The organism is Prochlorococcus marinus XMU1404, from assembly GCF_017696175.1.
GTDB classification, from domain to species: Bacteria; Cyanobacteriota; Cyanobacteriia; order PCC-6307; family Cyanobiaceae; genus Prochlorococcus_A; species Prochlorococcus_A marinus_X.
In genome coordinates, this window is record NZ_JAAORE010000002.1 from 228103 (window position 1) to 283266 (window position 55164).

Annotated in this window: 73 protein-coding genes, 1 tRNA gene and 1 pseudogene (2 of these 75 cut by a window edge); 39 read left to right on the plus strand and 36 right to left on the minus strand. The window is 29.8% G+C overall.

The window, feature by feature from the left end; translation table 11 throughout:
- The 8 genes from gatA to HA144_RS04890 form a co-directional block, all read right to left on the minus strand.
- Window positions 1–1172, minus strand: the 5' portion of a protein-coding gene (gene gatA, locus HA144_RS04855) for an Asp-tRNA(Asn)/Glu-tRNA(Gln) amidotransferase subunit GatA (protein ID WP_209042989.1). It extends 277 nt beyond the left edge of the window; only the first 1172 of its 1449 coding nucleotides appear in the window; it begins with the start codon at window positions 1170–1172; its stop codon lies beyond the left edge, outside the window.
- A gap of 32 nt (window positions 1173–1204) precedes the next feature.
- The gene (locus tag HA144_RS04860) at window positions 1205–1420 is read right to left on the minus strand and encodes a DUF1816 domain-containing protein (RefSeq protein ID WP_209042990.1); all 216 of its coding nucleotides are present in this window, start codon (window positions 1418–1420) and stop codon (window positions 1205–1207) included.
- 138 nt (window positions 1421–1558) lie between these two features.
- Window positions 1559–2566: a 23S rRNA (guanosine(2251)-2'-O)-methyltransferase RlmB gene (gene rlmB / locus HA144_RS04865; RefSeq protein WP_209042991.1), complete on the minus strand. Its 1008-nt coding sequence runs from the start codon at window positions 2564–2566 to the stop codon at window positions 1559–1561.
- A 7-nt stretch (window positions 2567–2573) separates the two neighbouring features.
- Window positions 2574–2969: a ribonuclease III domain-containing protein gene (locus HA144_RS04870; RefSeq protein ID WP_209042992.1), complete on the minus strand. Its 396-nt coding sequence runs from the start codon at window positions 2967–2969 to the stop codon at window positions 2574–2576.
- A complete protein-coding gene (locus tag HA144_RS04875; RefSeq protein WP_209043230.1) occupies window positions 2966–3331 on the minus strand; it encodes an STAS domain-containing protein in 366 nt (121 codons plus the stop codon). Before HA144_RS04875 ends, HA144_RS04870 begins: the two co-directional genes overlap by 4 nt.
- Window positions 3332–3392: 61 nt before the next feature.
- Window positions 3393–4532, minus strand: a complete 1140-nt coding sequence (gene carA, locus HA144_RS04880) for a glutamine-hydrolyzing carbamoyl-phosphate synthase small subunit (protein WP_209042993.1) — start codon at window positions 4530–4532, stop codon at window positions 3393–3395.
- Window positions 4533–4552: 20 nt separating this feature from the next.
- A complete protein-coding gene (gene trpD, locus HA144_RS04885) occupies window positions 4553–5581 on the minus strand; it encodes an anthranilate phosphoribosyltransferase (protein ID WP_209042994.1) in 1029 nt (342 codons plus the stop codon).
- Window positions 5582–5617: 36 nt separating this feature from the next.
- Window positions 5618–5914: a DUF3288 family protein gene (locus tag HA144_RS04890; protein ID WP_209042995.1), complete on the minus strand. Its 297-nt coding sequence runs from the start codon at window positions 5912–5914 to the stop codon at window positions 5618–5620.
- An 80-nt stretch (window positions 5915–5994) separates the two neighbouring features.
- Between HA144_RS04890 and HA144_RS04895 the strand changes: the two genes are divergently transcribed.
- The 3 genes from HA144_RS04895 to HA144_RS04905 all read left to right on the plus strand — a co-directional run bounded on the left by HA144_RS04895 (window position 5995) and on the right by HA144_RS04905 (window position 8607).
- Entirely contained in the window at window positions 5995–7740 is a 1746-nt protein-coding gene (locus HA144_RS04895; RefSeq protein WP_209042996.1) for an ABC transporter ATP-binding protein, read from the plus strand.
- A gap of 37 nt (window positions 7741–7777) precedes the next feature.
- A complete protein-coding gene (msrA, locus tag HA144_RS04900) occupies window positions 7778–8506 on the plus strand; it encodes a peptide-methionine (S)-S-oxide reductase MsrA (RefSeq protein WP_209042997.1) in 729 nt (242 codons plus the stop codon).
- 27 nt (window positions 8507–8533) lie between these two features.
- Window positions 8534–8607 (plus strand) — tRNA-Pro (locus HA144_RS04905).
- Here HA144_RS04905 and HA144_RS04910 read toward each other — a convergent pair.
- Window positions 8608–8760, minus strand: coding sequence for a hypothetical protein (locus HA144_RS04910; protein WP_209042998.1), 153 nt, complete (start codon window positions 8758–8760; stop codon window positions 8608–8610).
- Between the two features lie 52 nt (window positions 8761–8812).
- On the minus strand, window positions 8813–9613 hold the full coding sequence (locus tag HA144_RS04915; protein WP_209042999.1) for an undecaprenyl-diphosphate phosphatase: 801 nt from the start codon (window positions 9611–9613) through the stop codon (window positions 8813–8815).
- Window positions 9614–9715: 102 nt separating this feature from the next.
- Here HA144_RS04915 and HA144_RS09505 point away from each other — a divergent pair.
- Window positions 9716–9993 (plus strand): annotated as a pseudogene (locus HA144_RS09505) (hypothetical protein).
- Here HA144_RS09505 and HA144_RS09570 read toward each other — a convergent pair.
- From HA144_RS09570 to HA144_RS04940, 6 genes are all read right to left on the minus strand, one after another.
- Window positions 9975–10109 (minus strand): hypothetical protein, encoded by a 135-nt coding sequence (locus tag HA144_RS09570; protein WP_011818343.1) that lies wholly within the window; start codon window positions 10107–10109, stop codon window positions 9975–9977. The pseudogene HA144_RS09505 and the gene HA144_RS09570 overlap by 19 nt on opposite strands.
- Before the next feature lie 66 nt (window positions 10110–10175).
- On the minus strand, window positions 10176–10301 hold the full coding sequence (locus HA144_RS09575; RefSeq protein ID WP_257470521.1) for a hypothetical protein: 126 nt from the start codon (window positions 10299–10301) through the stop codon (window positions 10176–10178).
- Window positions 10302–10390: 89 nt separating this feature from the next.
- Window positions 10391–10618 (minus strand): DUF1830 domain-containing protein, encoded by a 228-nt coding sequence (locus HA144_RS04925; protein ID WP_209043001.1) that lies wholly within the window; start codon window positions 10616–10618, stop codon window positions 10391–10393.
- 82 nt (window positions 10619–10700) lie between these two features.
- On the minus strand, window positions 10701–11654 hold the full coding sequence (locus HA144_RS04930) for a kinase (RefSeq protein ID WP_209043002.1): 954 nt from the start codon (window positions 11652–11654) through the stop codon (window positions 10701–10703).
- A gap of 4 nt (window positions 11655–11658) precedes the next feature.
- Window positions 11659–12456, minus strand: a complete 798-nt coding sequence (yedP, locus tag HA144_RS04935; protein ID WP_209043003.1) for a mannosyl-3-phosphoglycerate phosphatase-related protein YedP — start codon at window positions 12454–12456, stop codon at window positions 11659–11661.
- A 2-nt stretch (window positions 12457–12458) separates the two neighbouring features.
- The gene (locus HA144_RS04940) at window positions 12459–14219 is read right to left on the minus strand and encodes a sugar phosphorylase (protein WP_209043004.1); all 1761 of its coding nucleotides are present in this window, start codon (window positions 14217–14219) and stop codon (window positions 12459–12461) included.
- Between the two features lie 50 nt (window positions 14220–14269).
- Between HA144_RS04940 and HA144_RS04945 the strand changes: the two genes are divergently transcribed.
- Entirely contained in the window at window positions 14270–15496 is a 1227-nt protein-coding gene (locus HA144_RS04945; protein ID WP_209043005.1) for a glycosyl transferase, read from the plus strand.
- Here HA144_RS04945 and ureC read toward each other — a convergent pair.
- The 4 genes from ureC to HA144_RS04965 are packed head-to-tail and all read right to left on the minus strand — an operon-like array spanning window position 15493 to window position 18785.
- A complete protein-coding gene (gene ureC / locus HA144_RS04950) occupies window positions 15493–17202 on the minus strand; it encodes an urease subunit alpha (protein WP_209043006.1) in 1710 nt (569 codons plus the stop codon). The two genes, HA144_RS04945 and ureC, sit on opposite strands and share 4 nt — an antisense overlap.
- Before the next feature lie 4 nt (window positions 17203–17206).
- Window positions 17207–17527 (minus strand): urease subunit beta, encoded by a 321-nt coding sequence (locus HA144_RS04955; protein WP_209043007.1) that lies wholly within the window; start codon window positions 17525–17527, stop codon window positions 17207–17209.
- A 2-nt stretch (window positions 17528–17529) separates the two neighbouring features.
- Entirely contained in the window at window positions 17530–17832 is a 303-nt protein-coding gene (locus HA144_RS04960) for an urease subunit gamma (protein WP_100883586.1), read from the minus strand.
- Window positions 17833–17882: 50 nt separating this feature from the next.
- Window positions 17883–18785 (minus strand): urease accessory protein UreD, encoded by a 903-nt coding sequence (locus tag HA144_RS04965; protein WP_209043008.1) that lies wholly within the window; start codon window positions 18783–18785, stop codon window positions 17883–17885.
- 48 nt (window positions 18786–18833) lie between these two features.
- Between HA144_RS04965 and ureE the strand changes: the two genes are divergently transcribed.
- The 8 genes from ureE to urtE all read left to right on the plus strand — a co-directional run bounded on the left by ureE (window position 18834) and on the right by urtE (window position 25809).
- Window positions 18834–19283, plus strand: coding sequence for an urease accessory protein UreE (gene ureE / locus HA144_RS04970; RefSeq protein WP_209043009.1), 450 nt, complete (start codon window positions 18834–18836; stop codon window positions 19281–19283).
- On the plus strand, window positions 19276–19962 hold the full coding sequence (locus HA144_RS04975; protein WP_209043010.1) for an urease accessory protein UreF: 687 nt from the start codon (window positions 19276–19278) through the stop codon (window positions 19960–19962). Before ureE ends, HA144_RS04975 begins: the two co-directional genes overlap by 8 nt.
- A gap of 3 nt (window positions 19963–19965) precedes the next feature.
- A complete protein-coding gene (gene ureG / locus HA144_RS04980; protein WP_209043011.1) occupies window positions 19966–20577 on the plus strand; it encodes an urease accessory protein UreG in 612 nt (203 codons plus the stop codon).
- 129 nt (window positions 20578–20706) lie between these two features.
- A complete protein-coding gene (urtA, locus tag HA144_RS04985; RefSeq protein WP_209043012.1) occupies window positions 20707–21984 on the plus strand; it encodes an urea ABC transporter substrate-binding protein in 1278 nt (425 codons plus the stop codon).
- A gap of 82 nt (window positions 21985–22066) precedes the next feature.
- Window positions 22067–23221, plus strand: a complete 1155-nt coding sequence (gene urtB / locus HA144_RS04990) for an urea ABC transporter permease subunit UrtB (RefSeq protein ID WP_209043013.1) — start codon at window positions 22067–22069, stop codon at window positions 23219–23221.
- On the plus strand, window positions 23221–24351 hold the full coding sequence (gene urtC / locus HA144_RS04995; RefSeq protein ID WP_209043014.1) for an urea ABC transporter permease subunit UrtC: 1131 nt from the start codon (window positions 23221–23223) through the stop codon (window positions 24349–24351). The genes urtB and urtC overlap by 1 nt, the downstream gene beginning before the upstream one ends.
- Window positions 24344–25096 (plus strand): urea ABC transporter ATP-binding protein UrtD, encoded by a 753-nt coding sequence (urtD, locus tag HA144_RS05000; RefSeq protein WP_209043015.1) that lies wholly within the window; start codon window positions 24344–24346, stop codon window positions 25094–25096. Before urtC ends, urtD begins: the two co-directional genes overlap by 8 nt.
- Window positions 25097–25098: 2 nt before the next feature.
- Entirely contained in the window at window positions 25099–25809 is a 711-nt protein-coding gene (gene urtE, locus HA144_RS05005; protein ID WP_209043016.1) for an urea ABC transporter ATP-binding subunit UrtE, read from the plus strand.
- Between the two features lie 35 nt (window positions 25810–25844).
- On the opposite strand, the gene HA144_RS05010 is transcribed toward urtE, so the two are convergent.
- The 4 genes from HA144_RS05010 to HA144_RS05025 form a co-directional block, all read right to left on the minus strand.
- Complete coding sequence (locus tag HA144_RS05010; protein ID WP_209043017.1) at window positions 25845–26024, minus strand: hypothetical protein; 180 nt, start codon at window positions 26022–26024, stop codon at window positions 25845–25847.
- Between the two features lie 259 nt (window positions 26025–26283).
- Window positions 26284–26457 (minus strand): hypothetical protein, encoded by a 174-nt coding sequence (locus HA144_RS05015; RefSeq protein WP_209043018.1) that lies wholly within the window; start codon window positions 26455–26457, stop codon window positions 26284–26286.
- Between the two features lie 84 nt (window positions 26458–26541).
- On the minus strand, window positions 26542–26856 hold the full coding sequence (locus HA144_RS05020) for a hypothetical protein (protein ID WP_209043019.1): 315 nt from the start codon (window positions 26854–26856) through the stop codon (window positions 26542–26544).
- A gap of 127 nt (window positions 26857–26983) precedes the next feature.
- On the minus strand, window positions 26984–27256 hold the full coding sequence (locus tag HA144_RS05025) for a hypothetical protein (RefSeq protein WP_209043020.1): 273 nt from the start codon (window positions 27254–27256) through the stop codon (window positions 26984–26986).
- 314 nt (window positions 27257–27570) lie between these two features.
- Here HA144_RS05025 and HA144_RS05030 point away from each other — a divergent pair, with 314 nt between their 5' ends.
- Both HA144_RS05030 and HA144_RS05035 read left to right on the plus strand, forming a co-directional pair.
- Window positions 27571–27867, plus strand: coding sequence for a hypothetical protein (locus HA144_RS05030; RefSeq protein WP_209043021.1), 297 nt, complete (start codon window positions 27571–27573; stop codon window positions 27865–27867).
- Between the two features lie 328 nt (window positions 27868–28195).
- The gene (locus tag HA144_RS05035) at window positions 28196–28384 is read left to right on the plus strand and encodes a hypothetical protein (RefSeq protein ID WP_245152836.1); all 189 of its coding nucleotides are present in this window, start codon (window positions 28196–28198) and stop codon (window positions 28382–28384) included.
- Window positions 28385–28405: 21 nt separating this feature from the next.
- Here the strand turns inward: HA144_RS05035 and HA144_RS05040 are convergent, their stop codons facing one another.
- The gene (locus HA144_RS05040; protein ID WP_209043023.1) at window positions 28406–28747 is read right to left on the minus strand and encodes an RNA-binding protein; all 342 of its coding nucleotides are present in this window, start codon (window positions 28745–28747) and stop codon (window positions 28406–28408) included.
- A 371-nt stretch (window positions 28748–29118) separates the two neighbouring features.
- Here HA144_RS05040 and HA144_RS05045 point away from each other — a divergent pair, with 371 nt between their 5' ends.
- From HA144_RS05045 to HA144_RS05065, 5 genes are all read left to right on the plus strand, one after another.
- Window positions 29119–29313: a hypothetical protein gene (locus HA144_RS05045; RefSeq protein ID WP_209043024.1), complete on the plus strand. Its 195-nt coding sequence runs from the start codon at window positions 29119–29121 to the stop codon at window positions 29311–29313.
- Window positions 29314–29471: 158 nt separating this feature from the next.
- Entirely contained in the window at window positions 29472–30794 is a 1323-nt protein-coding gene (locus tag HA144_RS05050) for a Rieske (2Fe-2S) protein (protein ID WP_209043025.1), read from the plus strand.
- Between the two features lie 105 nt (window positions 30795–30899).
- Window positions 30900–31688: an ABC transporter ATP-binding protein gene (locus HA144_RS05055; RefSeq protein WP_209043026.1), complete on the plus strand. Its 789-nt coding sequence runs from the start codon at window positions 30900–30902 to the stop codon at window positions 31686–31688.
- Window positions 31689–32021: 333 nt separating this feature from the next.
- Complete coding sequence (locus HA144_RS05060) at window positions 32022–32609, plus strand: helix-turn-helix domain-containing protein (RefSeq protein WP_209043027.1); 588 nt, start codon at window positions 32022–32024, stop codon at window positions 32607–32609.
- Window positions 32610–32613: 4 nt separating this feature from the next.
- Window positions 32614–32904 carry a hypothetical protein gene (locus tag HA144_RS05065; RefSeq protein WP_209043028.1) on the plus strand — a complete coding sequence of 97 codons (291 nt, stop codon included), beginning with the start codon at window positions 32614–32616 and terminating at the stop codon, window positions 32902–32904.
- Here HA144_RS05065 and HA144_RS05070 read toward each other — a convergent pair.
- On the minus strand, window positions 32890–33444 hold the full coding sequence (locus HA144_RS05070; protein ID WP_209043029.1) for a ferritin: 555 nt from the start codon (window positions 33442–33444) through the stop codon (window positions 32890–32892). The two genes, HA144_RS05065 and HA144_RS05070, sit on opposite strands and share 15 nt — an antisense overlap.
- 243 nt (window positions 33445–33687) lie before the next feature.
- Window positions 33688–34746 (minus strand): ABC transporter ATP-binding protein, encoded by a 1059-nt coding sequence (locus tag HA144_RS05075; RefSeq protein WP_209043030.1) that lies wholly within the window; start codon window positions 34744–34746, stop codon window positions 33688–33690.
- Window positions 34747–34841: 95 nt separating this feature from the next.
- On the opposite strand from HA144_RS05075, the gene nth reads away from it, so the two are divergent.
- From nth to HA144_RS05090, 3 genes are read left to right on the plus strand one after another with little or no spacing between them, the layout of a single operon-like run.
- Window positions 34842–35495, plus strand: coding sequence for an endonuclease III (gene nth / locus HA144_RS05080; protein WP_209043031.1), 654 nt, complete (start codon window positions 34842–34844; stop codon window positions 35493–35495).
- Window positions 35496–35529: 34 nt separating this feature from the next.
- Window positions 35530–36189, plus strand: a complete 660-nt coding sequence (locus HA144_RS05085; protein ID WP_209043032.1) for an SDR family oxidoreductase — start codon at window positions 35530–35532, stop codon at window positions 36187–36189.
- A 28-nt stretch (window positions 36190–36217) separates the two neighbouring features.
- A complete protein-coding gene (locus HA144_RS05090) occupies window positions 36218–36406 on the plus strand; it encodes a hypothetical protein (protein WP_209043033.1) in 189 nt (62 codons plus the stop codon).
- A 10-nt stretch (window positions 36407–36416) separates the two neighbouring features.
- Here the strand turns inward: HA144_RS05090 and HA144_RS05095 are convergent, their stop codons facing one another.
- Window positions 36417–37028, minus strand: a complete 612-nt coding sequence (locus HA144_RS05095; protein WP_209043034.1) for a PCC domain-containing protein — start codon at window positions 37026–37028, stop codon at window positions 36417–36419.
- Between the two features lie 185 nt (window positions 37029–37213).
- Between HA144_RS05095 and pgsA the strand changes: the two genes are divergently transcribed.
- Complete coding sequence (gene pgsA / locus HA144_RS05100; RefSeq protein WP_209043035.1) at window positions 37214–37753, plus strand: CDP-diacylglycerol--glycerol-3-phosphate 3-phosphatidyltransferase; 540 nt, start codon at window positions 37214–37216, stop codon at window positions 37751–37753.
- Here the strand turns inward: pgsA and HA144_RS05105 are convergent.
- Window positions 37727–38647 carry an NAD-dependent epimerase/dehydratase family protein gene (locus HA144_RS05105; RefSeq protein WP_209043036.1) on the minus strand — a complete coding sequence of 307 codons (921 nt, stop codon included), beginning with the start codon at window positions 38645–38647 and terminating at the stop codon, window positions 37727–37729. The two genes, pgsA and HA144_RS05105, sit on opposite strands and share 27 nt — an antisense overlap.
- 92 nt (window positions 38648–38739) lie before the next feature.
- Between HA144_RS05105 and hisA the strand changes: the two genes are divergently transcribed.
- A complete protein-coding gene (gene hisA / locus HA144_RS05110) occupies window positions 38740–39507 on the plus strand; it encodes a 1-(5-phosphoribosyl)-5-[(5-phosphoribosylamino)methylideneamino]imidazole-4-carboxamide isomerase (protein WP_209043037.1) in 768 nt (255 codons plus the stop codon).
- 88 nt (window positions 39508–39595) lie between these two features.
- Here hisA and HA144_RS09580 read toward each other — a convergent pair whose 3' ends face one another.
- Window positions 39596–39727: a hypothetical protein gene (locus HA144_RS09580; RefSeq protein ID WP_257470520.1), complete on the minus strand. Its 132-nt coding sequence runs from the start codon at window positions 39725–39727 to the stop codon at window positions 39596–39598.
- Window positions 39728–39960: 233 nt separating this feature from the next.
- On the opposite strand from HA144_RS09580, the gene HA144_RS05115 reads away from it, so the two are divergent.
- On the plus strand, window positions 39961–40131 hold the full coding sequence (locus tag HA144_RS05115) for a hypothetical protein (RefSeq protein ID WP_209043038.1): 171 nt from the start codon (window positions 39961–39963) through the stop codon (window positions 40129–40131).
- A gap of 829 nt (window positions 40132–40960) precedes the next feature.
- Here HA144_RS05115 and HA144_RS05120 read toward each other — a convergent pair.
- A complete protein-coding gene (locus HA144_RS05120; RefSeq protein WP_209043039.1) occupies window positions 40961–41326 on the minus strand; it encodes a hypothetical protein in 366 nt (121 codons plus the stop codon).
- Between the two features lie 225 nt (window positions 41327–41551).
- Window positions 41552–41731, minus strand: coding sequence for a hypothetical protein (locus HA144_RS05125; protein WP_209043040.1), 180 nt, complete (start codon window positions 41729–41731; stop codon window positions 41552–41554).
- A gap of 162 nt (window positions 41732–41893) precedes the next feature.
- Here HA144_RS05125 and HA144_RS05130 point away from each other — a divergent pair, with 162 nt between their 5' ends.
- Window positions 41894–42085: a hypothetical protein gene (locus tag HA144_RS05130; RefSeq protein ID WP_209043041.1), complete on the plus strand. Its 192-nt coding sequence runs from the start codon at window positions 41894–41896 to the stop codon at window positions 42083–42085.
- Window positions 42086–42216: 131 nt separating this feature from the next.
- Here HA144_RS05130 and HA144_RS05135 read toward each other — a convergent pair whose 3' ends face one another.
- Entirely contained in the window at window positions 42217–42384 is a 168-nt protein-coding gene (locus HA144_RS05135) for a hypothetical protein (protein WP_209043042.1), read from the minus strand.
- A gap of 205 nt (window positions 42385–42589) precedes the next feature.
- Between HA144_RS05135 and HA144_RS05140 the strand changes: the two genes are divergently transcribed.
- The 3 genes from HA144_RS05140 to HA144_RS05150 all read left to right on the plus strand — a co-directional run bounded on the left by HA144_RS05140 (window position 42590) and on the right by HA144_RS05150 (window position 44096).
- Entirely contained in the window at window positions 42590–42760 is a 171-nt protein-coding gene (locus HA144_RS05140; protein ID WP_209043043.1) for a hypothetical protein, read from the plus strand.
- A 63-nt stretch (window positions 42761–42823) separates the two neighbouring features.
- Entirely contained in the window at window positions 42824–43045 is a 222-nt protein-coding gene (locus tag HA144_RS05145; RefSeq protein ID WP_209043044.1) for a hypothetical protein, read from the plus strand.
- A gap of 466 nt (window positions 43046–43511) precedes the next feature.
- On the plus strand, window positions 43512–44096 hold the full coding sequence (locus HA144_RS05150; protein WP_209043045.1) for a peroxiredoxin: 585 nt from the start codon (window positions 43512–43514) through the stop codon (window positions 44094–44096).
- 804 nt (window positions 44097–44900) lie between these two features.
- Here HA144_RS05150 and ftsH read toward each other — a convergent pair.
- Complete coding sequence (gene ftsH, locus HA144_RS05155; protein WP_209043046.1) at window positions 44901–46652, minus strand: ATP-dependent zinc metalloprotease FtsH; 1752 nt, start codon at window positions 46650–46652, stop codon at window positions 44901–44903.
- Between the two features lie 131 nt (window positions 46653–46783).
- Between ftsH and rpmF the strand changes: the two genes are divergently transcribed.
- Complete coding sequence (rpmF, locus tag HA144_RS05160; RefSeq protein ID WP_209043047.1) at window positions 46784–46954, plus strand: 50S ribosomal protein L32; 171 nt, start codon at window positions 46784–46786, stop codon at window positions 46952–46954.
- A 3-nt stretch (window positions 46955–46957) separates the two neighbouring features.
- Here the strand turns inward: rpmF and HA144_RS05165 are convergent, their stop codons facing one another.
- Together HA144_RS05165 and HA144_RS05170 are read right to left on the minus strand one after the other, a co-directional pair.
- The gene (locus HA144_RS05165) at window positions 46958–47284 is read right to left on the minus strand and encodes a DUF565 domain-containing protein (RefSeq protein ID WP_209043048.1); all 327 of its coding nucleotides are present in this window, start codon (window positions 47282–47284) and stop codon (window positions 46958–46960) included.
- Window positions 47271–48032: an HAD-IA family hydrolase gene (locus HA144_RS05170; RefSeq protein ID WP_209043049.1), complete on the minus strand. Its 762-nt coding sequence runs from the start codon at window positions 48030–48032 to the stop codon at window positions 47271–47273. The genes HA144_RS05165 and HA144_RS05170 overlap by 14 nt, the downstream gene beginning before the upstream one ends.
- Window positions 48033–48206: 174 nt before the next feature.
- Here HA144_RS05170 and HA144_RS05180 point away from each other — a divergent pair, with 174 nt between their 5' ends.
- The 8 genes from HA144_RS05180 to HA144_RS05215 all read left to right on the plus strand — a co-directional run.
- A complete protein-coding gene (locus tag HA144_RS05180) occupies window positions 48207–48554 on the plus strand; it encodes a YkgJ family cysteine cluster protein (RefSeq protein ID WP_209043050.1) in 348 nt (115 codons plus the stop codon).
- Complete coding sequence (locus tag HA144_RS05185) at window positions 48551–48877, plus strand: TMEM165/GDT1 family protein (protein WP_209043051.1); 327 nt, start codon at window positions 48551–48553, stop codon at window positions 48875–48877. Before HA144_RS05180 ends, HA144_RS05185 begins: the two co-directional genes overlap by 4 nt.
- Window positions 48878–49189 carry a TMEM165/GDT1 family protein gene (locus HA144_RS05190; protein WP_209043052.1) on the plus strand — a complete coding sequence of 104 codons (312 nt, stop codon included), beginning with the start codon at window positions 48878–48880 and terminating at the stop codon, window positions 49187–49189.
- Window positions 49190–49262: 73 nt separating this feature from the next.
- Entirely contained in the window at window positions 49263–51485 is a 2223-nt protein-coding gene (locus tag HA144_RS05195) for an RNB domain-containing ribonuclease (RefSeq protein ID WP_209043053.1), read from the plus strand.
- 68 nt (window positions 51486–51553) lie between these two features.
- The gene (locus tag HA144_RS05200; protein ID WP_209043231.1) at window positions 51554–51994 is read left to right on the plus strand and encodes a hypothetical protein; all 441 of its coding nucleotides are present in this window, start codon (window positions 51554–51556) and stop codon (window positions 51992–51994) included.
- Window positions 51995–52065: 71 nt separating this feature from the next.
- Complete coding sequence (locus tag HA144_RS05205) at window positions 52066–52644, plus strand: DUF2996 domain-containing protein (protein ID WP_209043054.1); 579 nt, start codon at window positions 52066–52068, stop codon at window positions 52642–52644.
- A gap of 80 nt (window positions 52645–52724) precedes the next feature.
- The gene (gene acsF / locus HA144_RS05210) at window positions 52725–53897 is read left to right on the plus strand and encodes a magnesium-protoporphyrin IX monomethyl ester (oxidative) cyclase (RefSeq protein WP_209043055.1); all 1173 of its coding nucleotides are present in this window, start codon (window positions 52725–52727) and stop codon (window positions 53895–53897) included.
- Between the two features lie 31 nt (window positions 53898–53928).
- Window positions 53929–55164 carry the 5' portion of a TldD/PmbA family protein gene (locus HA144_RS05215; RefSeq protein WP_209043056.1) on the plus strand. 189 nt of this gene lie beyond the right edge of the window, so 1236 of the gene's 1425 nt are visible here — the first part of the coding sequence; the start codon lies at window positions 53929–53931; the stop codon falls past the right edge of the window.

Genomic DNA, 55164 nt, shown 5'->3' on the forward strand with positions numbered 1-55164 from the left:
TTCTTAAAGGAATTATCAAAATCTTTTCTTATCAACGTTCTTACTTTTTGTGCTTTCTTGTAATAGGCATCACTGTATCCAGCTGATAAAGCATAAGTTCCTATCAAGATTCTTCTTTGTACTTCATCGCCAAATCCTTCAGCCCTGCTTTTTGAAGTCATATCTATAAGATTTGAAGCTTCATCTGATCTATAACCATATTTAACTCCATCATATCTGGCTAAATTTGCAGATGCTTCAGACGGTGCAATAACATAATACGTGGCAATTCCATCGGTAAACCTAGGGCACTCAACTTCAATAATTTCTGCTCCTAAATTTTTAAATCTCTCAACTCCCGAAAGAACAGATTCTTTCACTTCTGGATTAAGACCTGGATGTTCAAAACATTCTTTTATAATCCCAATTTTTAAATCCTTTATAGATTTATTTAAATCACTTAAATAATTTGGCACTGGTTTATTTAGACATGTTGAATCTAAGGGATCCTTTCCAGATATTGAATAGAGTATTTCAGCTGCGTCTGAGACAGTATTCGTAATTGGTCCAATTTGATCAAGTGAGCTTGCAAATGCTATTAATCCCCATCTACTTACTCTTCCATAAGTTGGCTTAAGTCCAACAACACCGCAAAAAGAAGCTGGTTGCCTTATTGATCCACCAGTATCAGAACCTATTGCAGCAGAACATAATCCAGCGGCAACTGAAGCTGCACTCCCTCCTGAACTCCCTCCTGGTACTCTATCAATATCCCAAGGATTTGAAGTGACCCCAAAGGTAGAAGTTTCTGTTGAACTACCCATTGCAAATTCATCCAAATTTGTCTTGCCAAGACAAATACCACCTGCAGCCCATAGTTTACTTGAGGCTGTTGATTCATAAGGCGCAACAAAACTTTTAAGCATTTTGCTTGCACAAGTAGTTAAAACTCCCTTAGTGCAAATATTATCTTTAATTGCTATTGGCATTCCCGCAAGAGGAGGGAGTATTTCTTCATTAAGAATTAATTTATCTATATTTTCGGCTTGTATTATCGCATTGGCTTTTGTAGTACAAATATATGAATTGATTTCAGGATCTTTTGAATCTATTTTTAAAAAAATATCATTTATTAGTTCTTTAACAGAAGCATTTTTACTATTAATTTCATTTCTGAAGGAATTAAAATCCATTTCCAAACTTATAACTTAAAAATTTTAGATTATCAAACAGTTAGAGGTTCTTCTTTTTTACAACGTATCAAGCTATGTTTAATATTTTTAGAACCTTCATCGGAGAGGTCATTAATAAAAGAAGTCAAGTTTTCTTTTAAGCTGCGTTTTGTAATAAAAGGACCAAACCAATAAGTAGTATTAGGTTGTTGAGTCTCAATCTTAGCCCACCAAGCTAGTCCGAGTTTGTTTCCAAAATTTCTAATCAATTTTTCAGGTCTTTAAAGACCATTAATTCTTGTTAAATTCTATACAATTTTGAAGTAAAAATTCAATAAATGTTCATTTAATATATTGAAACTGCAATATTTTAATAAAAATAAATACATTAATTATTTAGAAAATAATTAATTGCTCGTTAGATGAAATAGTGATATTGCCGCTGCAACTGATGCATTTAAACTTGATGTCTTACCTTTTAATGGAATATTTAATAGGAAATCGCATTTTTTTTGAGTTAGCAAAGAAATACCTTTATCTTCAGCTCCTACAATTACTACCATGGGAGTTTTTTCATAAAACCGTGAGATAGATAACTTAGCATCTCCAGTTAATCCAATAATAAGAAAACCATTTTTTTTTAACTCTTCTATTGACCTATTTAAATTAATAACTCTACTTACTGGCAAGTATTCCAAAGCTCCCGCAGCAACCTTTGCAACTGTACCAGTTAATCCCGCTGACCTTCTTTGAGGAATAATAATACCTTTGCAATCAAATGCCTCTGCTGATCTTATAATTGCACCAACATTATGTGGATCAGTAATGCCATCTAATGCAAGAATAATTGGATTGGCAGTATTTTTCTTAGACAGTTCGATTAATTTTTCTAGAGATATTGTTTTAGAGCAAGCTAACTGCAACGCCACGCCTTGATGTGAAGCCCCAGAAGTCAATTGAGAAAGTCTGTTCCAAGAAACTTCTTCTATGAGAACTCCTTTTGATTTAAGTTCCTTAAGTAGGATATAGAATTTTTCTGAAGAAAAAATTTCTGATGTACACCAAATCCTATTAATAGCACTCTCACTAATAAGGGCCTCAAAAACTGAATGTTTCCCCCAAATCCAGTCATTATAATTTTTTTTATTTGGAAGATCATGATAAATATCTGGAGATTTATTAAAATCTCCTTCATAAGATTTATTTGTTGGCTTTCTTCTCAAAGATGAAAAGCGACTTCTATTTTTATCAGTTTCATATAAATTATTAATACCTTTATTTTTAGAAGAATTGTTCAGAATTCCATTAATTTTATTTGAGGGATTTGTGTTTTTAAAATATGAATTGGAATCAGAATTTTTTTTATTTTGTTTACGATTCTTTCCAGAAAAATAATTTTTAGATGTGTTTTTCATTGATTAATTAAGTTTGAATATCAAGGTATTCAAAAAGAGTTGATAATCTTTGAGGATCTTTCAAAAATAGCCAACCAATAATAGTTTCAAAACCAGTTGCTCTTGAGTAAATTGTAGGGTCTGATGACTTTGGGTATCTCCTTGTTTTATTTCTAGCTCTTCTAATTAAATCAATTTCATTTGCATTTAACAAATGTTCGATTTGACTAAGAGATTCTGATTGAGATTTTGCCTTTACTTCATTAACTACTGATAAATGAAGTTCTTTTGATTTCATAGGAAAATGAACATATCTTAGTCTTTGATGTAGTTCCCATACTGAATCCCCAAGCCAGGCTAGTTGAATAACTCCTATTTCCTCGGGAGATCCGAACGGAACCAAATTTTGAATCCAATAATTCAATTTTTTAAATAAGTTATTGCATCTTCAAGACTTGACTTTAAGTTAAGGAATTCACCTAAGCGGACAAGTTTAATAGTTTGTGCAACTCTCGAATTACCAACAACTGAGAAACCTAACTTTAATTTTTTACATTCTTTAGCTGTCTGAACAAGAGCTCCAAGACCGGAAGAATCTAGAAAATCAATTTTTGAAAGATCAATAACAAATGGAAGCTCATTTTTTAAATTATTAGTTACAAAAGTTTTAAATTGTTTTTCTGAGAAGGCATCAAGTTGGCCCTTAAAAGTAAAAACGATAATATTTGTTTTTACATCGATGTTTCCTCTTAAAGAAACCGTCAGCTTATGGAAATCTTCTATGATCTAATTCCTCCAAAAAATTAATACATCAAATGTAATTATCAAATCAAAAGAAAACAATATGTCAACATCTTTCTAACATTAGAGAAACAAATTTCTTAAATAAATAATCTGAATCATGCGGACCAGGACCTGCTTCTGGATGATATTGAACGCTAAATATTGGCTTATTATTAACTTCCAATCCTGCAACTGTACTATCATTAAGGTTATAGTGGGTGATTTTGACTATTTCCTTTGAGAGAGAATTAGGATCAATTGCAAAACCATGATTCTGACTAGTAATCTCAATTTGATTATTCTCTCCACAAGGATGATTTAAACCACGATGTCCAAAAGGAAGTTTATAAGTAGAACCTCCTAAGGCTATTCCAAATATTTGATGGCCTAGACAAATTCCAAACATAGGTATTTCGCCATATTCAATAAGTGATTTGGCTAAATCTATACCTTCACTAACCGAAGAAGGATCTCCTGGACCATTTGAGAAGAATATCCCATCAGGATTATTAGATAAAACATCATTCAAAGAAGATTGTGAAGGTAATACCAAAATTTCACAACCATGAGAAACTAGTCTATTCAAAATAGATTTTTTAATACCAAAATCAATTGCTACAACTTTTAGTGTATTAGGCTTTTCAGAATATCTTTTTCTAAGATCAAAACTTGTTTCTGTAGGATTACGCCAAAAATATTGTTTTTTTGTTGAAACTACTTTTGATAGATTCAATCCCTCCATTTTTGGAGTTTTATTTATTAATTTTATACAACTTTCTTCAGTTCTCTCTTCAGAGGTAATAACCCCATTCATAGAACCGCTGGATCTTAAAATTTTGACAAGAGCTCTTGTATCTATTCCGTAAAGACCTATGATATTTTTTTCTACTAACCATTCATTAAAATTTTTTAAAGATCTCCAATTACTATTATTTGATGAGTAATTTCTAACAATTATTCCTTTAACGCAACCACTAGATTCTGAATCTTCAGAATTAATACCAGTATTACCAATCTCTGGATAAGTGAATGTTAATATTTGTCCATAATAGCTTGGATCTGTAATAACCTCTTGATACCCAGTCATTCCAGTATTAAAAACTATTTCACCAACAGCAGTTCCAGAAGAGCCAAAAGAAAATCCAGGGAATATAAATCCATTACTTAAAACTAATTTTGCATTTTTTTTAAAGGGATTAATCATCTATGTGATATTAGAACATATTAGGATAAATAATTTTTTAAAAGTATAAATTTTTCCAAAGGTTTTCCTTGATTAATACATAAAAAAGCTTTATCAAAACCTTTATGTAAATCGTCTTCAATTCCTGCAACCCATAATACTAACGCAGCATTCAAGGCAACAACCTGTTTATGAGATTTAAGTCCAGAACCATTTAGAACAGACTGTAAAATTTCCTCATTAGAGTCGCTTTCAGAAACTACAAGCTTTTCGTTTGAAATATTTTCATAATTAAAATCTGAAATATTGATTTTTGAAAACCTTAATTTTCCTTTCTCCACAAAAACTAATTTATTGTCTCCTTGAAGAGATGCTTCATCAAGACCGCCAGAACCATGAACTACTATTGCTCTATTCATTCCCATCTTCAATAAGGCACTTCCCATAGGCTCTAGATGATCTTCAGATGCGACACCTAATACTTGCGCATTAGGTCTTAAAGGGTTTACCAATGGTCCAAGTTGATTAAATACAGTCCTTATTCCAAGAGCTTTTCTTAATGGAGCCAGTTTAATTAAAGATTTATGCCAAATAGGTGCAAACAAAAAAGTAATTCCAATTTCATTTACAGCTGAAATTACTTTTTCTAATGAACAATTTAGATTTATACCAAGATTCAATAAAACATCAGCAGAGCCAACTTTTCCACTAGCACTTTTATTTCCATGTTTTGCAATTTGAACACCACAAGATGCCGCGACAAAAGCTACTGCAGTGGAAATATTAAATGTATTAGCTCCATCACCTCCAGTTCCACAAGTATCAACAATATACAAATTTGGTCTTTCTACTGGCAATTCGCATACATTTAATAGTTCCTCAGCCATAGAAGACAATTCTAAACCTGTAGACCCTTTTGCTCTCAAAGCGCTCAAAAAAGCACCTGTTTGAACATCAGATATTTCATCATTAAGCCATCTCTTCATTAATAATCTAGAAGTTATGTCATCAAGGTTTTTCCCCTCCAGCAAAATATTTAAGATTTCAGCGTTCGTTAATTTAGAAGACATTAATTTTTTTATTTTAAAAAGATATGATGAGAAAAATTAATTTGAAGTATCAAAACCTGACCCAACTAAATCTTTAGTTGTGTTTGAGGGCCTGAAATTTTTTGACCAAATACTTTTTGTTTTTGAGAAAAGTTGATTTTTATTAATTTTCCAAAATTTTAAAATTTTTTCGATATCTTCTTTAATTTCAACCTCACCAGGAAAATTTGTATATCGATTTATTAATCTAGCTAAATTAATAAAATCGAGATTTTCTGGATCTTTTTTAGAGATGAGAGAATCTATAATAATTTTGTCTGTTGCGTGTAATGGATGAGTTTGCTCTTTACTCATAAATAATTACTGAATCATTTATAAAATTAGCTCACATATTTAAAAATGAAACATTATCTTAATCATATTGGCAAAATAAAATGAAAAATTTAAAGTTTAAAGTCATATCTAAATACCTTAGACCATACAAAAAAGAATTTTTATATGGAGCTTTAGCCCTCTTAGTAGTAAATGTATTAAGCGTTGTAATACCTCTAGAAGTAAAAAACATAATTGACCAATTACAAACCGGTTTTTCTTCGAATTTTGTAATTTCTAAATCACTATGGTTAGTTTTATTAGCAACTTGCATGGGTTTAATTAGACTTTTTTCTAGGCAAATTGTATTTGGGATAGGTAGAAAGGTTGAGGTTAATCTACGTCAAAAACTTTTTGATCATTTGCTTATTCAAGATCCTGAATGGATACAAAAAAAAGGTAGCGGGGACATTATTAGCAGAGCGACAAGTGATGTTGAAAACATAAGAAGGCTATTGGGTTTTACGGTTTTAAGTTTATGTAACATCGTTTTAGCTTATTCCTTTACTATTCCATCGATGTTTTCGATAAACAAAAAATTAACAATATCCGCTCTATTGATATTCCCATTAATACTTGGAATTGTTAGCTTATTCGGAGGCAAAATGGTTAATCAAAGAAAAGCTCAACAAGAGTCATTATCCAAACTTAGTGATCTGATACAAGAAGATCTTTCTGGTATAAGTGCAATTAAAATTTATGCACAAGAAATTGCTGAGAAGAAAGAATTTGATAGATATAATGATGCATATCAAAATTCGGCGATAAAGCTTGCAAGAACAGCAAGTACACTTTTCCCATTGCTTCAAGGTATATCCTCAATTTCTCTATTGATTTTATTAGGATTAGGAACTTATCAACTAAATGGTGGATTTATTACAATAGGAGGTCTAGTAGCCTTAATTCTTTATGTAGAAAGGCTTGTTTTCCCTACAGCTCTTTTAGGGTTTACTTTAAATACTTTTCAACTCGGTCAAGTAAGTTTAGATCGTGTAGAAGAAATTTTTCAAAACAATCCAAGTATTGTAGATGGAGCAAAAACCAAATTTTTAAAAAGAAAAATAAAAGGTATATTAGAAGCAAAAGAATTAACCATAAAATATCCAGGTGCAACATTTAATTCACTAAATGGTCTCAATTTTAAAATTTATCCTGGAGAACTTGTTGCGATAGTTGGGCCTGTAGGTTGCGGCAAAACAACATTAGCAAAGTCTCTTGGAAGAACTATTGATATTCCAAATGGTCAATTGTATTTAGATAAGATTGATGTGAAAAACATTAAATTAAGCGACCTAAGAAAAAATATTGCAATTGTTCCTCAAGAAGCATTCTTATTTACTACCTCAATCTCAGAAAACCTGCGATTTGGAGAACCAAAAGCAACTCTAGGATTAGTAAAAAAAAGCGCAATGAAAGCAGGTTTAATCGATGACATCAATAGTTTTCCTCAAAAATTTAAAACAATTGTTGGAGAGAGAGGTATCACACTAAGTGGAGGACAAAGGCAAAGAACAGCACTTGGAAGAGCATTACTAGTGAATTCTCCTATTGTCGTTCTTGATGATGCTTTAGCAAGTGTTGATAATAAAACTGCCGCAATAATAATAGAAGAAATGCGACAAACAAGTAATAAAACAATTTTAATGATTAGCCACCAATTATCTGTAGCTGCTACTTGTGACAGAATTTTAGTAATGGATAAAGGAGAAATAGTTCAAGAAGGTCATCATAAAGATTTAGTAAAATCGAAGGGTTTATACAAAAAACTTTGGGAAAGAGAACTGGCAACTAACATTGTTGAAAGCTAAAAGTTATTTTTTTACTTATGATATATAAATTTAAATTATGTTCGAATTTCTAAAAATTATTATGAATAATGAGGAGCCAACATTAAATAATGACGTTAGTTCAGTTCATAGAATATTAAAAACAGATTTTAAGAGTCATCCTAATCCTCAAGAAGATGAAATAATATTTGGATGTGGTTGTTTCTGGGGAGCTGAAAAATGTTTTTGGAAACTTCCAGGAGTAATTACAACTTCAGTAGGGTATGCTGGTGGGGATAAAAGCAACCCAACATATTATGAAATATGTACCGGTTTAACTGGTCATTCAGAAGTTGTAAGAGTAATTTGGGATAAAAGTAAAATAGACATAAGTGATCTATTAAAAATGTTTTGGGAATGTCATGACCCTACCCAAAAAAACAGACAAGGTAATGATATAGGAACCCAATATAGGTCATCGATATATTATAAAAATGAAAATAATAAAAAAATAATATTAGCCAGTAAAGAACAATACCAAAAAGAACTAAATAAAAATAATTTTGGATTAATTGAAACAGAAATAAAAAAGATTGATACCTATTATTACGCAGAACAATATCATCAACAATATCTTGCTTCAGAAGGGAGCAGACAGTATTGTTCGGCTGCACCAACAAAAGTTAAATTAGGATATTTTCTTGGAAGTAATTACAAATTAAAAGATGATATTTGGGAAAACTTTAATTGGGAAGTTGATCATTGTGTATTGAGATCTAATAACAATCCTATAAAGAACAACAAATAAATCCCTCTAATCTTTATAGTAATAAAACGGGGCGTAGCGCAGTTTGGTAGCGCACCACTTTGGGGTAGTGGGGGTCGTGGGTTCAAATCCCGCCGTTCCGATCAATTATCTTCATCATTTATAAGAGATTTATATAGCTTATAAGAACTTATTCCCACAGCTATGAAAGTAAATGATGAAAAAAAAGCTAAAACTATTATGGTAAGGTTTGAAACTTCAACTTCACCTAGCTGGAAAGATATAAAAATATTCATAAAATACTTTTTTTAAACCATATCATAATTGGAAAAAATTTTTTAAAACGAATTATAAATTCAAAAGAATTACGACACCAAATACAATCCTATAAACAATAAATAATTTCAAACCATTTGAAGAAAAATACCTTAGCAGAAAATTGATCGCAAACAACGAAGATACAAATGTAGTAATAAGACCAACAATTAGTGGATAAAAACTTAAAGAATTCAATTCATTAAAAGAAGAAAAGAACTCAACAATAGCCGCAAAAGAGATGGCTGGTATGCCTAGAAGAAAGGAGTATTTGGCAGCATCACCTCGTTCCCAACCTGAGACAAGAGCGGTAGAAATAGTAATGCCAGATCTTGAGACACCTGGGAAAATGGCAAAGGCTTGCGAGAGACCTACAAGAAAACTATCTGAGTATCCATGATTTTTTAAATTAATTGAACCCTTTTTTGAAATATCTGCTATGTACATGAAAATAGCCATCAGGAAGGAAACTAATGCTATTGATAGATTTGAATAAAAAAAATTATCAAAAAAATAAGGAAAAAATACTTTTATAGTTCCGCCAAGCATCATAATTGGGATAGTGCCAATCAAAATTGATTTAAATAAATTTTTACGTACTAAATATTCAAAAGATATTTTTGAATATTTCCTTCTTAAACTAAAAATATCATTCTTAAAATACCAAAAAAGAGCCAAAACACTTCCAAACTGAATAATTGCCGACAAAGAGGGGCCTGGATCCTCAATCCTCAAAAAAAGTGATATAACTTTTAAATGAGCTGTACTACTTACAGGAATAAATTCTGTTAAACCTTGAATTAAGCCATATAAAATAAATTTTAAATATTCCAAAAAATTTTTAACGACCTAATTAATTAATAGCAATTTAAGATATCCAATTTACATTTAATAAGTAAAAGCTAATATAAAAAAGCGAAAAAAAAACCTTTTTTAATAATATTTTTTCTTTTTTCTTTATTCTTTTCTGATCCTTTAAAAGCTAATTATTGGTTAATTATTGGAACTTATAGACAAGGACCAGGAGGTCGACCAGAGGTAAGTTGAATAACTAGTCCATCTTTACATTCTATTCCAATAAAAGACATTAATACATGTAATAAAGCAGGGGGGGAATTACAAATGATATATATAAGCCAGTTTGGCAATTTGATAGTAAATGGACCTGTGTATTTAGTGGTGATCAAAAATTAGTTTATCTTTTAACATCATGAGCACAGCCATCTCCCTTGTAATTTTCACTTTCATAGAAATCATTTTTTGTGCCAAAATAAACTGTAAGTAAAACGAAAGGCAAACTTAATATAAATAAAATAGTAGTTAAATCCATAATTGAGTAGTTAAAGAAATGAAGTTATTAAAATTCAAGGAAACCAGCAATTAATTAAACTCACCTTTAATAGTCTGTTGGACCTTTTATCCCAAGATAAAAGAAAGCTACTAAACCTAATAAAAGTAAGACTCCAGCAATAGCTGCAGAAGGAACAAATCCACCTACCGCGAAGGATGAAAAATGATACATCTCTAAATACTAAACTAGTTAGATAATATCAATAAAAAATATGTATTTGTTAAAAATTTTGACTCGAAGACAATTAAAATATTCTTTTTCTAAGCCACTAAAGTCGAATCTTCATTTCCTGATGAAACTCGTATTCTCTCTTCCAACTTAGGACCATATAATTCATTTCCCCATATCTCAACTCTTGAATTGTTTGGAGCCATAAAGGTGAGAATGTCAGTTGGAAATAAAACTCTCTCTAAAAAAAAGTTTGAGGGACCAATACATCTCAAAACAACCATTCTGTTACCCTCATTTTTGTAAGAAAACTCAACCATCCCAAAACAGCAAAATATAAGTAATTAAACATCATTTATAACTAAAAATAATGTATAAAAAATTACTGAAAAAAAAATAAATTCAGAAATTTCTCAGATTTAATCCAGCCTCAACTAAATTTCTTTCTTGATCAATTAATAACAACGCATAAGAATTTAATATGTCAAAACTTTTTTTTGGAATAGATACATTAAGCATTCTCAAGAAATTAGATAATTTTTCATCTTGAAGTGCATTTCCTTTCTTTAAAAACATTTCTTTTTCTTGATTGATCTTCCAAATATTCATATATTCAAATTTCAAAGGCTTAAATTGCCAAATATTGTCTATTAAGCTCCAAACATCTATATATTTATTTAAATTACTTTGAATCTTTAATCTGTAAGAAGATTCGGAAGGACTCAACTCTGGTAAATTCATATTTTGCTGATTAATATCAATAGATAAAGGTTCTATTCCCAAAAACCATCCCTCAATAACCAATAAATCAGGATTATCTAATCTCCAATGAGATCTATCTCCTAAGCCATTTCTCAAGGATTTATCAAAAACTGGCACATTTAATTCTCCGTTTAATTTCCAATTTAATAATTTTTCGTACATTAATTTAACTGAGTGACTTCCAGGAAAACCTCTTGAGACATTCCATGGATTATTATTAATAGCTAATTTCATTTCATCTGATGGGAGGTAAAAATCATCAATTGAAATAACAGCAATTTTGAAATTTAATTTTGACGATATTGCTTCCAGCCATTTACCTAATGTTGTTTTGCCTGTTCCAGGTAGAGCTGAGATCCCAATTATTTTTCGATCAGAAAAATTATGGTGAAATTTATAAGCCTGTGATAAAAGGGGCAATGCCAAACCCCAAATCCAATCATCATTTACCTTGTTTTTCCAATATTGATCAATTGAGAGAATATTTTTTTGATTATTCCAAAAATCAAACCATTCATCCAGGGATTCCCAACCAATATCAATAATTAATTTTTCAAAGTTATCAAGAGGAAAATTAATATCTAAATCTTTCATATATCTAAAAAAGTTTTCGCTTTTTAATCAATTTATTGATTTCATTTTTCCAACCATATCCATTTGGTTCAGAAGCTAAAGTAAATTCCAAATCTTTTAATTGATCTAGTAAATTTAAGTTAGGTCCATCTATTCCAGGAATAACAATTTTAATATCTGAGTTTAAAAGTAGAGGCAAATCATTTGGAGAATCGCCTAAACCTATAATTTCAATATTTTGAACATTTGCATATTCTTTAAGTGCATTTATTGCTTTACCTTTGTTCGATTTTGTAGATAATAAGTGACTCATTCTATTTCCCTTAAAAATATCAACATTGAATTTTTTACAACAGATATTAATTTTCTCTTCTAAATAACTTGGCGGATTTAAAAAAGGCATGCTCCAGTGCCTATCACGCATTAAGTTCAATGAGTTACCTTCTAAACCTGTAAGCTGTGTGGCTTCTTGATCAGTGAGATTATTAAGAGGAGTAAGTATATAATCGATTTCATTAGAAATAAAATTTAAGATTTCTTCAAGAGATTCGTATTTTATTCCAAGAATAATTTCACCATTTAGTCTTTTAAGAGATTCACCATATATTGCTGCACCATTTTCAACAATATAAGGATCCGTCAGGTTAAGTTCCTTTCTAATAACTTTTACTTCTGAAGCGGTTTTGCTTGTACAAAGAATTACGGGAATAGATAATTTTTGTAGTTTTTTAATAGTTTCTTTAGCAGGTGATAAATCATATGAGTGATCCATTAAAGTACCATCTACATCACTTACTACCCAAATAGAAGAATTTTCTATCATTTTTATAAAGCACTAAGCCAAATTACTTGAAAAGGATCAAGACTAATATTTTTGCAATTGTATTTAGTGGATGTTAAAAAATCATGGGTATTGAAATCATTATCAATTATTTTTGGTAGATCATTATCATTCAATTGATAATTAATTTTATTTTCAGTCATATTATGGATTGCAAAAACTGACTCAGGACCTTTACCTCTTTTGATTACAACAATATCACTTCTACCTTTAGACAAACATTTCATTTGTGAACAAGGGTGAAATTGCTTTAATTTTGATCTGACATCCATAGCATTGCGAAGATATTTTAAGTTTTTATTAGCATTAGATTCAGGATTATTTAAAACGGCTAAAAGATTTTCTGATTTAAACTTTTCTCTATTAAGGTCTCTTCTTTGACCTGTCATAGAAAAGCTCTTGATATCATTTTCTGAAGCTAGTAATGCTGGCAAATAAAATGCAGGAACCCCTTTGAGAGCCATTACTAATAATTGACTCAAAATAAATCTTTCATATTGAAATCTTTTAGCATCTCTACTGGAGTCTTCCATTGCACTCCACCAACTAATATTCAATTCATAAGGTTTATCATCACCATTTGATAAACGTCTATGACTTACTAATCCACCTCTTTTTTCACAATTTATTAATAAATCTTTAATTCTCTGCTCATTCATTAAACCCTCAAGAGCTCTTAGCCCAACGCCATCGTGCGATGCTGTGAAATTAAATAAAGTAGTATCTTTAGGTAATATGGGCCAATCAAAAATCCATGAGTTTAGAATATCCGCCCTTGAAGTAATAATTGCCTCTAGGAGAAGAGGAGGCAATGGGAAATTGTATGCCATATGGGCTTCATCATCAGGAATCAGATAAGATAGATTTTCCTTCTGGGGAACATTAGTTTCAGTTATTAAAACTCCCTCATCAAGAAGATTATTTAAAAGAACTCTTAAGAGTTTCACAATAGAATGTGCTTTCGGCAAATGTAAGCATGTTGTCCCTGATTCCTTCCAAATAAAACCTACAGCATCAAGCCTTAACCATTTAATCCCATTAGATAAATAAGTAATAATTAAATTTAAGAACTCAAGAGTCATTTTTGGATTATGCCAATTCAAATCAATTTGATCTGGACCAAAAGTTGTCCAAACTTGCTTAGGGCCATCTTCAGTATTTATTTGAGAAAACAAGGAGGAACTTCTTGGTCTAACTACATTTGACCAGTCAAGATTTTGTTTTGGTGAAAAAACATTTGATATACCCGGTTCTTGGCATTTAATAAATTGTTGAACCCATGGATGAGATGATGAAACATGGTTTAGTACTAAATCAGCCATCAAATCATGATTTTTAGAAATACTTTTAAGATCATTCCAACCACCAAATTTTTCTTCTAAGGAATCATAACTTGAGACTGCAAAACCTCCATCACTTGTAGATTTCAAAAAAGGAAGAATATGTAAAACTTTAGAAAGACTGCCAAAATGTTTACATAACAACTCATTAAGAGTTGTTAATGTTGCTTCGCCATTTTTATAAATACTATCTGCATAAGTTATCAAAACCGAATGAGATTCATTCCACCTTTCCTTATCTCTTTTTTCTTCATAAGCAGATTTCTCTGAGAAATTATCTAAAATCTGTAATAATTGATTTGAAATAAAATTAACTTCTTCTGTAGTATTATTTGAATAAATTGTTTTTAGCAATTTATCAATTTTTATTCTATCTATTTTTTTCTCTGAATCAATTTGCTTCACTTTGAAAAAATCAACGAAGTATTAATACTATTCTGCACATCAATTAGAAAATGGACTTTCAACAAGGGTTAATCACAACAATACATGAATATGGAGTCACAAGAAATTTACTTAAAGAATTAAACAAAAGTCTTAAAAAAAGATCAACTAGTATTTTAATACCTTGCTTATATGAAGAGTTTGAGCGTCCAGCATTAAAAGACATAAGAGAAGTTTTAAAAGACCTTACAGGCTTAAATGAATTAGTTATTGCTCTCTCTGCAAAAACTGTTGAGCAAGTTAACGCAGCAAAATCATTTTTTGACTCAATGCCATTTCCAGTCCATGTTCAATGGACTAATTCTCCCTCTGTAATAGAACTATTAAAAAGTCAAGAAAAAAATGGGTTAGAACTTTTAGGAACTCCAGGTAAAGGATGGGCTGTCTGGCAAGGTATAGGAGTTGCGACAAGAAAATCAGAAGTTGTTGCTCTTTTTGATGCTGACATAAGAACTTTTAGTTCTTTGTATCCATCAAGAATGATACTTCCACTTCTGGATGAATCATATGGAATATCATATGTAAAAGCTTTTTACAGCAGGTTATCGTTAGAGACCAATCAATTACAAGGTAGAGCAACAAGATTATTTGTGGGTCCCTTATTGGCAAGTCTTGAGCAATTAGTAGGGAAGGGTCCCTTTTTACAATATCTTCAATCATTTAGATATCCATTAGCAGGTGAGTTTGCTTTCACTAAAGACCTTGCTATGAATTTACGAATTCCTTGTGACTGGGGTTTAGAAATAGGTTTATTATCAGAGGTTTATAGAAACGTAAGAACTTCAAAAATAGCCCAAGTTGACCTAGGTTTGTTTGATCATAAACATAAGAATATTGGCGGTTCTTCTAAAGAAGGATTACAAAAAATGTGTAAAGAAATACTTTCAAGTGTTTTAAGAGGTCTCATGGAGCATCAAGCAGAGACTTTAACGAGTACTCAACTAGCAACATTAGAAGTTCTTTACAAAAGAGTTGGAGAAGATCGGGTAAAACAATTTGGACTAGATTCAGCAGTTAATCAACTTCCATACGATAGGCATGAAGAAGAGCTATCAGTACAAAAATTTGCGAAGCTATTGAGACCGGCTACAGAAGATTACTTAGCTTGCCCTACGACACAGCAGTTACCAAGTTGGTCAAGAGTTCTATCTTGTGAGGACAAACTGCAAGAAGATTTGGCAATTGCTGGGTCAAAAGATATAAAAACAACTAAAAAAGAATTAATTAAAAACTTCTAAAGTAAAAAATACCTTTGAGCCATTGGGACTTCATCAAGAGGTTCACAAGTAAGAAGTTCTCCGTCAGAAAAAACTTCATAAGTTTGAGGATGAACTGAAATATTTGGAAGCTTACTATTAAGTTTTAAAAGTGATTTATTGATATTTCTGGTATTTTCTACAGCAATACATTTCTTTTGTAAGCCTAATTTATTTGGAATATTTTGATCAATTGAATTTTTACTTAAAAAGGTAAAAGAACTCTTAATTAGAGATTGGCCGAAACTTGCAAACATAGGTCTACCATGTACAGGACCTGGAGTAGGTATTGAAGCATTTGCATCACCCATTTGTGACCAAACGATAGATCCTCCTTTAACAACTAATTCAGGCTTTACCGCAAAAAAGGAAGGTTTCCACAATGCCAGATCAGCAATTTTACCCTTTTCTATAGACCCAACATGTTTATCAATACCATGAGCTATTGCAGGATTAATTGTGACTTTAGAAATATATCTCTTTACTCTGTAATTATCGTTTCTATCAGAATCCTGCGAAAGCGGTCCCCTTTGGACTTTCATTTTATGGGCGGTTTGAAAAGTTCTTGTAATTACTTCACCAACTCTTCCCATAGCTTGAGAATCACTAGCAATAATTGAAAAGGCACCTATATCATGCAAGATATCCTCAGCTGCAATAGTCTCTCTTCTGATCCTTGATTCGGCAAATGCAATATCTTCTGGGATTTTAGAATCTAAATGATGACAAACCATTAACATGTCAAGATGTTCTTCTAATGTGTTCCTTGTATAAGGTCTTGTTGGATTAGTGCTACTTGGAAGAACATTTTTTTCTCCACAAATTTTTATGATGTCTGGCGCATGACCTCCACCTGCTCCTTCGGTATGAAAAGTATGAATAGTTCTTCCTGCAATAGCATTGATAGTATCTTCAACAAAGCCTGCCTCATTCAAAGTATCAGTATGAATACATACTTGTACGTCAAACTTATCTGCAACATTAAGACAAGAATTTATTGTGGAGGGAGTCGTTCCCCAATCCTCATGAAGCTTCAATCCACATGCACCCGCTTCAACCTGATCAATAAGATTGCTCTCGTTTGTTGAGTTTCCTTTTCCAAAAAACCCTAAATTCATGGGAAATGCTTCTGCAGATTGAAGCATTCTTGAAATATGAAAAGAACCAGGAGTACAAGTAGTGGCATTTGTGCCAGTTGCAGGTCCAGTTCCTCCTCCTAACATGGTTGTAATTCCGGAGGCTAATGCTGTCTCAATTTGTTGGGGACAGATAAAATGAATGTGGGTATCTATTGAACCTGCAGTGAGAATATGACCTTCTCCAGCTATTACTTCTGTTGATGCACCAATAACAATATCGACATTATCCTGGATATCAGGATTGCCAGCCTTACCAATTTCAAAAATCATTCCATCTTTTATACCCACATCAGCCTTAATTATTCCCCACCAATCTACGATCAAAGCATTAGTTATTACGGTATCTACAGCTCCATCAGATCTTCTTACTTGAGACTGTCCCATTCCATCTCTAATAACTTTACCTCCACCGAATTTAACTTCATCTCCGTATGTAGTTAAATCCTTTTCTACTTCTATAAAAAGTTCGGTATCAGCAAGTCTTACTCTATCTCCGGTAGTGGGTCCGTAAGTTTGCGCATAAGTATTTCTGTCAATTTTGTAGGACATAATTTTAAGTATCTAAAGAACCGTTAACCAATGAATTGAAACCATGTGCAATTCTGTACCCTGAATAAGATACTAATTTGACATCAGTTGTATCTCCAGGTTCAAATCTAATTGCTGTTCCTGCAGGAATGTCAAGACGCATACCAAGTGTTAATTCTCGATCAAAAATTAAAGCCTTGTTAGCTTCAAAAAAATGATAATGAGATCCAACTTGTACAGGTCTATCTCCAGAATTAGAAACTTTTACTGTTTTAACTTCCTTACCAAGATTTAATTCGATTTCACCTTGTTCAGGAATTATTTCGCCAGGAATTAAATTACTCATAACTAGTTAATCGGATTGTGGATAGTAACTAACTTTGTCCCATCTGGGAAAACTGCTTCTATTTGGACTTCATCAACCATTTCAGGAATCCCCTCCATAACTTGTGATTTTGAAAGCCAAGTAGTTCCCTCTGACATTAATTGACTTACACTTTTTCCATCTCGAGCTCCTTCAAGAACTTGAAAACTCAAAAAAGCAATTGCTTCAGGATAATTAAGCTTAAGACCTCGACTAAGTCTTCTTTCAGCTAAGAGAGCAGCAGAAAAAATCAATAATTTATCCTTTTCTTGAGGTGAAAGATGCATAATAAAAAATTAATCTATAAATTCTTAAAAAAGGTTCTTTCTGAACATAATTAATAATTCATAGAATCTTGTAAAGGCCATACACCTTGATATTTTGGCTCACAAAATCCACTAACAGACCTAATTTGTTTCCAAATACAAAAAAAACATTTCCTAGCTTCTTGAGAAGAACTCCCCAGGAATCTTACAGAGATTCCATTTTCAAGGATTCCAATAGATAAATTATTATTAGTTTCATTGAAAATCTTTTTTATATTTCCCACAAGTTTATTTATTTTTGACGTAGAAAAATCTTTTTCGCAAATCCAAATTAAAGAACCAAAAACAGGCATGTAATCCATACCTGACTTGGCCGCATAACTTGCCTTAGATAATTCAATTTGATCAACATATTCCCAATCATCATATAAATCATTATTTCTCATAATTTCTAATTTAGACCTAAAAACTCCACTCTCAATAGATTCTCTAGAAGAAGATCTTCCAAGTCTTATCAAATCAGTAAATAAAAAACTTGAAGTTTCTGAAATAGATACTTTAAACTTTTGCTCATATAAACCATTTGCAAAGATAATTGTTTCTTGAGGGAGATATTCCAAATGAGAATTATCAAGAATATTTATGAGATTTTTTTGCTTTGAAAAAGTTCCTTTAGGATTGATTTTAGATATCCCAACTGATCCATATACTTTCTGAGCTGAAGAAGTAGTCAACAATACCTTGGAGTTTTTTTCAAGATTTACCTCAAACTCAAGTAAATCGCCGCCAACCAATCCCCCTGCAGTATGCAGAACAGGTAAAATGCACCTGCCCTCCTTATCATGAGTAGACTTTAATAACTTGTAAGGAGAAGTTGATTTAGATTTAAAGATTGTTTTATCAACATTTCCTAAACTTGCTTTATTATTGAAAAAATTTAAGAAACAATTACCTTCCCAAGAAGTTTTAATCATAAATTGTTTTCTTTAATTACTAAATTAAAGTAACCAAAAATTTTGATTATGAGAATGAATAAACAAATTGTTGTAACTGATTGGATTAAGGAAAAACCAAAATTAGGTTCATTTTTAAAACTTACCCTAAGTTCAGATGAAAGAAGAATCTTACGAGGAAAAAGATTAACTGATTGTGATCAAGAAATAATTTTACAATTACCTAGAGATGGCAAATTAAATGATGGAGATATTCTTTCAACTAATGAGTCCAATTTTTATGTAGAGATAATTGCCAAAACAGAAAATTTAATTGAAATAAGTTCAAATTCTAAAATTGAACTTATTAAAACTGCTTATCATCTTGGTAATAGGCACGTAGAAGTAGAAATCGAAGAAAGCATTCTTCTAACAAAAAGTGACTATGTTATTAAAAATATGCTTCTTAATTTTAAAGTTGATTTAAAAAATACGAAAAAAAAGTTTTTTCCGGAAAGAGGTGCCCATAGTCATGAGTAAAAGTCACTTATTAAAATATTTATTAATAAGTCCTAACTTACCAGTTGGAGGATTTTGTTATTCGGAGGGAATGGAGAGTTTTCTTCATAATAAAAATTTAACAGATTCAAATTCGGTAAAAGAATTAATCATAAGTGAACTAGAAATTGGTCAGATAAGACTAGATGCAAGACTTTTACTAGATTTTTTTGATATTTTCAATGAGATCAACGATCGCAAAAATTTAAAAGGTAACTTGCAAAAGCTAATGAGTTTGGATAAATGGATCCTCTCATCAAAGGACTCTCTCGAAATTAGAGAACAACAAATTCAAATGGCAAAATCTCTCTTTGATTTAACCAAAGAATTTGGATTTGAATATCTATATGAAAATAATAAAAAAAGCTCCTGGTCATTAGCGTGGAGTTGGGCTTGTTATTGTTTTGAAATTACCAAGTTAGAAATGGTTGAGAATTTTTTCTATGCGTGGAGTGCAAACCAACTTAGTGCTGCGTTAAGAATTATTCCTATTGGATCCACAAAAGCACAATTAATTCAGAGAGACTTATTAGCAATAATTTCAAAAGTTTCTAAAGAAATTATGGACAAAGAAATCGATGACATCTATTTTGGCAATGTAGGTTTAGCTATGGCACAACAAAATCATAATGACCTTTATACAAAACTTTTTAGAAATTAATTTATGAGCAGCAAATTGAGAGTAGGGGTTGCTGGGCCTGTAGGTTCAGGGAAAACTGCATTAGTAGAGACTCTATGCTTAAGCCTGAAAAAAAATTATGAGATAGCAATTGTCACAAATGATATCTACACCAAAGAAGATGCTAACTTTCTAATAAATAAAAAGGTTTTAGAGGAAGGAAGGATTATTGGCGTGGAAACAGGAGGTTGTCCACATACAGCGATAAGAGAGGATTGTTCATTAAATAAAAATGCAGTTTTAGATTTAGAAAATAAATATAATCCTTTAGATTTTGTTTTTGTAGAAAGTGGAGGTGATAATTTAGCATCTAGTTTTAGTCCAGAACTTGTAGATATATCAATATATGTAATTGATGTATCTGCTGGAGACAAAATTCCTAGAAAAGGGGGGCCAGGGATAACAAGGTCGGATTTATTATTAATAAACAAAATTGACTTAGCAGATAAAGTTGGTGCAGATTTAAATATTATGAAAAGTGATACTGAATTTATGCGACAAGGGAAACCTTGGTTTTTTACCAACCTAAGTATAGGCATAGGAGTTGAAGAAATAACTCAATTTTTAGAATCACATATACCCAACAATCGAAAATAGAAAAAATGTTCATTACTAATATATTGGATTCAACAAAAAGTTACGACTGATACAAAACGAATCCTCACTCGTTAATAACTTTTACTTTATCCCCCTAACGAGGGTCAATTACCTAATTTATCCTAATTCATGAGAATTTCAAGGCGTATTTTGGCAGGTTTAGCTACTGCCTCACTTGCGGTCACAGCAACTTCGTGTGGTGGAGGCGGAACCTCCGGAAGTTTCGATGACACAGTAACCGTTGGTATTTTGCATTCGTTATCCGGAACAATGGCTATCTCTGAATCAACTCTTGTTGATACAGAAAAAATGGCTATTGAAGAGATAAATGCTGCTGGTGGTGTTACAGTTGGCGGCAAAAGCTACAAAATAGAATACATAGTTGAAGATGGTGCATCTGACTGGCCTACTTTTGCTGAAAAATCAAAGAAACTTATAGACCAAGACGGAGTTCCTGTCGTATTTGGTGGATGGACATCTGCAAGTAGAAAGGCAATGTTACCTGTCTACGAATCAAAAGATGCGTTTCTCTACTATCCAATTCAATATGAAGCTCAAGAATGTTCTAACAACATTTTCTATACAGGAGCCACACCAAACCAACAATCTGAACCCGCTACAGATTTCATGTATAAGCGTTCTCCCGCAGCTGGTGGAGATTTCTTCCTTGTAGGTTCTGATTATGTTTTCCCAAGAACTTCAAATACAATCACAAAAGCTCAGGTAAAACAGTTAGGCGGTAAAGTTGTTGGAGAAGATTACCTTCCATTAGGAAATACTGAAGTTGCTCCAATTATCTCAAAAATCAAAAAGGCGCTTCCTGAAGGTGGAATAATCATTAATACACTTAATGGTGACCAAAACGTTGCATTCTTCAAACAGATTCAAGACGCAGGTATCACACCTTCGAGTGGCTACTACGTAATGAACTATTCAATTGCTGAAGAAGAGATTAGTACGATTGGTCCTGAGTTCCTTGAAGGTCACTATGGCGCTTGGAACTACATGATGTCAATTGATACTCCTGCATCTAAGAAATTTGCTAAAAGTTTCAAGAAAAGATGGGGAGCAGATCGTGTTGTAGCTGATCCTCAAGAATCAGCTTATAACATGGTTTACTTATGGAAACAAGCAGTTGAAGATGCTGGGACATTCGACGACAACGCAGTAAGAGAAGCCCTAGTTGGACAAAAGTTTGATGCCCCACAAGGTCCGGTTGAAGTTATGCCTAACCATCACTTATCTCAAACAGTAAGAATTGGAGAGATTAATGCAGAGGGTGGCTTTACAATTCTTGAAGAGACAGGAGTTGTTCTTCCTCAAGCATGGAACCAAAAGCATCCAAGCTCAAAGGGATTTGCATGCGATTGGACAGATCCTTCAAAAGGAGAAAAGTATAAGCTTTAATTTAATTAAAACCTATGCTTCAAAATAAAAGGAGGTTAACACCTCCTTTTATTTTATATAAACAAATATTTTCTTTTTCAAATTGGAGTTACTTCTCGACAGTCTTTTTAATGGTGTTGCAATCGGATCTGTACTACTTGTTGCTGCATTAGGTCTTGCGATTGTTTTTGGTCTTATGGGTGTTATTAATCTTGCCCATGGAGAACTTATGATGCTTGGGGCTTACACAACATACGTTACACAATTAATTTTCAAATTACCTATATTAAAACCCTTCTACAATTCATACATAATAGTTTCAATTTTCCTTGCTTTTATTGTTAGTGGAGTAGTAGGCATTCTCCTTGAAAAAACTATTATAAGGAAGCTTTATGGAAGTCCACTAGAAACTCTTCTCGCCACTTGGGGCGTTAGCTTAATTCTTCAACAATTTGTCAGAAGTGTACCATTGGCTTATGGGACCGGTCTAGTTATAAGTCTTATAATTGGTTTATTTTTACCAACAACGTTTCCTCTAAAAATTAAAGAATCAATAAATTTCAAATATTTTAAATTTAGTTCTTGGATATTGGCTGCTTTAACTGGGGTTCTCACCGGTAGCGTTATTTCATCTACTGTAAGCAAACTAAGTAGAGCGAGTGCTCGTAATGTTGATGTAACGGCTCCCTCATGGATGAGAGGTCAAGTAGAAATTTTAGGAACTGCATTTCCTAAAACAAGATTAATGATAATTGTAATTACACTTATCTCTGTAATAGCAATAACATTATTTCTAAATCAAAGTGCTTGGGGGATGCGTATTAGAGCAGTTACTCAGAACCGACAAATGAGTGACTGCCTTGGTATATCTACTGAAAAAGTGGATATAATTACCTTTGGAATAGGATCTGGCTTAGCAGGAGTTGCTGGAGTAGCAGTATCACTATTAGGTTCTGTAGGACCAAATGTTGGCGGAAATTATATAGTTGGTTGTTTTATGGTTGTAGTACTGGGAGGAGTAGGAAATTTATTAGGAACAGTACTTGCTTCCTTTGGAATAGGAATAATGACGGATTTAATTGGAGCTGGAAGGCTCTTATCAATATGGCCAGATATGCCTTTACCACTCTCAAACACAATCAACTTTTTTGCTACAACAAGTATGGCAAGAGTAATGATATTTGCATTAATAGTTATATTCTTGCAATTTAAACCCACAGGTTTATTTCCTCAAAAAGGCAGGATGGTGGAAAACTAATGTCTCTAAGTAAATTTAAATTTGATAAAAGAATAGTATTATCATTCTGGATAATATTAATAGCTCTAATTATTGCAGCACCAACCTTACTCCCTGTATTTAGACTAAATCTTCTTGGTAGATACTTATCTTTGTCCATAGTTGCTCTTGGTGTAGATCTTATCTGGGGATATACAGGTTTACTAAGTCTTGGACAAGGTATATTTTTTGCATTAGGTGGATATTGTGCAGCAATGTATTTGCAAATAACCAGCTCTTCTGAATTCCCAAATAATATTCCTGAATTTTTTGCTTTATATGGTGTTGAAAAATTACCTTTTTTCTGGGAACCGTTTAAATCGCCAATTTTCACATTCTTCGCTATCTGGATAATTCCAGCATTGGTTGCAGGTTTAATTGGATTTCTAGTTTTCAGGAATCGAATCAAAGGGGTTTATTTTTCTATACTTACTCAAGCTTCTCTTCTTGTATTCTTTAACTTCTTTAATGGACAACAAAAACTTATAAATGGAACAAATGGATTAAAAACAGATGTAACACAACTATTTGGTCAGATGGTAGGTTCTGAGTCCATGCAAAGAATATTCTTTTGGATAACGGCCATACTAGTAATAGCCTCATGGTTTTTTGCAAAGTGGGTAGTTAGAGGAAGATTTGGGAATATTCTTATAGGAATAAGAGATGATGAACCAAGAGTTAGGTTTACAGGATATAACCCAGTTATATTCAAGACGATAGTATTTTCTATTGCTGGAGGTCTCGCTGGAATTTCGGGAGCTTTATATACTGTTCAGTCTGGAATAGTATCACCTCAATTTATGACAGTTCCCTTTTCTATAGAAATGGTTATATGGGTTGCTGTTGGAGGTAGGGGAACTTTATTGGGAGCAATACTAGGAGCAGTTTTCATTAACTACGCAAAAAGTCTAGTAAGTGAAGCTTTACCTGCTAGCTGGATGTTTATCCAAGGAGGGTTATTTATCTTAGTTGTAACAGCTCTGCCAGAAGGGGTTTTAGGATGGATTCAAGGAGATGGTCCTAGGAATCTTCTTCAAAGATTTGGTTTGAAAAGGAAGATTGAAACCTATCCAAGCTTAGAAGTTAACAATAAGGAGGGGAATAATGAATAATAATAAAGATCTTCTAAATTTAATAGATATTACTGTTAGTTTCGAGGGTTTTTTAGCTCTCAACAAACTTAATTTAAATTTAAAGAAAGGAGAATTAAGAGCTGTAATAGGACCCAACGGGGCAGGTAAAACAACATTTCTTGATGTAATAACTGGAAAGGTTAAGCCAACAAAAGGTGAAGTAATTTTCAAAGGGAAATCTTTAGTAGGTAGAAAGGAGCATAAGATTGCTCGACTTGGAGTTGGAAGGAAATTCCAAAGTCCAAGAATCTTTGAAAATCTAACAGTTAAAGAAAATCTTGAAATATCAGTGTCAACTCCTAAAAGTCCCTTAAATCTTATAAATAAAAGTATTAAGGATGAGCAGCTTAATGAGATTGAACGTCTTATGAAGATTGTCAATTTAGCTCAAAAAATTGATTCTAAAGCTGGTTCTTTATCACATGGCCAAAAACAATGGCTCGAGATAGCCATGTTATTAGGACAGAAGCCAGATTTAATGTTAGTTGATGAACCTGTCGCTGGTTTAACTGATGAAGAAACTGATCTTACAGCTGATTTATTAAAATCATTATCTGGAGAAAATACTGTAGTGGTAATAGACCACGATATGGAATTTATAAGAAGACTTGATAGTAATGTTTCAGTATTAAATCAAGGCACAGTATTATGCGAGGGGACAATGGAAACTATTCAAAAGGACCAAAAAGTTATTGATGTTTATCTAGGAAGGCCTGAGGATTAGTTATGAAAAACTTACTGGAAATAAAATCATTGAATACATATTATGGCGAAAGTCATATTCTCAGAGATGTAGATTTAAATGTTCAATCAGGAGAAATGGTTTGTTTGATTGGAAGAAATGGAGTTGGCAAAACAACTTTATTGAAATCACTTATTGGTTTGTTAAGACAAAAAAAAGGCGATATTTATTTGATTGGCGAAAATATCAATAGAAAAGCACCTCATCAGAGGGCGAGGAAAGGAATGGCTTACGTTCCTCAAGGAAGAGAAATTATTCCATACCTATCAGTTGAAGAGAATCTTATGTTAGGAATGGAGTCGCTGCCAGGTGGATTATCTAAGAACAAGAAAATAGATCCATTTATTTATGATCTCTTCCCAATCCTAAAAGATTTTCTACAAAGGAAAGGAGGAGATCTCAGTGGTGGACAACAACAGCAACTAGCTATTGCAAGAGCATTGCTGGGCAAACCTAAACTACTACTACTTGACGAACCAACAGAAGGTATTCAACCGAATATAGTTTTAGACATAGAAAACGCAATCAATCAGATAATTAGAGATAAAGGTATTGGTGTTTTATTAGTTGAACAACACCTGCATTTTGTAAGACAAGCCAATAGATATTATGCGATGCAACGTGGAGGTATTGTTGCTAGCGGAAATACTAGTGAATTGAGTCAAGCAGTAATTGATAAATTCTTAAGTGTTTAAATAAATTATTATTATGAATCACTAAAAAGATTTATTCATATTTCACATCTTATAAGGTCAATACTGTTTGGATGTGCATTAATATACTTATTAAATTCCATAGCAAGAGTTCTAGCCTCGAATGCATCAAAAGCATAAAAACAATTTTCTAATCTAATATTTTGATAGTCACGATAATGAACAGTATATGGTTTAAGAGTATTATTTTTTATCATTTTAATTTGCAAAATAGCAGTAGTTTATATTTCAACAATGCATAAGTTTTTGAATTAAAAGTATGTCTTTTGTTGTTATCAATATATATTTAATTATTTATGTATTTAAAGACACTTTATTAAAGGGTAAAAGTAATTAATTCCTTTTTTTTTTATTTTTAGAATAATGCTTATTACCTTCTATTAAAAAAACAAATTTGGACAAAATAAAGCCAAAAAATGGGACCCATATCTTTTCATATAAAAATTTCATAAAAAATTAAGCAGCCAGTGAATCTTTATCACTAAATTCATTTGTATTTATTACCCTCAAATCTATTGAATTAAATATATGTTGCATGAGTAAGAAATCAAGTTCACCTTTCAATAAATCAACCTCGCAATCTAATAGATCATCAACAAAATCATCAAAAGTATTTGAATAGGTAGTCACGACAAAAATTTATTTTTGTCATTATCATCGTATAAACAATAAAAGTCAACCAAATATATAAATAAAAATAGTAGTTACTAATAATTAATATTTAATTAACTCGAAGTAACCATTTTTATTCAACAAGTATTTATCAAACCATAAACTTAATAGATTATCTAAGCCAATACCATTCATATTATTTATTTGAGAAGTCTTATAGTCAGAAAGTGCAAGCAGTAAATAAGGAAAAATCATATCAGAAACCCCTTTTGGGAGTTTTTCTAAAGGCACCCCATGTGCTCTATCCCATAAAATTTGCATATCTTGAGAAAACAAAGAGCTCCAATAACTAAAGTTGCAATATAATTTTTCAGGAGGCAATAGATTTATAGATAAATTTGGGAATGATGAATTCATAACAATTTGATAATTTATGGATTAATTGATTTCAGTGCTTTGAAACGGGAATAAATACTTTTAATTAAGAAAATCTCCAATAAATACACATTAAAAGTAACGCACAGTGCATAACTTTGCAACACTTTTAATTATTATAATCATCCATCATTTTCTGAAATTTAAGAAAAGTTAGAAACTTTTTATAAGTTTCCGAATCAAAATTATCTGTATCAGACTTTTTCAGATTAGTTGTTTCACCAGTTTTTTTATTAAATATACCTCTTTTATCAAGTGCTTCCTCAACTAAAATACTAATTATTTTTGAATTACTCAAATTGTTCTCCAGACTCAATTTATCAATTATTTTCATCACATCATCCCTTGGAATAAAACCAACTCTTTTTTTCTTAGTAGGCATCTAAAATTAATTTAAGGTTCAGCACTTGACTGTAATAAGTGTTGCACTATATTCATAATACGTCAATCAAATTAAAATGATTTTACCGACAACCTTATTTTTTGTAGCAATTGGATATCTTTTTTACAATTCAAAAAAAGAAATCTTGCAAGATTATGAATCACCCTTAGAAAACACAAAAGAGAATGATGATTTATATAAAGACTTAGAGGATCTTTTTATATAAGACTTCTGAATCATACTTTAAGAACTTTGTTTCATAACTAAAGCAATGCAAAACATTTAAGCATAATTAGAATATAAAAAAAAATACTATGACTGTTCATCAAGAGTACGAAATAAAAATCAATCTAAATGAATTGATAGAGAAAAGGATCCCTTGCTGTGATTTGCTTCATCCACAGCATTGTTTAACTGAAAAACAAGTCTCTGAAATTGCACATGACATTCGTATGGATTTAAATTTGCATGATCTTTATAGGCAGGTAGATCAGCACATCATGAAATATGTTAATGCGGCTGGCATTGATAACAAAGATCATTGGGTTGAACCACAACTTCCAGATTTGGAAAGAGATTTAAAAGAAGAAGTAGGTATAGAGTTTGATTAATCCTTTTTTTTAACTACTAATATATGTATTTTTTTTCTAAATCATCTATTAATTTATAAATACTTTTAGCTGATCTTTTTCTTTTCTTGAGAATTGTAAAAACTATAAATGCAATAAATACTATGATAATAGGGGTGAAAATTATGAATTCATAATTCATAGCCATCAAATAATAATGATCTAATATTTAAGTTATTAAAATGTGCAAATCAATAAAATAGGTACTTTATACAAATTATTTTCACAATAAAAAATTAAGATTTCCTATAAAAAAAAGAAAGTATAAAAAATTCTTTATAGATTATTTACCAAACAAAATTTAATACTAATGCTAGTGATTAATTATTTTGCCTTAACAATCAGTGAGATGGGGATTGGTAAAATGGAGTTAGCCGTTATTGGAACTGTAGTTTTATTATTTCCAATATTGTTTATTTATGCATCTAAAAACCTTGATGCAAAGGGGGTTTTCGAATGGATGATGGAGAAACCCAATGATTGGATAGGTAAAAAATAAAACTTTAACAATATCCTCTTTCTAATCTAATTTTAAATTTTCTAAACTACTAAAAGCAAAGTCATAAATTTGGCACTTATTTTCTAAATCATTAACTATTGAATTTTTTAGCAGAGAATAATCTATCAACTTATTGAGTTTATTATTTTTAAATTCCTTATTAGTCTCTCCAGTAGCAAATGCCAAAGCTCCTTCATAAGAAATACCGAATTTAGTAGTGTTACAGTAAGTTCTAGTGAATTTATTAGAAATCTTTTTAGTATATTTCTCAATACTTTTAGAGGTTACATCTACTGAGTAAACTGGACTACTAAACAGAAGAAGAAAAGTTAGAGTAAATATCGCAAAAACTTTTTTGATCATAATATTTCATGAATTGCAAATTTAATATAATTAAGAATTACTAAATGCTGATAATGTTTTATTAAAAATTATAGAAATTGAAAATTTTTATTTGATCAAGAGATATTTCATATTTTGGAACTTAAAAACTCTCTAAATAAATATCTTATAGTTTTAAATTTTTTTGATAATATTTTTTAAAAAACGCTTTATTGCTTTTGACATAATTAAACAATACATATCAATAGTTACACAAACCAAAAAATTCTTAAGTATTCAATAAATAATTATCCAAAAGTAAATAAATTAATTATTAAATATATATATTGAGCTATGGAAATGTATTTGAACATGAATTATTCTTTATAGTAAGAAACAAATACAAAATTAATATGACATTACCAGAATTTATATATGCTCCTATTGATGGCGGAACAATACATAAATATGAAATTAGCGGTGGTAAGAGAAAATTCTTGAGATTTATAGGTTGTTATTTGGGCCAGTGCAATTTCCACAAAAATATTGATGATGCTATTGATTACATAAAAAATTTGAAAGAATCACAAAAGATACAAAAAACATGAAATTAATATACATAAATACTACAGGTAATCAGTATTTTTAAAGAACTACATAATTATTGCTACAAATAATAGAGAATTTTCTTTTTATAAGAAATTGATTATTTACTTGAGTTATAGTTCCCAAAGATAAACAGTCAATTAAAAAAAGAAATTAATTTATGGAAAACAGACAAATTAATTTTTTTAAATCAAAAGACTTTAATACCGTTCTTAAGCCATTTAAAAAAGGAACGGTAGTAAAAATTGACTCATTTGATGTTAGAGAAAATCAAAATGAATTAAAAGTTGGTTTATTAGGTTGGTATGCAATTTGTCCCTCAAAAGAACTAAAAAAAAATAAACTCCATTATTTTTCACTCTATGAGGAGCCGCTTGTTCTTTATAGAGATGAGAATGAAAACGTTAGGTGCATAAAAAATATTTGTCCACATAGAGGGGCTTCCTTTTTTGGAGGAACATTATCAGATGGAGTAATAACCTGTCCATATCATGGAGCTAAGTTCTCATCTGGGGGAAGTTGCCAAAATCTGGATAGAATCACATGCAGCCATATAGTTGATAATAACTACGATAACTACGCCAAAAGAATTCATTTATCTCAATACAAAACTTCAGAAATAAATGGATATATTTTTGTACAATTTTCTAAAAAATCTGAGACTGATTTAAATAATATAAGTGAAGATACACCTATAAGTAACTACGAATTATATGAAAATGGTTTTTCACATAAGGATTATGTCTTTGAGGAGGTATTAGTTGATTTCAAATGTGATTGGTCAAGGATTATCGAAAATCACTTAGATATCCTTCACATCTTTTGGGTTCATGGCGATACTATCCCTGATAAAGATGTTAATAAAAACGTACTAGTTAGTTTTAACCAGAAAATTAATATTAATCCTAAATACATTGAAAGTATTTATTTTTACAAGAACGACCCTACAAAAGAATTTATCCGGATTAAATACATTCCACCTGGAAGGATATTAATTTACAAAGGGGATCCTTCCTCATCAAGATATTTACAAGTTTTAGACCATATACCACTAGGTAATAACAAAGCAAGAGTAATAGTTAGACACTATAGGAAGTTTTTAAGAAATAAACTACTTAATAACCTCTTATTATTTAAAGAAACTCAAAGAAAAATTTTTTATAAGATATTTGATGAGGATTATATGATTTTAAAAACACAAACATATAACCACAATATGGGATTTATTAGTAAGGACGAAATAAAATTATTGGGAGAAGACAGAATAATAAATTATTTCTGGAAATGGTACAAGAAGTCTGAAGATAAAGATCTACCATGGAAAAATATTAATAAAACCCAAAATCTTAATGTATATGACGAAGTAATATTGAAATATCCACCTGAAATAAAGAAGTTAGAAAATATAAATAATTTAGATATCATAAGAAAAACATTTGTACGATTTGCTGCTCCTTTAATATTTTTTATGTTAATAATATAAATTTATGAAGAAAGTAAATAGACCTTCGTGGTTGAATTGGCTTTATCTTTTTATATTTATTTTAAGTTCAATTCAATTGGTTATATTTTGGAGTAATAAGTTTTAGTGGTTAATAATTTTTGGTTTGAGGCAAAAAACATAAATTGTTTTAAAAATGGTGTTAGAGTAATTAAAGATTTAAATCTAAAGATATCGCATTCAGAAAATGTAATATTAATTGGACCAAATGGTTCAGGTAAATCATCCTTAATAGAGTTAATTAATAGAAACATATATCCAGTAATAGCGAACGAATCGAAACTAAAAATATTTGATAAAGAACTTATAAATCTATGGGAACTAAGAAAAAGAATAAGTACTGTAAATAATGAAATTAAAAATAGAATAAATCCATATCTACAAGTTTTTGATTTAATTTTAAGTGGATTATATGGAAGGTATTGTTACATACAAAATAAATCTGAAAGTGACTTTTATAAGGTAGAAGAATTTATGAATAAAATGAACATAAAAAATTTATCTAATAAATATTTTTCCTATTTATCAGATGGAGAAAAACAAATTTCACTCATTGCTAGGGCGTTAATAAAAAAACCAGATGTCTTAATCCTAGATGAACCAATTGCAAATTTAGACTATAAATCAAAGTTTTTTATAGTAGATAAGATTAATGAATTATCAAAATTAAATACCAAAATTTTATGTGTAACACATGATATTTCAATGATTACAGAAATTTATGATCGTGTCATAATGCTAAAAGATGGTAAGATAATCGCTGATGGTTATCAAAATAAAGTTATAAATCGTGAAAATCTTAAAAATTTATATGGTATTGAAGTAGAGGTAACTAAAAAAAATGGATATTGGAATATAAACAGATTATCTAAATAATAATTATAAAAATAACTAAAGCGATAGCAATAAATACAAATTTTTTGCTTTTTAAAAAAGAAGAGGATTTATTTTTAAATGAAGAAGAGCCACATCTCGAGCACACAATCTTACCCCCTAAAGATCGATCTGAGACGAATGAAGAACATCCACAATTAAAACAAACCCTATTTAAGCTCATCTATAATAAAATTTTAAGCAATTTTAATTTAATTATATTGCTTAAACAATGTAAAGAAAAACTTCAAATTAAATATGATAATGAGAATCTATTGCAATAAGGTTTCTTTTAGTGCATAATTGATAATAATTCTCATTATCATATTTAATTTAATGAATTTCCATAGTTATGGAGAATCCCCCTCAAAATCAGTAAGGATAATAACTGGACAATCCGTTTTAATTGACCCTTCATCAAGACCAAAAGGTACATGTCTAGAAGTAGAAAATGGAATTGCTAGAGTTTACTGCCCTTGCGAAGAAACGGAAGGTATGACACTCGCTTTCTTACAATCAGGGGATCAATTAAGAACGGACCTTTTATGTAGTGAGGGTGTCTGTGTTGAGGCTTTAACAGATTTATCGTTTCATAGTAATGTAAATATTGATCCGAATATTGGTTTCGATGCAGTTAATGAATGGACTTTACAACTCCTTAGAATTAGACACTTAGGTAATGCAGAACAGCGGTTACAAGCGCTGTTTTCAATACTAGTAAATCGTTTAGGTAGAAGATGTGGCCAATGGTGCGAGTTACCTTTTAGGTTGACTCACGAGAGGATTGGTGAACTAATCGGTTCTACACGGGTAACATCAACAAGATTAATTTCTAAATTAAGATCATCTGAGTTATTACTAGCTCCTATTGGAACCCAAACAGTCAGTGTTGCGCCTTCTTTTATTGAAACATCGCCACTATAAGAACATGAAGGAATCACAATCAATTACTAACAACTTGCTAATGGAAGTAGATGTTCTATCAAATAGACTCAGAAATATAAAACAATCTTTCAAAACTACCGATAATAAAGCTTTGAAAGAAAGGTTATTTTCTGAAAATAAAAATATTTTTAAAAGAGTTAATGAGATCTATAAAATAGCTGAGCTCTTAAATAAAAAAAATAATGAGGAAATTAACTTTTCTAATTTACTTGTTGAAATAACTAAAAGAACTTTGAATGAAAGTAAATTTAAAACTAATTTATTTTTTCTTTAAATCACTATCTATCAATAAGATTGCAGAAGGTTGATTAGAAGCAAACTTTACTTTGCCAAGTATATTTGCGAATTCATCTTCTGATTTAGTTTGAGCCTCAACAATTGGATCTAAAAATACGTTAGTTCTTGTATCTGAAATTCTCTCTGCAATAGAATAAAGTTGTTGTAAAGATGAAGTTAAATCAGCCTCCATGTTAAAAGAATAAGAAATAAGATCTTCTATTGAATCCCATGTTTGAACTGGTGCAGGAATTTCATCTAATTTTACGCTTTGTCCTCTTGCGATTAAGTAATCTGCAAATTTCTGGGCGTGCTCCATTTCACCTAGTGATTCACTTAGAAAATGAGAGGCAAATCCATTTAAATCACGTTCTTGAAACCAAAGATACATAGAGAAATATTGAACATTGGCATATCTTTCCATCGTTAGATGTTCAAAAATGTTATCCAATAAACTATTGTCTATGGGTTGAGCAACTGCTCTTCCAGACGGTCCAAAATTAATTAATTTCTTAGTTGTTAAATTATTTTCATTCATTTTCGAATTAGAAACTATATAAATAATACAACATTTTGTATAAATTAGTAATTGATTAATCCTTTAAATTAAATAAAATAATATGATAATGAAAATCAATCGCAATACTATAAATGAATATAGAATACAGTTTTTCTGAACTGCTATTAGTTAATAAAATATATTCAAGTAAAAAAAAGAAATGTAAAAAGAAAAAATGCTCTAATTGGAAGGGGGGTAAGTGTAATTGCCTATAATTAAAAATTATATATATACCTTATGTGCTCCAGGATATAAAAAATAATAACTATTTTTATTAATAGAAAGAGAACATTTATCACCATAATTTAGGAGATTATTAATATCAGTTCTAACCCTCAATATGTCTTCATTAATAGATACTTTATATATAAGATATTCTCCAAGAAATTCTTTAGATATTACATTGGCATTTCCAGATTCTGATCTTTCAATTGAAATAAATTTAGGCGAAATTGACATACTATCGATATACATTTTGTTTAATAGCCCTGAACTATCTATTTCCCCTAAACATGAAAAAAATGTATTACCTTTCTTTTTAAGATTAATTATATTATTTCCTAAAATAAAACTACTAACAAATTTAGTTTTGGGATTATTTAAAAGGTTAATTGGTCTATCAATTTGATGTATTTTACCTTCATTCATAACGGCAACTTTATCGCAAATTGACATAGCTTCTTCAGGATCATGAGTAACCATTAATCCACTTGCATTACAACCTCTTAAAATGTTTGGTAGTTCACTTCTCAATTTTAGTTTGACATGCATATCAAGACTACAAAATGGTTCATCTAATAAAATAAAACCTGTACCTGGAGCAAGAGCTCTTGCAATAGCGAGTCGTTGTTTTTGGCCTCCAGACAATTGATGTGGGTATCTTCCTACAAAACTATCAAGACCAACAATATTTAATAAGTAGTCAACTCTAGTTTTATCTTTCTTGTTCTTCAAACCAAACATTACATTTTCCATAACAGTTAAGTGCGGGAAAAGTGCGTAATCTTGAAAAACCATACCAATATTCCTTTTCTCAGGGCAAAGAATTCTTTTGCTATTTGAAATCTCTATACCATTTAGAGAAATCTTTCCTAATGAGGGATATTCGAAACCTGCGATTAATCTTAAAAGAGTAGTCTTTCCACACCCGGAAGGGCCAAGCAAACCTAATAATTCACCATTTTTAATTTTCAGGTTAACTTCATTCAATATCCAATTTGAATATTCTTGATTATCATATTTATGATGCAAATCATCAATTATTAATGCATCATTATTCACAAAAAACTACTTCTTTAAAACTTTTAAACTAGCAGAAAATAATCACTTAAAATATTTCTTGTATAATTTTATACACCAATCAATCTGTCAAATTAATGAAAAAAACTGAAAGAGTTGAAATAATTAGAAAAGAACTTAAAAAGCTATATCCAACACCTCCAATACCTCTTGAGCATTCAAATGCATATACACTTTTAGTCGCAGTAGTTTTAAGTGCACAATCAACTGATAAGAAAGTTAATGAATTAACAAAAAGCTTATTTAAAGTTGCAGATAACCCAGAAAAGATGGTGAAGCTTGGTATTAACGGTATTTATGAATATATAAAATTTTTAGGACTATCTAATCAAAAATCAAAGAACATTTATAACCTATCTAGACTATTGATAGAAAAACATAAAAGTATAGTTCCAGATACCTTTGAAAAGCTTGAATCTCTCCCAGGAGTGGGTCATAAAACAGCATCAGTTGTAATGTCACAAGTTTTTAAAATCCCCTCATTCCCAGTGGATACTCACATACACCGATTGTCACAAAGATGGGGGCTATCAAATGGAGATAGTGTAATTAAAACAGAAAAAGACCTGAAAAAAATATTTCCTATTGATGAATGGAATACCTTACATTTGCAAATAATCTTTTACGGTCGAGAATACTGCACAGCAAGAGGCTGTGATGGAACAAAGTGTTATTTATGTCGTACACTTTATCCCAAAAGAAAAAAGAAATTTATATGTAAAAAGCCATGAGAAATATATATAATAATTTAATTACTTTTTTATTATGAAAATAGCAATTACTGGTGCATCGGGGAAAACAGGTTATAGAATTTCTGAAGAAGCAGTTAAAAAAGGATATAAAGTAAGGCAAATCATTAGAAAGAACTCAAAAGTTTCAGAAGGCCTTAAGAGTCTAGAAACAATTAGAGTTTCATTAGATAAAAAAGAGGATCTAGATAAAGCTTTAAAAGATATTGATGCTTTGATAATTGCCACTGGTGCGAGAGCTTCTTTAGATTTAACTGGTCCTGCAAAGGTTGATGCACTAGGTGTATACAGGCAATTAGAGAGTTGCAAAAGGGTAGGTATTAAGAGAATTATTTTGGTAAGTTCACTTTGTACTGGTAAATTATTTCATCCCTTAAACCTGTTTGGGTTAATTCTTATTTGGAAGAAAATAGGTGAAAATTACCTACGAAATTCAAATTTAGAATGGACTATTATTAGACCTGGAGGATTAAAGGAAAGTGAAGATATTAAATCAGAAAATATAAATTATTCAAAAGAGGATACTCAAATTAATGGCTCAATCCCAAGAAGATTAGTAGCGAAATGTTGTATAGATTCGTTAAAAAACAAAGACTCCATAAATAAATTAATAGAAGTAACAAGTTCAAGTAAAAATAAAAAGATATCTTTTAAAAAAGCTATGCAAATGATTTAAAAAATGTAAATATATAAAATAAAAACTTATGAAAATAAACCCAAAAATTGACGCATTACAACTAATGCTCACTGACTTGAGAACAAGAAATGAACCTATAAGACATAAGGCTGCATTTAAAGGTTGTCAGCCAGAATTTCAAAGTCTTGTGTCAAGGTTAATAAAGCAGTTAGAGGAAGAATTGATTTCCGAAAAGCTTATAAATCGTGATATTTAAAAAATTAAGATCATTTAAATGAACTTAAATTATCTAATTTTACTTGTTCTGATAGTTCATCATATCCTCCAAAAAATTTATTATCCAGAAATATTTGAGGGAAAGTATTGTGGTTACTTTTAAACATTATTTTTTGAAAGCTTTCATCATTATCAATTAAAGTAACTTCATGACAGATAGATAAAGAATTAAGTAACCTAATTGCTCTTTTAGACCAAGGACAATCTTTTAAAATATAAACTTTTACTCGTGATTTATTTTTAAATAAATCATGACTTGAGATATTAATAATTTTTTGTTCAAAAGAAATTAATAATATATCAGTACCTTTTTTTACAATACATCCCTGCTCAAGATGCCCGCCAAAGACATTACATCCCTCATCTGCAAAACTCAAATGTAAATGAACATTTCCTTTATTAAAATGACCGTTTAGAGATACTATCTCTAGATTTCCTTCAAATTTATTTATCTCCTGATTTCCTGGGCATTGAATACAAACTGTTCTAAGATTTCCAACCACTCCAGAAACATAACCGTATAAATTATTCAATAAAGAATATTCTTTAATTGAATTTTTCAAATCAGATTCTGGAGATAGCTTTAGGCTATGAGGCTGCATTAGATATTATTAATAATTTTGTAATATAAAACATCATGAATCACAAAGAGAAGTTGAGTTCATAATCTTTAGGATTATAATTTAAATTTAATCTCGAAATTTAACATTACTATTATTAATAGTAGTTTTCAAAATTAAGTAAGCTTCTTGAGACTGTAATATACTTTTAATATAGAAAAATTAATTTGTTAACTAGAAAAATTCTTCAAAATTTGTCATTAAATATTCCTAACTTATTATCGATATCTCGCCTTTTCCTTGTATTTCCCCTAATACTTTTTTTAGAAATTGATAGACCTTTTTATGTTTTTATTTTGATTATTATTGGTGGTTTAACTGATTATTTTGACGGGCTAATTGCAAGAAAATTTAATCTTAAAACAAGATTAGGAGCTATCCTTGATCCCTTAAGCGATAAAGTATTCTATTTGATTCCTTTAGTTTTCCTTTGCAAAAATAATTTAATACCTTTCTGGTCTTTAACATTAATTTTATTTAGAGAATTAATAATATCTAGCCTGAGGAACCTTGCAAAAGATGGTTTGCCGGCATCTCAATTAGGAAAGTTTAAAACATTTTTCTTTTTTATTTCAGTAATCACATTCTTCTCGCCATTAAAAATAGGTTTATTGGACAATTTAGCTTTAGTTTTTTATTGGATGGGATTCTTACTGACTTTTTTCACTTTATTTGGTTATTTAAGAATTAAAAAGAATCCTATCTGAATTTTTTTCAAACCCCTCATTCTTTTTAAAATTAAAATCGTTCACAAAACTATCCTTTAACCCATTAAGCAAATCAAAATTTGGTTCCCAATCCAAATCATTCTTAATCTTAGAAATATCAGTCTGATAATGATTTAATCTAATTGGAAATCCCTTTCGAGATTTTGGATCTAATTTTTGATAATCAAATGTTCTTAATGAAATCTCATTTTGGTTTAATCCAAGAACTTTTGCACAGAAATAAATCAATCCCTTAATAGTAACGCCTCTTTCACCTGAACAGTTGTAAATATTATTTTCAGAATTTTCAAATTTTATGCACCTAATCATTACATCAGTAAGATCTGAAACATGTCCAAGCTGAGTGATTAAAGACCCGTCCCCAGGGATTGGTATGGATTTATAAGTAAATAACCTTTCAAAAAACCAATTTTCAATTTTATTATAATTTCCTGGTCCATAAATATAAGTAGGTCTAAAACTTGTAAAAGGAATTTTTTGATTTATCAACCAATTTTCCGTCTCAAACTTTCCTTTGTGCCGACTATCTGGGTCAATCGGATCATCCTCAGATAATGGTAATTCACAATTATCTTTATAAACGCCTGCAGAGCTGACATATATATATCTCTGGAAAGAGTTATCTAAATTTTCTATAAGAAGTTTAGTTTGTTTTAACTCTCGTCCAGAGATATCATAAACGACATCATACTTTTCATTTTTTAGCTTAACTATACTTTCTAAATTATCCCTATCCCCCTTAATTAAATTTGTATTTTCAGGATTAGCTTTATTACCTCTCGTAAAAATATCTATATCATGATTTTGATTTAATAACTTTTCAACCAAAGACTTTCCAACAAATCTAGTGCCACCCATTACAAGAATTTTCATATTCAAAAAATATTTAACTGAAGTAGTAATCTTAAATAGGATTACATATTGAATAGTACTACTAAGAAGTAATTAATGAAAAGGATGTTTCTATGGAACTAATACCAGCTATTGATTTAATGAATGGCAAGTGCGTAAGGCTTTTTAAAGGTGACTTTAATAAAAAAAAAGATTTCAAAAAAGAGCCTCATGAGCAAGCAAAATTTTGGGAAAGCGAAGGAGCAAAATATATTCATATAGTTGATTTGGATGCTGCAAAAACTGGATCCCCTGCCAACGATAAATCAATAAAAGAGATTGTGAAAGCTATTAAAATTCCTATTCAAATAGGTGGAGGAATAAGGTCTAAAGAAAGGATAGAACAATTATTTTCTTATGGTATTGAGAAAGTTATAATGGGGACTTCTGCAATAGAAAATAAAGAATTAGTCAAAAACTTATCAAATAAATTTCCTGGAAGGATAATTGTTGGTATTGATGCAAAAGACGGAAAAGTTAGTACAAGGGGGTGGCTCAAGCAATCTAATATTTTAGCCAAAGACCTTGTAAGAGAGTTTTCTTCATTTAAAATCGCAAGTTTTATTGTTACGGATATAAATACAGATGGTACTTTAGAGGGAACTAATGAAGAATTCATAAAAAGTATTCTTGAGATTACAGATATCCCAGTGATAGCCTCAGGAGGTGTTGGTTCGATTTCTGATTTATTATCTTTAGTAAAATTTGAAAATTATGGACTCTTCGGTGTTATTGTTGGTAAAGCTTTGTATGAAAATAAATTTACAATTAGAGAAGCGAATAGTGTATTGTCATCTGAAAGACTATCTGACTATGATTTAAAAAACGATTATAACGCTTAAAGAAGATGAAAATTGATACCTCTAGAGATTAATGGAAAAAGTTAATCGCTATGTGATGGAGTAGAACTAAACCAGTTATGGAAGATTATTAATAACCAATATTATTTCTAGGATTAGTTATGTAAATTATTAGATTTAGAACATAATTAGCAGGCAAGTTTAATGGCTTCAAAAGAAGTAAAGCCATACCTTGAGTCAAGTTAAATCCCTTATCTTCCATATATAAAGAAGAGTCATACATATTCAGTATAAATAAACTGTCAATTACAAACAAACAATGATTAAATTTAACATAAGAATTTATTGGAAAAATAATTTCAAAAAAGTCAAAATATTTAAATACTATTATTAAAAAATTTTATATCAGTACTGCTTAATTTTATGTTCATGAAAGAATAGATAATCCTCGTAATAAATACAAAAACACTAAAGTTTTAAAGTTCTTAAACATCAATGAACTATCTCTTTGCAAGTAAAAGATTTAAAGCAATAATTGGTATTGGCATAGTTGCTATAAGTATTGGTGCAATATCAAAAAAAGAAATTAGTTATCCGGCAGGAGGATGCCTGAAAGGGGTTCAAGTATTTACTTTAAAAAAGGAAATAAATAAGGACATTATCTAATAATCTTATTACATTATTCTTAATTATTATATCCAGTCAACTTTAATGATTAGTTGAGTTTTCGTTAGTATACCTAGAATTATTTTCCCCATTGATTTCCCAGAAGAAAAACCATCAATCTTTTATCAATTTACAATTGAATTTGTGAGTTTTGATGTCTTTTGAGACCTCTAATAAATTAAGTTACTTATAAACTTCCTTTCCATAAGTTAAATTTGATTAATGAAATTAGGACTCTAAATATGCAGAATATGTAACTACAAAATTATATTTAAGTTAAATAAAAACTCCATAAATTCTTAGTGACTTTAAGAAGTAAATATAAATCCTCTCTCAAAATAAGAAAGGTATCTGAGCGCAGTATTTGGTAAATATTAAAAAAGCAAAAAATGAGATTAATAAGCGTTTCATATATTTACTACTTTTCTTAAATGCTTTCTAACTATTTTATCAAGCAAAATACCCATAACTTTGTTTTATGTTTCTGTATTTGGTGCAGATTTTCTAGAACATCACATATTTGATCTAGGGTGTCTTTATTTAATTCAGTTACCGCTATTAAGATATAAGGTATTAATGTTCCAGTTTAGTTCACAAGTAGATATACATGATTATTGTATTAATTTTTTTTTATTGCTATTTTTTTAATGCGGGCTAAGGTTCATTTCTCCACGAGGATTTAGTCCGCTGAATTTTAAGGAGTCAATTAATTTTAGGATTCATTTTTTAGCTATTACTTAGAAATAGTTTCACAAATATTTATTATTGCTTAATTTCTATTTTACATAGTAATTTTTTTTCATATGCATGATAGAAAGTGTAACACTTCTTATTCAAAAATATTGTTATTTTGCTTCATAACTTTCTTGAAATATTTATACTCAATAAATTCTTGCATCATTTTGATATTATCAGAGATTGATTTTTTATTGACTTTATAATCATCGCTATTACTTGTAAATTTATTACTTTTAGAGAATGGTTCTTGATCAAAGGAATCATTGATTAAAACTTTTTGATTACATTTATTTATTGGGAAAGAGTCCCCTAATACACCTCTAGACCTTAATGCTTCTTCAACCAATAAACCTGTGATTTTTGACTGACTAAATTCATTAGCTTTACACAATTTCTCAATAATTTCATGAACTTCTTCAGTCGGCAAAAAACCAATTCTTTTCCTCTGAGAGGGCATAATAATAAATTTAAGTGTCACACTTGCGCATTACAAGTGTTGCACTATATTTGATTTAAGTCAACTAATTTTTGTTATGTATGTATTGATATTACCTGTCGGATTTATTCTCTGGTATTTAGCTTACGATGCAAAACCTATTATTAATGATGAAGTAACACTTCACTGGAAAGAGAAGAATACAAATAAAAGAAATAAACTTATAAATATAATTAACAAAAACTTTTAAAACTGACTGCCAACAAATTTTGACCATTCCTTGTGTTTGTAATCTAGATCTGAGATTAACTGTTTTTGATAATTATATTTGAGTTGATTCTCGTTAAGAGATTTTTTGGTGATCAGCATCTCTTTGGAGAAAAAATCAGGATTATTAGTACTTTCAAATTTCTTTTTGATATCCATTAAAAAAATTAATCTATTATTTTTATATGATTTAACTACCTTTAGTCTTAGAATTTTTATATTATTTTTATATTTACTTAATATATAATTTTGGCAAGTTTGTAAAAATAATTAATTTATTAAATAAAAAAGGCTATATTAAAGAAAACTTATTTTTGACTTATGAATATTAAGGAGAGAGGAATAACTGTTGGAGATTTACTAATTACATTAATAATAATCCTCACTACTACAATATTATTAAAAACATTTAACAAGGATAAGAAAACAGCAGTTAATAATATTAATCAAGAAGAAGTATCTTATGAGAAAACTTCGTTACCAAAAATCCATTTAAACATTATGCCTAAATAATATATTTCTAATTTTTATTTATTTAATATTGAAAACTCATAATTAGCACATATATATTAATTACCTGATCTCTTATTTAATTTTTTTGTATTTAAATCTAGGCAAATTATAGTTTAAATTGCATAAGTAAATTAATGAAATGTTTTTGAGCTTTCCCATTTTAAATTATCCTTTAAATCATTGATATCACTTGATAGATAAACTAAATTTACCATTTGCAGGATTTGTGTTTTATCTAGCCTTTCAATAGCTATGAGTTTGTTGAGCATTTCTAAAACAGATTTATCATTAATATTCATTATCGATAATGCAAAAAACAAAGCTACTTTAATAAATAATTCTATCTTAAAAATTTAAAATTACTACTAAAATTTTTAACATATTTGTTGCTGAATATAAAATATAAATATTAATTTTTGAATATAACACTCTTAATATCAAGTCAAATTATAAAGCTCACTTTCTTATAAATTCGTTTATTGTAAAAAAAAAAGAAACATACAAATGAAAAAAGACTCTAGAAAAGATTACATTAATAGAGATGAAGTAAACGAAATGATTGAATCAGCTATTAGAAGACATAATAGAAGATCCACAATAATTTCAAGCGTACTTGGCTGGATCCTAATAGGGGGCTATTCATTTGGACTTTTTCAAGCGGTACAAAATGTCTAACTAATTTTTTCCATCAAACATAACAAGATGGATGATAGATTAATATAAGTTTTAGTATTTATTATGAGGGAATATATTGAAGAAAATTTAACAGTTATTAGAAAATATTTAAAAAAACGAAAAAAAGTTTTATCAAACTTGAATAATGAATCGATAATGTCAGAATTCAAAGAGTGGTCGAAAGATCCTTTGCCGGAATTAGAATCAATATGGACTCTACCCGACTTAACGAGCAATGAAAGATTAAAAAATTTTTGTCGCTCAATAAAGAAAGAAATAAGATAATTTATCAACTACCTAGTTGAATGTGATTTAACTTTAGATAAAAATAACCCGCAAACCCAACTATATTTAACAAAATAACGAAAACCCAAGCTCCTATAGGTTGCTTAGAATCTAATTTTTTTATTCTAATTTTATTCTTTAGCCTTTCAATATATTTAGCCATAATTAAAATTACTGAAAAGAACAATTTTAATTATAGATAGTTGAATTTAAAAGAATCTTAAAAAAAAAGAATTTTACTTTAATTATAATTTTTATTATCAATCCTATTAATTGGATATTTGATCAATTCCTTTTTGAGATTTTTTAAAAGTTTATTATGGTTCAAAATTGTGTATTTCCTTGTGAAGGAATGATGCCATTTCATTGAATTAGAAAAAAACTTGCTAATTTATTATTAATAAAATTATAATGCTTAATACGGTCATTTAGACCATACATAATTCAAATAAGGACAATTATTTCCATGAGCTTAAGAGTTGGACAAGAAGCACCTGATTTTAGTGCTACAGCAGTATATGACCAAGAATTTAAGGAGATTACACTTTCAGGTCTGAGAGGTAAGTGGGTTGTATTATTCTTCTACCCGTTAGACTTTACTTTTGTATGTCCAACAGAAATTACTGCATTTAGTGATAGATATCAAGATTTCTCATCACTTAATACGGAAATACTTGGAGTTTCAGTTGATAGCAAACACTGTCATCTAGCTTGGATACAAACTCCGAGAAATGAGGGTGGAATAGGCGATATTAACTACCCGTTAGTTTCTGATTTGAAAAGAGAAATCTGCCAGGCATACAATGTTCTTAATGATGATGGAGAAGCAGATAGAGGTTTATTTCTTATCAATCCTGAAGGAATAGTTATGCATACGACTGTTAACAAAGCACCTGTCGGCAGAAATGTTGATGAAACATTAAGAATCCTTCAAGGTTATCAATACGTTGCAGCAAACCCAGATGAAGTATGTCCAGCGAATTGGACCCCAGGTGAGAAAACAATGTTAGAGGATCCCAAAGGGAGTAAGGAATATTTTTCTGCGCTATAGAAGGATTAGTAACTTTTAAGTAAGTATTGAGTAGTAAATAATTATAAAAAAATAAAAAATAAACATATTCAAAAAGGGGGTAATATCCTCTTTTTGAGGTCTCCGAACAATCCAATCGCTTAAATTCGATTTATAAGATAAAAAAGACCACGTAAAATAAGATATTTCTATTGCAATTAATATAAAAACATTAATTAAATTTATGTCATTTAAACCAAAATATCTATTTATATGAAACTGATTATCAACATTAATATTATTAACTTGAATATACCAGAGGTAAAAAGAAATCAATATAAAATTTACTAAAATTAATTTTTTAAATAAAAGCATAGGTTTCTTAAAAATTAATAGAATAGAAATTAAAAATATGAATAAACTAAACTTAAAAATATCAGGTTTTTGTATATTGTTTCCTTCAAAAAATAAATTATATATAAGATCAAAATTTATATATATATAATCAACTATTAAGTACGAGAGAAATATCAAATTTGTTGCTACTAAAAATAATAATGCTTTCCCTTTAATTGTTTTTTTACTACAAATATTATTTTTTTTAAAATTATAGTATGTATAGTTATTTATGGAGTTTAAACATATCAAAGATGGGCATATTATGCCGCTCAAATAGTAAAGAATTGAATAAAATGAAAAATCATTAATATTGAATAAAGACAAATTAAACCATTGTTTTTGAACAAATGGAATAATAAGCAAGAATGAAAGTGTAACTAATAATCTCGCTGAATTGTTTTTAATAAGCAAAAAATATTTTATTTTTTTTAATTTAAAACAATTAAATCAAACTTTCAACAATTCAGAAGTTGTTTTTTTGAAAACTTGTTTATCTATAGTTTCTAGATTTAAAAGTATATCAACTAATTTATCTAGTAAAACTCTATTTTTTTTTAATATGTCTATTGAATTATTTAATGAAATCTTAGAAATCTTTATGATTTCATTATCTATTCTTGAACTAGTATTTTCTGCTATGAGAGGCTTTCTTCTAAATAATCCTTCTCCCAAAAACATTTCATTATTAGAGTCCATTGAAATTGGACCAATAATTGAAAATCCAAATTTTGTAACCATTTCTCTCACTATATTTGTTGCATAAGAAATATCATTTATGGAGCATTGAGTTATTTCACTTTCGCCAAAAACTATAATTTCTGCAGCTCTTCCTGCAAGAGCAATCTCAATTTTTGAAAATAATAATCTTTTGGAAATCAAGCCACTAGAAATTACATCTTCATCTGGGCATATTTTTGTATATCCTCCTAGAGATCCAGATCTAGGTAAAATTGTAATTTTATCAACTGATTCAATTCCATTTCTTACAGCAGATACAATTGCTCTCCCTACCTCATTATAAGCAATAATTTTTTTCATATTTGGAGAAGTTATTAATGAACTTCTTAGGCCAATAGTAATTTTATCAAGAGCATTTTCAATATGAAGATCACTGATAAATTTGGATTCTTCTCTTGCACAGTGAATAGCACTCTCGTTCATCAGATTTGCAAGATCTGCCCCAGAAAATCCAACAGTTCTAGAAGCCCAATATCCTAAGTCAACATCGTTTGAAAGTGGTTTTGAAAGTGAGTGAACTGAAAGAATTTTTTTTCTTCCATCTAAATCAGGAAGCATTACTTCTATTTTCCTATCAAATCTTCCTGGTCTTAATAAAGCTGCATCCAAAATATCTGGTCTATTTGTTGCTGCTAAAACAATAATGCCTGAATTATCAGCAAAACCATCTAATTCAGTTAGCAGCTGATTAAGGGTTTGTTCTCTTTCATCATTGCCACCTCCGATCCCAGACCCTCTTTGCCTACCAATAGAATCAATTTCATCGATAAAAATTATACAAGGAGATTTTTCCTTAGCCTTAGAAAATAGATCCCTCACTCGGCTTGCGCCAACACCAACAAAAAGTTCTACAAACTCTGATGCAGATATTGAGAGAAAAGGCACTCCTGATTCACCGGCAATTGCTTTAGCTAATAATGTTTTACCCGTTCCTGGAGGGCCAATCAAAAGAACTCCTTTAGGAACTTTTGCTCCAAGATTTTCAAATTTCTTTGGTTCTTTCAAAAAAGTTATCACCTCTTTTAATTCCTCTGCGGCTTCAGGAACGCCAGCTACATCATCGAATCTGGTATCAACATCATCTATAGTTACAAATTTAGCTTGATTTTTGGTAAAGCCAAAGGCTCTAGAAGCCAATTTGGATGTACTCCTCAAGATTAAGACTAGAGCTAATATAAAAATCAGTAAAAGGCTAATTGAAGCGAACGAATTAGCGGCTGAAGCTTCTTTTCTACTATTGTTAATAGTGAGATCAACTTTATTTTCATTGGCCTTTTCAAGGATCAATTGATCGTTGTAAAGGATAGGTATTTTAAATTTATCGCCATTTTTATAAAGAACATCTATTTCTCTTTGCCTAGGATAGAAAAATATTGATTCTATTTTTCCCGCATCTATATCTTCTAGAAGATCCGAATAACTTGATTTAGAATTTGAATATGAGAATTTTGATCTAAACACTAATCTTTATAAGTGATTAATAAAGCATATATGCTTATTAAAAAAATTGACGTATATAAACAAAATATACTCAAAAGTTTTGGAGATAACCAGTTAAAGGTTATATTATTATAAGGAAATAAAGAAACAGAATGGCTGTACCAAAGAAGAAAAAATCAAAGAGCAAAAGGAACCAAAGGCACGCCGTCTGGAAAGGAAAAGCAGCAAAAGCAGCTCAAAAAGCTATTTCTTTAGGTAAATCAGTTTTAACTGGGAAAGCTCAAGGATTTGTTTACCCTATTGAAGAAGAAGAAGAAGAATAGCTTTTAAGATCCTAATTTAAATGCTTCAAGTATAATTGCATAAACTGCACCTATTCTTAGTTTATCAACTAAGGTCCATAGATAATAAAATTTTGAACTTGATGAAGGCTTAATTCTTATAATAATTTCAATAAAAATGATAATTATTGGAACCATAATTAACTCATTTTTACCTTCAGATATAAATTTTGTAAGAAAATTGGCAAATAAAAAATAACCTATCAAAACAGAAATTAGACTTATAGATTTTGACCTCCAAGTATCACTTAGAAAACCAAAAAATAAATTATTTAATTGGTAGGTAATTCTTGAAAAATTAGTTTTTTGCATTACTAACAGTCATTAAATAATCACTTAAAAAGCCATAGTCAACATATGATTTTTTTAGTTTAGGACCTTTAATTACATTTGCCACATTATTCTCATCACCAAGACTGTCTAAAATACAATTTAATTTAATATTTTCCTCAAGAACTATTGGGATATTAGAAGGAACAAAAATTGTAGGTAATTTAGCTGCTAAGGAAGATTTCAATCCTGGATTAGAGTCTTCGAAAACTATTGAGTTATTTTTCTTTATACCACTTAATTTAATTGCCTTTAAATAAGGAAATGGATTTGGTTTCTTTAATTCAACGTCTTCACTTGAAATAATGAACTCAAAGGGATTGAAGCCATTAAATAGATATTCAACAAGTAGATCAACTTGATTCCTTGAACTTGAAGTAACAATAAATTGTCTTACTTTTTTTCTATGTAATTCATTTATTAATCTAAAAACACCAGTTTTGAAGTTAACGCAACTTTTTTTTATAATTTCTAAGTAATAAAACTGTTTTTTTTCATGGATTTTGAGAATTAAATCTTCTGAAAAGTCATCATTATTCTTTTTAGCGTAGTAAGCTATCCTATTTTTGCCCCCATTTATCTTCAAAAGCTTTATGTATGCATTAGTGTCCCAATTCCAATTAATACCAAGGTCATTGAAAGCATAATTAAAAGCAGGTAAATGAGCCTCTAATTCTGTATTCGCGATAGTACCATCTAAGTCCCAATAAACACCCTCTAGAGTAGTCACCAAGAATAATTTCTATTATCTACGATAAAATACTAGAGCAATTATTGCTGGTCCTGCCAACGCAACTACGGCTAATGGAATAAGTGTTGCCATGATAATGATTATGTTTTGTGATACTATTTTTACAAATAATTAATAGAACTGTACCGATACGTTACAAGATTGAATTAAATTATGAAATCATGGACATGTATAGAAAATTGCGGAGCTTGTTGTAAATTCAATTTGAAAGAAAGAAGAGATATAGAAGACAAGCTAAATAAAGAAGATATCGATTTAATAAATTCAATGACAGCAAAAGATGGTTGGTGTAAAAATCTAGATAGAAAAAATAAAAAATGCCTGATTTACAAAAATAGGCCTCATTTTTGCAGAGTAAATGAATTTTCAACTAAATTTAAAGAATATTTGAAATCTGGGGATAAATTTCTTATAGATTGCTGTAAACAACATATTTCATCAAATTATGGTTATACAAGTAAAGAGATGAAAAGTTTTAAAATTGCAGTATCAAGGAAATGAATAGTAATTTAGAAAAAAAAGAGAACAATATAGAAAAAAGTTTCTTATCTATATTTATTACAACTTTTACAACAATTTTTATTGCTGAACTTGGAGATAAGACTCAGATAGCTACTCTAATGCTTTCTGCTGAATCAGGAAAGCCAATAATTGTTTTTCTTGGCAGTTCTCTAGCTTTGATAACCTCTAGTGTAGTAGGAGTTCTTATTGGTAAATGGTTATCACAAAATATTTCTCCAAGCAAATTTGCTTTATTTGCCGGCGCTTTAATGATAATAATTAGTGTATATCTAGCTTATGATACTTTTAAGAATTATTTATAAATGGTTTTAAGCTTATTACTCTCAACATTTTTAACCGTTTTTGTAGCTGAATTAGGTGACAAAACGCAACTAGCTACTTTGACTATAAGCGGCACTTCAAATAAACCATTTGCAGTTTTTTTAGGATCTTCTTCTGCTCTTGTTTTTGCAAGTTTAATAGGAGCTTTGACAGGTGGGTCTATTTCCAGTTTTTTACCCGAAGTAGTTCTTAAATCAATAGCCTCAATAACATTTCTTATTATTGGTATAAGGCTTTTTAAAAACTCATTTGCTATCAAAAAAGAAGAAAAGGAAGACAAAGAGAAAATTTAGTTTTAAGCTTGGATAAAAGGTGTAATAATGGAGTATATACAAAATAATAAATTTATAATTTTTCATTTTTACCATGTTCACAACATCTTCAATAATTGATAATCTGAGTCAGTCAGAAGTTTTAGAATATAAAAAATTATGCAGATCATTAAAGATAACAAAGAAATCTGATAAGGATAAATTAGATATCGCTTTAATAGCTTTAGAAAAACTTGAAATAATTAATAAAAATGCAGATAATGAATATTCTTGTAGTACAGATAGCAATCATATTCTCGCCAAAATAAGGTGTAGCAGCAAAGGATACTGCTTTGCGGTAAGGGGGAAAAACCAAGAAGATATTTACATTAAAGAAAATCTACTTAATCACTCATGGAATGGAGATAAAGTTTTAGTAAGGATAATAAAAGAGGGCTATAAAAGAAGATCACCAGAGGGAATAGTTGATTGTATTCTTGAAAGAACAAATCAAATACTTCTCTCTAAAGTTGAAATAATAAACAATGATATTTATGCCATTCCTATCGATGATAGGATTCTTTCTAAAATAAAACTCCCAAAAGATGATAAGAAATACATCTACAAATCAGAAAATAAGAACATAGTTAAAGTTGAGATTGATAGATTCCCCATAGGCGAGGAAGAAGGTTTAGGCCATGTAATAAAAGAACTACAACTTAATAATAATGAAGAATTAGATACAGATTTTGTTTTATCTAAAAGCAATATCAACAAGTTAAGCAATGATAATCTTATTGAATATAAGAAGATAGAAGAAAGGGAAAGAATAGACTTATCAGATAAAAACTCTTATTTGTTAAAAAGTTGGAATTCTGATAATTCTCCTATGCTCCCATTGATTCAAGTTGAGCAGGGAAAAAATGCAAGTACTAAATTATGGTTACATACAAATAATCTTGCAGAAAGAATAGATTTAAGTAGTAAAAAATCCTTAGAAAAATTCTTTAATAGTTTTGAATCATTACCCTTATTAAGTAATTGGCAAAACTACCTTAGTAAAGGAATTAGAAATGTATGTGAATTTAAACAAGGTGAAAAGATTCAAGCAATAAGCCTTTGCTTGCATTTAAATAGTGATAATGAAATAACTGATTGGTCTTTTCATCTTACTTTAGTAAGATGCTCTCTTATTATCGGAAGTGAACATACTGACGCGCTTCTATCTAGAAAAAGTAAAACCAGAATAAGTTCACGGATATTAAAACCTTTAAAAGCTTATATCGAGGATTTAGATAAAATACTGGAAATTTCAACTTCATTTAGGCAAAGACATCTATCAGAGGGTAAAATTGAAATCCCTTCGCAAATTAATAAAATAGAATCATTAGATGAATTTTTTATTCACAACCCAGCTGATTATTCAAAAGGATATTTTGAACCATTAAAGAAAGAAGATTGCCAAACATACCTTTCCCCAATAATTTATGAAGCAAATTTAATATGGTTTAAACATTCAAATCAATATGGCTTGAAAAGTGCAGGATACTTCTTAAAGGGATTAGATTACATAAATGCGAATGAAATCATCAAATATTCAGAACTTGTAGATAATAATATAGAGCTTAATGAAGACGGTAATTTATCATTTAGTCAAGTAATTAATATGTGCAGCGATGATAATAAAAAAAGAATCTTATATAAACTTTTAATAAATGAATTCAAAGAAAATGAAGTAAGCCTAATTTCTAAAAATGCAGATAGTGATGAATCAGAAAAACTATTTATTTCACCATGGACATTGCCCGAATATGACTTCACTAATCTCATGAACCAATACTGTATTTTTAATATGATAGTTAGCGGTAAGAAATCAAAGAAGAATAATATTAATGAACTAAATATTATGGAAAGTAATTCATTGAATTTAGTAGATTGGGATATTTTTAATTCATCAATTAAAAGAAATATAGAAACATTATTTAATAAGTTTGTAATAGACAAACTTAATGAATATAAGAACAAAGTAACCCAATATAAATATAATATGATAAGTATAAAAAAAGTAAGAAAGGCAGAAAAATTATTAGGGAATACTTATAGTGGGTTAATACTTTCAGTGCAAAGTTATGGTTTTTTCGTTGAGATATCAGAACTCAATGTGGAGGGTCTAGTTCACGTAAGCACTCTTAATAATGATTGGTATGAATATAGATCAAGACAAAATTTATTGATTGGGAGAAAATCTAAGAAATCATATAAAGTAGGAGATGAAATAGAAGTTAAAATCATTAAAGTCGATATTCTTAAATATCAAATTGACTTAGAATTGACATAAATAAGTTTTAAACAATTTATAATGAATAGATTTAACCAAATAAAAAAAGACTATAGCTTTTAAGAATGATATTCAAGAAAAAGTTTTTATTATTAACCCTTTTTTTAGTAATAGTTTTTCAGACTTTATTATATACAAATAATACTCAGAAGACTTCAATTAGATACTTTAAATGGACTATCCAAGAAATAAATATAGGTAAATTAATCAGTATTTCTTTTTTTTCTGGTTTATTTGTAAGCACATTATTAAATACAACAATTATTAGCTATAAAAAAAATCTTTTCAAGAATATAAAAGAAAATTATGAACCTCATGATAATGATGAAAATATGAATAATAATATGGAGATTCCACCACAAAGGGATATTAGAGATACTCAACCAACAATTTCTGTTAATTACAGAGTAGTCAAAAATACAGAAGAAAATAATTTAAGAAGAGACCAAAATTTTTCAAATAATACCGATAGTAGAGATGATTGGGATAATGATGAAAATGATTGGTAAACAACAGATAATTTAAATCATAAAAAGTGGTTATTTTTTATTTATAATGGAATATATATAGAACTTTTCTTATGGAAGAAAATTTAGAACAAAAAAGTGAAAACTATAGTGATATATCAAACAATACTAGTAATTCAAACTCTGAGCAAATAAAAGAAACTAAATCAGAGAAAGTTTTAAATATTAATGAAAAAAATCTTAATTCACAAAATAATTCTGACTCTAAAGTTGAGAAAAAAGATGGGAATGATACCCCCCCTAAAACTATTCCTGAAGCAAAAAAGGAACTTCCAGTAGAGAAAAAGCCATTCCAAGAATTTATTAATATTCATTTGATTCCATCTATAAAAGAAGAAATTAATCAAAGAGGATTTGAAATAAAGAATATAAATCTCAAAAATACTAATAGACCTATAGCTGGAGATAAATGTTGGGTAGTAAATTGTGAAATTAAAGATACTTGCACCTTTTGGCTTTCTTTTGAGAAAGAGGACATAAGCTCATTAAAAAGTATATCTTTATCCAAACCAAATCAAAAACCTAGCATTATTGAATCGTTCCTTATTGACGAAAAAAGAATCACCCTTAAATTAATTATTTCAAGAGTCCTGCAGAGATTAAATGGACAAAAATTAATAGGAGTTAATTAATAAAACAATAACACCAAGTTAACTTTTCCCTCGAAAATACAAATAATAGTAAATAATAGTATTAATAAATCAAATCAAAGATGACTCGATCAACTATTGAATCAAAAAATAAAAAAGAAATAAATAATGGGAAGGTACCTTCAAAGGAAACAATTTTATCTCCAAGGTTTTATACAACAGATTTTGAGGCAATGGAAAATATGGATTTATCAATAAATGAAGAAGAATTAGAAGCTATATGTGAGGAATTCAGAAAAGATTATAACAGGCATCATTTTGTAAGAAATAGTGAATTTGAAGGAGCTGCAGAAAAATTAGATCCTGAGACAAGAGAGCTATTTGTTGATTTTCTTGAGGGAAGTTGTACTTCAGAATTTTCAGGTTTTTTACTTTATAAGGAGCTTAGCAAAAGGATTAAAGACAAAAACCCTCTTCTTGCTGAATGTTTTGCTCATATGGCCAGAGACGAAGCTAGACATGCAGGTTTCTTGAATAAATCTATGAGTGATTTTGGATTACAGTTAGATTTAGGTTTTTTGACAGCAAATAAAGATTACACCTATTTCCCACCAAGAAGTATTTTTTATGCCACTTATTTATCTGAAAAAATAGGCTATTGGAGATATATCGCAATTTATAGGCATCTTGAAAAAAATCCAGATAGCAAGATTTTTCCACTATTTAATTACTTTGAAAATTGGTGTCAAGATGAAAATAGACATGGGGATTTCTTTGATGCACTGATGAAAGCACAGCCACGTACTGTGAAATCTTTAAGTCAAAAAATCACCATTGGCGGGTCTACCTTTACACACCCACTATTTGACTACTTCCATAGATTTAGATATTTTTTGAATAATCTTCCATTAACATCGAAGCTATGGTCAAGATTCTTTCTACTAGCTGTATTTGCAACTATGTATGCAAGGGATTTGGGAATTAAAAAAGATTTCTACAGTTCATTAGGTTTAGATGCCAGAGATTACGACCAGTTTGTTATTAATAAAACGAATGAAACTGCAGCTAGAGTTTTCCCTGTAGTAATGGACGTTTATGATAAATCTTTTTATGGAAGATTAGATAAAATAGTTGAGAATAATAAGGTTCTTACTGATATTGCAAGCAGTGATGGAAATAAAGTATCTAAAACTTTTAAAAAATTACCTAAATATTTATCAAACGGTTACCAGCTATTAAGACTATACTTATTAAAACCTCTTGATAGCAAAGATTTCCAACCTTCGATTAGATAATCTTTTATACAGAGAAGATTTATAGACTCAAATGCTTTCGTCACAAATTAAATCACATGAAATTGTTTTTGGTAGTTGCAACAAAGATTTATTAGAAGAAATCATTTTTTATGGGATTGGACTTGGAGCTGATTTTGTAGAAATATTTATAGAGAATACTGACAACTCAAGTGTTTTAGCTGAAGAGGATTTTATAACAAGTGTAAGTCCATCATTTGGAAGGGGTGCTGGTATTAGAATCTTCAAAGAAAAAAAAGATGGATTTGTAAGTACGAATGATTTAACAAAGAATGGCTTGATGAGATCGGTATCTCAAGCTATTGAGATGTTAGACATAACAGATAATAAAAAAAGAGAAGTATTTAACGGTTTAAATAAACATAGGGACTATAGTTTATCCAAGAGAAAATGGATTAATGAAATCCCATCGATTCATGAGATAAGTGAAAAACTATTATGCAGCACAAAGTCTCTTAAAAAAAATGATAAAATAATAACTAGAAAAGGAAGTTATTCAAGAAACCTGCAAGAAGTAATTATAGCCTCCAGCGATGGAACCTATGCCTCCGATATTAGGCTGCATCAAACAGTTGGACTCAATGTAATTGCTATTGATGCCCAATATAGATCTAGTGGAAGTAGAAGATTTGGATCGTCTGGAATGCCTAATGAATTCAGATTATGGGATCATGAAAAAGCAACTAATGATGTGTTTGAAAGTTCAATGAATATGTTGTATGCAGATTATGTTGATGCAGGACAAATGCCTGTCGTATTAGCCAATAAGTTTGGTGGCGTTATATTTCACGAAGCCTGCGGTCATCTGCTTGAAACTACTCAAATAGAGAGAGGAACAACACCATTTGAGAATAAATTGAATGAAAAAATTGCACATGAATCTGTAACAGCAATAGATGAAGGAATTTCAGAAGGATCCTTTGGTTCATTATCAGTAGATGATGAAGGTATGGAACCCGAAAAATCAGTTCTTATAAAAGATGGGATTTTAAAAAAATTCATATCCGACAGGGCAGGTGAATTAAGAACTGGCCATAAAAGAACAGGAAGTGGAAGAAGACAAAATTATTCTTTTGCTGCAGCTTCACGAATGAGAAATACTTATATAGCTAAAGGTGAGCACTCAAAAGAGGATTTAATCAATAGTATTAGTGATGGTCTTTACTGCAAATCAATGGGTGGTGGTAGTGTAGGTGCTACAGGACAATTTAATTTTGCGGTAGAAGAAGGATATCTTATTAAAAATGGA

What these genes read in the sequence shown, in the direction of transcription:
- HA144_RS05050 (WP_209043025.1), top strand. Translation starts at nt 29,472, where the DNA reads ATGGAAAACAGACAAATTAATTTTTTTAAATCAAAAGACTTTAATACC.
- HA144_RS04945 (WP_209043005.1), top strand. Translation starts at nt 14,270, where the DNA reads ATGGACTTTCAACAAGGGTTAATCACAACAATACATGAATATGGAGTC.
- HA144_RS05195 (WP_209043053.1), top strand. Translation starts at nt 49,263, where the DNA reads ATGTTCACAACATCTTCAATAATTGATAATCTGAGTCAGTCAGAAGTT.
- HA144_RS04955 (WP_209043007.1), bottom strand. Translation starts at nt 17,527, where the DNA reads ATGAGTAATTTAATTCCTGGCGAAATAATTCCTGAACAAGGTGAAATC.
- HA144_RS05140 (WP_209043043.1), top strand. Translation starts at nt 42,590, where the DNA reads ATGAAAAAAGACTCTAGAAAAGATTACATTAATAGAGATGAAGTAAAC.
- HA144_RS04965 (WP_209043008.1), bottom strand. Translation starts at nt 18,785, where the DNA reads ATGATTAAAACTTCTTGGGAAGGTAATTGTTTCTTAAATTTTTTCAAT.
- HA144_RS04895 (WP_209042996.1), top strand. Translation starts at nt 5,995, where the DNA reads ATGAAAAATTTAAAGTTTAAAGTCATATCTAAATACCTTAGACCATAC.
- HA144_RS04930 (WP_209043002.1), bottom strand. Translation starts at nt 11,654, where the DNA reads ATGAAAGATTTAGATATTAATTTTCCTCTTGATAACTTTGAAAAATTA.
- HA144_RS09575 (WP_257470521.1), bottom strand. Translation starts at nt 10,301, where the DNA reads ATGTATCATTTTTCATCCTTCGCGGTAGGTGGATTTGTTCCTTCTGCA.
- HA144_RS05180 (WP_209043050.1), top strand. Translation starts at nt 48,207, where the DNA reads ATGAAATCATGGACATGTATAGAAAATTGCGGAGCTTGTTGTAAATTC.
- HA144_RS04910 (WP_209042998.1), bottom strand. Translation starts at nt 8,760, where the DNA reads ATGAATATTTTTATATCTTTCCAGCTAGGTGAAGTTGAAGTTTCAAAC.
- ureE (WP_209043009.1), top strand. Translation starts at nt 18,834, where the DNA reads ATGAGAATGAATAAACAAATTGTTGTAACTGATTGGATTAAGGAAAAA.
- HA144_RS05090 (WP_209043033.1), top strand. Translation starts at nt 36,218, where the DNA reads ATGAAAATAAACCCAAAAATTGACGCATTACAACTAATGCTCACTGAC.
- HA144_RS05185 (WP_209043051.1), top strand. Translation starts at nt 48,551, where the DNA reads ATGAATAGTAATTTAGAAAAAAAAGAGAACAATATAGAAAAAAGTTTC.
- urtC (WP_209043014.1), top strand. Translation starts at nt 23,221, where the DNA reads ATGTCTCTAAGTAAATTTAAATTTGATAAAAGAATAGTATTATCATTC.
- HA144_RS05115 (WP_209043038.1), top strand. Translation starts at nt 39,961, where the DNA reads ATGAACTATCTCTTTGCAAGTAAAAGATTTAAAGCAATAATTGGTATT.
- carA (WP_209042993.1), bottom strand. Translation starts at nt 4,532, where the DNA reads ATGATTAATCCCTTTAAAAAAAATGCAAAATTAGTTTTAAGTAATGGA.
- HA144_RS05130 (WP_209043041.1), top strand. Translation starts at nt 41,894, where the DNA reads ATGAATATTAAGGAGAGAGGAATAACTGTTGGAGATTTACTAATTACA.
- nth (WP_209043031.1), top strand. Translation starts at nt 34,842, where the DNA reads ATGAAAAAAACTGAAAGAGTTGAAATAATTAGAAAAGAACTTAAAAAG.
- HA144_RS05065 (WP_209043028.1), top strand. Translation starts at nt 32,614, where the DNA reads ATGAAGGAATCACAATCAATTACTAACAACTTGCTAATGGAAGTAGAT.
- msrA (WP_209042997.1), top strand. Translation starts at nt 7,778, where the DNA reads ATGTTCGAATTTCTAAAAATTATTATGAATAATGAGGAGCCAACATTA.
- HA144_RS05120 (WP_209043039.1), bottom strand. Translation starts at nt 41,326, where the DNA reads ATGCCCTCTCAGAGGAAAAGAATTGGTTTTTTGCCGACTGAAGAAGTT.
- HA144_RS05035 (WP_245152836.1), top strand. Translation starts at nt 28,196, where the DNA reads ATGCTAGTGATTAATTATTTTGCCTTAACAATCAGTGAGATGGGGATT.
- HA144_RS05070 (WP_209043029.1), bottom strand. Translation starts at nt 33,444, where the DNA reads ATGAATGAAAATAATTTAACAACTAAGAAATTAATTAATTTTGGACCG.
- HA144_RS05030 (WP_209043021.1), top strand. Translation starts at nt 27,571, where the DNA reads ATGACTGTTCATCAAGAGTACGAAATAAAAATCAATCTAAATGAATTG.
- HA144_RS05125 (WP_209043040.1), bottom strand. Translation starts at nt 41,731, where the DNA reads ATGGATATCAAAAAGAAATTTGAAAGTACTAATAATCCTGATTTTTTC.
- HA144_RS09580 (WP_257470520.1), bottom strand. Translation starts at nt 39,727, where the DNA reads ATGGAAGATAAGGGATTTAACTTGACTCAAGGTATGGCTTTACTTCTT.
- HA144_RS05025 (WP_209043020.1), bottom strand. Translation starts at nt 27,256, where the DNA reads ATGCCTACTAAGAAAAAAAGAGTTGGTTTTATTCCAAGGGATGATGTG.
- rlmB (WP_209042991.1), bottom strand. Translation starts at nt 2,566, where the DNA reads ATGAAAAACACATCTAAAAATTATTTTTCTGGAAAGAATCGTAAACAA.
- HA144_RS05205 (WP_209043054.1), top strand. Translation starts at nt 52,066, where the DNA reads ATGGAAGAAAATTTAGAACAAAAAAGTGAAAACTATAGTGATATATCA.
- yedP (WP_209043003.1), bottom strand. Translation starts at nt 12,456, where the DNA reads ATGATAGAAAATTCTTCTATTTGGGTAGTAAGTGATGTAGATGGTACT.
- HA144_RS05105 (WP_209043036.1), bottom strand. Translation starts at nt 38,647, where the DNA reads ATGAAAATTCTTGTAATGGGTGGCACTAGATTTGTTGGAAAGTCTTTG.
- HA144_RS04890 (WP_209042995.1), bottom strand. Translation starts at nt 5,914, where the DNA reads ATGAGTAAAGAGCAAACTCATCCATTACACGCAACAGACAAAATTATT.
- HA144_RS09570 (WP_011818343.1), bottom strand. Translation starts at nt 10,109, where the DNA reads ATGGATTTAACTACTATTTTATTTATATTAAGTTTGCCTTTCGTTTTA.
- urtA (WP_209043012.1), top strand. Translation starts at nt 20,707, where the DNA reads ATGAGAATTTCAAGGCGTATTTTGGCAGGTTTAGCTACTGCCTCACTT.
- urtE (WP_209043016.1), top strand. Translation starts at nt 25,099, where the DNA reads ATGAAAAACTTACTGGAAATAAAATCATTGAATACATATTATGGCGAA.
- HA144_RS05135 (WP_209043042.1), bottom strand. Translation starts at nt 42,384, where the DNA reads ATGAATATTAATGATAAATCTGTTTTAGAAATGCTCAACAAACTCATA.
- HA144_RS05060 (WP_209043027.1), top strand. Translation starts at nt 32,022, where the DNA reads ATGAATTTCCATAGTTATGGAGAATCCCCCTCAAAATCAGTAAGGATA.
- hisA (WP_209043037.1), top strand. Translation starts at nt 38,740, where the DNA reads ATGGAACTAATACCAGCTATTGATTTAATGAATGGCAAGTGCGTAAGG.
- urtD (WP_209043015.1), top strand. Translation starts at nt 24,344, where the DNA reads ATGAATAATAATAAAGATCTTCTAAATTTAATAGATATTACTGTTAGT.
- HA144_RS05165 (WP_209043048.1), bottom strand. Translation starts at nt 47,284, where the DNA reads ATGCAAAAAACTAATTTTTCAAGAATTACCTACCAATTAAATAATTTA.
- HA144_RS04975 (WP_209043010.1), top strand. Translation starts at nt 19,276, where the DNA reads ATGAGTAAAAGTCACTTATTAAAATATTTATTAATAAGTCCTAACTTA.
- HA144_RS05145 (WP_209043044.1), top strand. Translation starts at nt 42,824, where the DNA reads ATGAGGGAATATATTGAAGAAAATTTAACAGTTATTAGAAAATATTTA.
- rpmF (WP_209043047.1), top strand. Translation starts at nt 46,784, where the DNA reads ATGGCTGTACCAAAGAAGAAAAAATCAAAGAGCAAAAGGAACCAAAGG.
- HA144_RS05190 (WP_209043052.1), top strand. Translation starts at nt 48,878, where the DNA reads ATGGTTTTAAGCTTATTACTCTCAACATTTTTAACCGTTTTTGTAGCT.
- HA144_RS05010 (WP_209043017.1), bottom strand. Translation starts at nt 26,024, where the DNA reads ATGATAAAAAATAATACTCTTAAACCATATACTGTTCATTATCGTGAC.
- trpD (WP_209042994.1), bottom strand. Translation starts at nt 5,581, where the DNA reads ATGTCTTCTAAATTAACGAACGCTGAAATCTTAAATATTTTGCTGGAG.
- ureC (WP_209043006.1), bottom strand. Translation starts at nt 17,202, where the DNA reads ATGTCCTACAAAATTGACAGAAATACTTATGCGCAAACTTACGGACCC.
- HA144_RS04960 (WP_100883586.1), bottom strand. Translation starts at nt 17,832, where the DNA reads ATGCATCTTTCACCTCAAGAAAAGGATAAATTATTGATTTTTTCTGCT.
- HA144_RS05040 (WP_209043023.1), bottom strand. Translation starts at nt 28,747, where the DNA reads ATGATCAAAAAAGTTTTTGCGATATTTACTCTAACTTTTCTTCTTCTG.
- HA144_RS05085 (WP_209043032.1), top strand. Translation starts at nt 35,530, where the DNA reads ATGAAAATAGCAATTACTGGTGCATCGGGGAAAACAGGTTATAGAATT.
- HA144_RS05045 (WP_209043024.1), top strand. Translation starts at nt 29,119, where the DNA reads ATGACATTACCAGAATTTATATATGCTCCTATTGATGGCGGAACAATA.
- HA144_RS05095 (WP_209043034.1), bottom strand. Translation starts at nt 37,028, where the DNA reads ATGCAGCCTCATAGCCTAAAGCTATCTCCAGAATCTGATTTGAAAAAT.
- acsF (WP_209043055.1), top strand. Translation starts at nt 52,725, where the DNA reads ATGACTCGATCAACTATTGAATCAAAAAATAAAAAAGAAATAAATAAT.
- HA144_RS05020 (WP_209043019.1), bottom strand. Translation starts at nt 26,856, where the DNA reads ATGAATTCATCATTCCCAAATTTATCTATAAATCTATTGCCTCCTGAA.
- HA144_RS04925 (WP_209043001.1), bottom strand. Translation starts at nt 10,618, where the DNA reads ATGGTTGAGTTTTCTTACAAAAATGAGGGTAACAGAATGGTTGTTTTG.
- ureG (WP_209043011.1), top strand. Translation starts at nt 19,966, where the DNA reads ATGAGCAGCAAATTGAGAGTAGGGGTTGCTGGGCCTGTAGGTTCAGGG.
- HA144_RS05150 (WP_209043045.1), top strand. Translation starts at nt 43,512, where the DNA reads ATGAGCTTAAGAGTTGGACAAGAAGCACCTGATTTTAGTGCTACAGCA.